Consider the following 57,671-nt stretch of genomic DNA (forward strand, 5'->3'; position numbering starts at 1 on the left):
ACCTGGTACGAGGCCCTCTTCGCCGAGGAGAAGTCGAAGAAGCCCCTCCAGAAGCGGATGCGTGAGGCCTACCGGCAGTCGGACAGCTGGCGCGCGGCCGGCGGGCCGCCGGCCGCACCGAAGGGACCCGCGCCGGGCCAGAAGATCAGCATCTTCCGACCGGTGGTGTACGACGGCAGCGCGCTGGTGCTCTACGCGCTGCGGCAGGAGATCGGGCAGGACGACTTCGACCGTCTGGAGCGCGATTTCGTGCGCACCTACCGGGACGGGAACGCGACGACCGCGGACTTCGTGCGGCTCGCCTCGTCGACCGCGGGCCGCGATCTGAGCGGCTTCTTCGACGCCTGGCTGTACGGCGCGAAGACGCCGCCGATGCCGGGCCACCCGGACTGGCGTAAGGCGGCTCCCGCAGGGAAATAACCTGGGTGACGAGACGGGCCGTTCCGTGCAACCATCTTCAGGTCGGCGCCGCTGCGGCACAGGGAAAACCCCTCGGGGGAATCTCAGGGCCCGCACCGGCCGGCCCGGGGAATCTCGGGACGGCCCCGAGCGTTGACGCCTATGAAGAATCCCATCGACGTAAGGATCCAATGACCTCCTCTTCTTCCCCTTCCCAGGACGCGCAGAACCTCGCGCAGAACTACCCCGAAGGTCTTCGGGCCGATGCCCTGATGGAAGAGGACGTCGCCTGGAGCCACGGACACGACGGAGAGCGGGACGGCGAACAGTTCGACCGCTCCGAGCGCGCGGCTCTGCGCCGCGTCGCCGGACTCTCCACCGAGCTCGAGGACGTCACCGAGGTCGAGTACCGACAGCTCCGTCTGGAGCGAGTGGTGCTCGTCGGAGTGTGGACCTCGGGCACAGTGCAGGACGCGGAGAACTCGGTCGCCGAGCTGGCCGCACTCGCCGAGACGGCGGGCGCGCTCGTGCTCGACGGCGTCATCCAGCGCCGCGACAAGCCCGACCCGGCGACGTACATCGGATCCGGCAAGGCCCAGGAGCTGCGCGACATCGTCCTCGAGACCGGGGCCGACACCGTCGTGTGTGACGGTGAGCTGAGCCCTGGCCAGCTGATTCACCTGGAAGACGTCGTCAAGGTCAAGGTGGTCGACAGGACCGCCCTGATCCTCGACATCTTCGCCCAGCACGCCAAGTCCCGAGAGGGCAAGGCGCAGGTCGCCCTTGCCCAGATGCAGTACATGCTCCCGCGCCTTCGTGGCTGGGGTCAGTCGCTCTCCCGTCAGATGGGCGGCGGCGGATCCAGCGGTGGCGGCGGCATGGCGACCCGTGGTCCCGGTGAGACCAAGATCGAGACGGACCGCCGTCGGATCCGCGAGAAGATGGCGAAGATGCGCCGGGAGATCGCGGACATGAAGACGGGCCGCGAGATCAAGCGCCAGGAGCGCAAGCGCAACAAGGTGCCGTCGGTCGCGATCGCCGGTTACACGAACGCGGGCAAGTCCTCCCTGCTCAACCGCCTCACGGGCGCGGGTGTCCTGGTGGAGAACTCCCTGTTCGCCACCCTCGACCCGACCGTGCGCCGGGCCGAGACGCCGAGCGGCCGGATCTACACCCTGGCCGACACCGTCGGGTTCGTACGGCACCTGCCGCACCACCTCGTCGAGGCGTTCCGTTCGACAATGGAGGAGGTCGGCGAGTCCGACCTGATCCTGCACGTGGTGGACGGTTCGCACCCGGTGCCGGAGGAGCAGCTGGCCGCCGTGCGCGAGGTGATCCGCGATGTGGGCGCGACGGACGTGCCCGAGATCGTGATCGTCAACAAGGCGGACGCGGCCGATCCGCTGGTCCTCCAGCGGCTCCTGCGCAACGAGAAGCACGCGATCGCGGTCTCCGCGCGCACGGGCGCGGGCATCGAGGAGCTGCTCGCGCTGATCGACACCGAACTGCCCCGGCCCGAGGTCGAGATCGAGGCCCTCGTGCCGTACACCCAGGGCCAGCTCATCTCGCGTGCGCACGCCGAGGGCGAGGTGCTCTCCGAGGAGCACACCGCCGAGGGCACACTGCTCAAGGCGAAGGTGCACCCGGAACTGGCGGCGGATCTCGCGCCGTACGTGCCGGTCGCGGGCTGAACGCAGGCCCCTGAAGGCGCCGTTCGCGAGGCACACATGACGAAGGCCCGTCCCCCCACTCGTAGGGGGACGGGCCTTCGCCGTGTCAGATGCGAGGTGCGGCGGTCGCCCGCCGTGCGGCTACTGGGAGCCGTACTTCTCGCTCATCATGTCGTAGACCTGCTCGGCGCCCTTGCCGAGCTGCGGACCGGCCAGCCAGGTGTTCTCGGCCGGGCCGATCGAGGTGTTCGAGACCAGCTGCGTCTTGCCGCCCACCATCCGGAACCAGCCGCCACCGGACGAACCGCCGGTCATGGTGCAGCCGATGCGGTACATCGTCGGCTGGGCGGAAGTCAGCGAGAGACGGCCCGGCTTGTCGATGCACTTGTGCATGATCTGGCCGTTGTACGGGGGAGCGGCGGGGTAACCCCAGGCGCCCATCGAGCTCACACTCTGCGTCGACGGCACCGAGAAGTCCACCGCGAGCGCGTTGCCGACCGTCTCCTCGAGGGACTTAGATCCCTGCTCCGGCTTCACGTGCATCACGGCGTAGTCGTACGGAGCGCCGGCGCCGCCCGACGAGGCGCCCTGGTCGATCCACTCGGCGGAGGTGGAGACCCAGTCGGCCCAGTACTGGCCGTAGGGGGCGACTTCCTGCGGAGCCGCGTTGCTCAGCTCGGCCTCGGACTTGCCGAGGTCGTTGTAGGCCGGCACGAAGGTGATGTTGCGGTACCAGCCACCGGCGGAACCGGCGTGCACGCAGTGGCCCGCGGTCCACACGAGATTGGACTTGCCCGGGTTGCGCGGGTCCTTCACGACGGTGCCGGAGCAGACCATCGAGCCCTCGGGGGAGTCGAAGAAGATCTTCCCGACCGGGGCGGCGTTCTTGTGGTACGGGGTCTTCTCGCGCTTGGCCTGGACCGGAGCCGGCTCGGGGTCGGTCGCACCCTGGTCGGAAGGTGCGTCCTTCGCGGCGATCGTCTTGTTCGGGTCCTTGGCCTTCTTCATCCGCTCGGGCTTCCAGAGGCCCTCGATGACGGGATTGACGAAGTCCTTGGACTCGCGGAGCCAGTCGTCCTTGTCCCAGTTCTTCCAGGCCCCGTCCTTCCACTTGTCCGGGTCGATGCCGTGGTCCTTCAGCTTGTCGGCGATGTCGCCGGGCAGCTTGGCATCGGAGCCCGTGTCGGTGTCGGAACCCTTGTCGGCGCCCTGCGCGGTGTCGGAAGCGGCCTTTTCGCCGGCCTTGTCGTCGCTGGGGCCGCAGGCCGTGGCGGTGAGTGCCAGAGTCGCGGCGAGCCCGGTCGCGGCGAGTGCGAGGCGTCGCCCGCGACTGCGCGCGAAGGGCGCACGTATGGAACGCATGTTGTGGTAACCCCCGAATTGAACGCGTGATTGCTGCAAATGCCATGTACTTGTCATGTGCGGGTGAGGGAGCTCCGGGAGCTCCCCGCCGACGCAACACCTCACTATGCCTGTGCGATTGAGGACGAATGACGGCGGGGTCGTGAAGGTTTGCGGCGACCCCGCCGTCGTACATCAAGCGTCATCACGTGCAGGCCATTACGTTCTGGCCATTACGTGTCGGCCACTCCGTGAGGGCTACTTGTCGGCGTACTTCTTGCTCACCGCGTCGTAGATGCCCTCGGCACCCTTGCCGAGCCGCGGACCTGCCAGCCAGCCCGCCGTCACCGGGCCGATGGATGTGTTGGACACCAGGGCGGGCTTGCCGTCCGAGCCCTCGGCGACCCAGCCGCCGCCGGACGAACCACCGGTCATCGTGCAGCCGATGCGGTACATCGTGGGGTCGGGCTTGCTGATCGAGAGCCGACCCGGCTTGTCGGCGCACTGGAACGCCTTCTGGCCGTCGAACGGCGGGGCCGCCGGGTAGCCGGTCGCCGTCATGTCGGCGATCTGCGGCACGGCCGGGGCGTTGAAGTCCACCGGGAGCGCCGAACCGACCTGCTCCTCGAGCGACTGGCCCTCGCTGCCCTTCTCAGGCGTGACGTGGATGACCGCGTAGTCGTACGGCGCGCCCGTGCCGCCCGTCGGGCCACCCTTCTCGATCCACTGGTCGGAGGTCTGTGCCCAGTCACCCCACCACACGCCGTGCGGAGCCACCTCTTCCTTGGGGGCGTTCTGCAGCTCGGCGGCCGACTTGCCGCTGTTGTTGTACGAGGGCACGAAGGCGATGTTGCGGTACCAGCCGCCCTTGGCGCCGGCGTGCACGCAGTGACCCGCGGTCCACACCATGTTGGACTTGCCCGGGTTCGCCGGGTCCTCGACGACGGTGGCCGAGCAGACCATCGAGCCTTCGGGGCCGTCGAAGAACAGCTTGCCCGAGGCCGGAGCACTGGCGTCGTACGGCGTCTTCAGGGCCGCCGCTTCCACCGGCTCGGGCGTCGGGTCGGTCACGCCCTGGTCACCGGAGATGTCGTTCTCCTCGACGCCGCGGTCGGGGTTCTTGTCCGCGTCCCGCATGCGGTCCGAGTCCCACAGGCCCTCGATGATCGGGTTGACGTAGTCACCGGCCTCGCGGAGCCAGTCGTCCTTGTCCCAGTTCTTCCAGGCCCCGTCCCGCCACTTGTCCAGGTCGATGCCGTGCTCCTTGAGCCGGTCCTGGAGGTCCTGCGGGAGCTTGACCTTGCCGTCGTCGTTGGCGCCGTCGGCGGGCTGGGAGGCGGCCGGATCGTCGCCCGCGTTGTCCTCGCTCGGGCCACAGGCCGTCGCGGTCAGAACGAGTGCCGCGCCGATGGCGACAGCGGCCGCCACGGGGGATGTCCTGCCGCGCGCGCTCTTCCCACGACGAGCGGTATTGAGCGGGCGTATGGGTCGCATAGTAGAGATTCCCCCTGGGCTTCGAGATCGTTCACATGCCGGACACCGCGTGCGACACGGGGCGTTGAGCACCGAAATCGCGTGGCGCTGCGCACCCCTGCCGCGGATGAACGGCACCCCACACTATGCCGGTGCCATAGGGGACAGCCGACGGAACGGCAACGGTTCCGTCACGGCAAGGATCTTCCGATGACCCGTGTTCCTCCGCAGCCCCCGTCGTTGGTACGTACGGGGGAGTGGCTGCCTGTGCTCATCTCCCCTGCCAACTCGTCGGCGCGCTCGCCCAGTTCGCGTGGGAAGCGCCCATTCCCAGCGGGAGGACCAACAGTCGTGGCCGTGACCGAGCCGGCGCCCGCGGCGGTTTCCGCGGGACCCTCCGCTTCCGTCGCTTCCGTGGGGCACTCCGCAGCACACGAGGGGATCCTGCGACGCCAGTCGGCGCGCGAGTCGGCCGCGCGCACCTATGCGCGCGCCCTGCCGATCGTTCCGGTACGCGCGCGCGGCCTGACGATCGAGGGTGCCGACGGTCAGCGCTACCTCGACTGCCTCTCGGGCGCGGGGACCCTGGCCCTCGGGCACAACCACCCTGTCGTGCTCGAGGCCATCAGGAAGGTCCTCGACTCGGGGGCGCCGCTGCATGTCCTCGACCTGGCGACGCCGGTCAAGGACGCCTTCACCACCGAGCTGTTCCACACGCTGCCCCGCGAATTCGCCGACCGCGCGCGGATCCAGTTCTGCGGCCCCGCCGGTACGGACGCGGTGGAGGCCGCGCTCAAACTCGTGCGGACGGCGACCGGGCGCGAGGGCATGCTCGCGTTCACCGGCGCCTATCACGGCATGACGGCAGGGGCGCTCTCCGTGTCCGGCGGCGCTCCGGACGTCCGCGTGGCCCGCCTCCCATATCCGCAGGACTACCGCTGCCCGTTCGGCATCGGCGGTGCGGACGGCGCCGAACTCGCGGCCCGCTGGACCGAGAACCTCCTCGACGACACCAAGTCGGGTGTGCCCCGGCCGGCCGGGATGATCCTCGAACCGGTGCAGGGCGAGGGAGGCGTGAACCCGGCCCCCGACGGCTGGATGCGCCGGATGCGCGAGATCACCGCCGCACGCTCCATCCCGCTCATCGCGGACGAGGTCCAGACCGGCGTCGGGCGCACCGGCACCTTCTGGGCCGTCGAGCACAGCGGCGTGGTCCCGGACGTGATGGTGCTGTCCAAGGCCATCGGCGGCAGCCTGCCACTGGCCGTCGTCATCTACCGCGACGACCTCGACGTCTGGCAACCGGGCGCCCACGCGGGAACCTTCCGCGGCAACCAGCTCGCCATGGCAGCGGGCGCGGCCACCCTCGCGTACGTCCGCGAGAACGGCCTCGCGGAACGCGCGGGAGTCCTGGGCACCCGGATGCTCACCCAGTTGCGGTCGCTCGCCACCGAGCATCCCTGTATCGGCGACGTACGCGGCCGAGGCCTGATGATCGGCGTCGAACTCGTGGACCCCGCTGCTGCGAGCGGGACGGACCCGTCCGCTCCTGGTGGAGCGCACCCGGCCGCTTTGAGCGGCACAAGCGCCCCGGACGGTGCCTTGCGCCATGCCCCGCGACCGCTTCCCCCCGCGCCCGAACTCGCCGCCGCGGTGCAAAGCGAATGCCTGCGCCGCGGCCTCATCGTCGAGCTTGGCGGACGGCACTCCAGCGTCGTACGCCTCCTTCCTCCTCTCACCATCACGGACGAGCAGGCGGCCGCGATCCTCGACCGCCTCTCCGACGCGATCTCCGCGGCGGCGCGTCCGTACCACGGATAGCCACACCGGACCCGGGCCGTCCCACGGACGGCCACGAGACAACAGCACAGCTCCAGCCCGTCGCCCCGGAGCCCGAACGACTTCACAAGGAAGCTCTCTTGAACGCCACCCCCGCATCCGACGGTCCACCCCACCCCCACGTGCCAGGCGCGTGCGGCACGCAATCCTCGCTGGTGGCGGAGCCCGGTACGGTCCCCAGGCAGCAGGGAGGCCTGCAGACCGAGCAGCTGCGAGGCGCGACCGCCGATCTCCTGGAACACCCCGATCCGTACACCGCCGCGCAGGTGGCGGCCATCGAGAACCTCCTGCGCTGCTGGGTACGCGAGAACGACTTCCCCGCCCCCGAGCACGGCGCCCTGCGCATCCCGCTCAAGGCCAGCGGCACCGCCCTCCTCGTCCCCGTGTACTACTGGTCGGCCACCGGCTGGCACCGCTTCGGCCTCCCCTATCTGGAAGACGGACCCCAAAGCGCACCCCCGGCCGACGCCGTCACCGTGGCCGCCTTGTTGGGCCGCGAAACGGGCCACAGTGGCAGAACTCCGGACTCGGACGGTGATCCCGACCGCACGGATCCCGGCAGCGACGCGGAAACAGGCACGGTCGCCGACCCCGCAGGCCCTGCCGGTGGCGGCACGGATGACGGTGAGCGGGTCGAGGCAGGGGACCTCGTCGGCCGCGTCGCCGACTCCGTGCGGCGCACCGCCACCTTCATCGCCGACCGCCGGAACAACCCCGGCGACGAGCCCGACCTCTTCCTCGCCGCCGAACAGTCCCTGCTCCTCGGCCACCCCCTGCACCCCACCCCGAAGAGCCGCGAGGGCCTCTCCGACACCGAATCCCGGCTCTACTCACCGGAGTTGCGCGGCGCCTTCGCGCTGCACTGGCTCGCCGTCGACCCCTCGGTGCTCGCCGCGGACTCGGCCTGGACCGAGCGTGGCCGCACCCTCCCGGCCGAGCAGCTCACCGCCCGCCTCGCCGGTCCGGACCTGCCGCTGCCAGAAGGCCACGCCGCCCTGCCCCTGCACCCGTGGCAGATGCGTGAGCTCAGGCACCGCCCCACGACCGCCGCTCTCCTGGAAGCCGGCCTCCTCCAGGACCTCGGCCCCCACGGCGCACCGTGGTACCCGACCTCCTCCGTGCGCACCCTCTACCGCTCCGGCGCCCCGGCCATGCTGAAGCTCTCGCTCGGCCTGCGCATCACCAACTCCCGTCGTGAGAATCTCCGCAAGGAACTCCACCGAGGCGTCGAGGTCCACCGACTGCTGCGCAGCGGCCTCGCCGAGCAGTGGCAGGCGGCCCACCCGGGCTTCGACGTGATCCGCGACCCGGCCTGGCTCGCCGTGACCGGCCCCGACGGCGCACCCGTGACCGGGCTCGACGTGATGATCCGGCACAACCCCTTCGGCCCCGGCGACGACGCCACCTGCATCGCGGGTCTCGTATCGCCCAGGCCGTCACCGCACTCCACGGGGCACGACCGTCCCCCGATGCGCTCCCGGCTCGGCGAGATCGTCACCCGCCTCGCCGGACGGACGGGCCGCCCCCGGGGAGCCGTCGCCACGGAGTGGTTCCTGCGCTACCTGCAGAACGTCGTGCGCCCCGTGCTCTGGCTGGACAGCGAGGCAGGCGTCGCCCTGGAGGCGCACCAGCAGAACACCCTGCTGCTGCTCGACACCGACGGCTGGCCCGTGGGCGGTCGCTACCGCGACAACCAGGGCTACTACTACCGCGAGTCCCGACGCTCCGAACTCGACCGCAGGCTCCCCGGCATCGGCGAGCACAGCGACACCTTCGTGTCCGACGAGGTCGCGGACGAGCGCTTCGCCTACTACCTCGGCATCAACAACGTCCTGGGCCTCATCGGAGCCCTCGGCGCTCAACGCCTCGCCGAAGAACGGCTGTTGCTCGCCGCCTTCCGCCGCTTTCTCGGCGACATCGCCTCCGGCCCGGCCGCACTGAGTACGCCGCTGCCTGCCCTGCTTCTCGACTCACCCGTCCTGCGTTGCAAGGCCAACCTACTCACCCGTCTCCGTGGTCTCGACGAGCTCGTGGGCCCCGTCGACACCCAGTCCGTCTACGTCTCCATCTCCAACCCCCTTCATTCCTGAGGAACATGACCCGCCTTTTCTGAGAGGAGCGACGCCGTGCCTCCGCCTCCCCCCGATGCGAGCACCGACGCCGGTACCGAGTCCGCCGCCGAACCCGTCACCGAGTCCTGTGCCGCCGACAGGGCAGATGTCCAGGACACCTTGGACCTGCGCCTCCCGGACGAACTCATCGCCATGTTCCGCGCGAGCGGCGCGGGCGGCGCCGCCGCCGAAGCGCCGGGTGCGTACGCCGGACGCATCGGGGCCGATGCGCGCACGGCAGTCCGTGCCCCGGCCCCGACAGCCGCCTCGTCAGCCGACGACCTGCTGGACAACGTCGCCGACTGGGGCCCCGCGGCCATTTCAGCCGGTGTCTTTCAACTCGTCCCCGTGCATATCGAACGCGATCTCGCCCTCATCAGCCGGTGGATGAACGACCCAGCCGTGGCCGCATTCTGGGAGCTGGCCGGCCCCGAAGCCGTCACGGAGACGCATCTGCGCGACCAGATCGACGGCGACGGACGCAGCGTTCCCTGCCTCGGTGTCCTTGACGGCACGCCGATGAGCTACTGGGAGGTCTACCGCGCGGACCTCGACGCCTTGGCCCGGCACTATCCGGCCCGCCCGCACGACACCGGTCTTCACCTCCTCATCGGTGGTGTCGCCGACCGCGGCCGAGGGCTCGGCACCGCTCTGCTGAGAGCCGTCGCCGACCTTGTGCTCGACCGCCGCGCCTCATGCGCACGCGTCATCGCAGAACCCGACCTTCGCAACACCCCTTCCGTCTCCGCATTCCTGAGCGCCGGTTTCCGTTACGCCGCCGAAGTGGATCTTTCCGACAAGCGGGCGGCGCTCATGGTCCGTGACCGGGCCCTGCGCGCAGTGCTCTGACCCGCTCACTCTTGGTACACCGCTCGACCTGATCCGGTTCCCTCCCTGAGGAGTCCCCGTGCCGAATCCGTCCGTCCCCCCGACATCCCGAGAGCCGTCAGCTCTCTATGACCCGCCCGAGCTGACCGCGGACAGGTGGGCGACGGCCGGGCGCCGCCTCCTCGCCAAGATGGTCGGTGAGTTCGCCTACGAGGAGATCATCAAGCCGGTCCCCACCGAGCCGCGGAACCCCGGCCCCGCCGCACCGGGCGACCTGGACAGCTACAGCCTCCGGCTCGACGGCGACGGCGACGCTGGCGGTGAGAAGGACCAGGGCCACGACCACGACGCCCCCACCGCAGGCGAACCCCGGCGGCAGACAGCACCCGCACCCCACCTCCTCTTCCGCGCCCGCCGAGGCTCGTACGGCAGTTGGCACGTCGACCCGGCCAGCCTCGCCCTGGCCGAGAGCGAGGGAGCACCGGTCCCCTTCGGCGACCCCCTCCGCTTCCTCACCCGGGCCCGCCGCACCCTGGGAATCGACGGCGCCACGCTCGGCCACCTCATCCGCGAGCTCACCATCACACTCACCGCCGATGCCCGGCTCGATCAGACCGCCTTCACCGCGGCGCAGCTCGCCGACCTCGGGTACGCCGAACTCGAAGGGCATCAGACCGGACACCCCTGGCTCGTCCTGAACAAGGGCCGCATCGGCTTCTCGGCCAGTGACGCCGCCCGCTGGGCGCCCGAGGCCCGCCTCACCGCGCAGCTCCCATGGATCGCGGTCCATGCCGACCTCGCCGCCTACCGAGGCGTCGCAGGCCTGGACACGGCGGAGAAGCTCTACGCACGCGAACTGACGCCCGCCACACGGAAGTTCTTCGCGGACGTTCTCACGGCACGCGGGCTCGACCCGCGCGCCTATCTCTACTTGCCGGTGCATCCGTGGCAGTGGGACGACGTCGTGCTGCCCCTCTTCGCCCCCTCCGTGGCCGAGGGCGCGATCGTGCCGCTGCCCACCGACGGTGATCTGCGGCTGCCCCAGCAGTCCATCCGTACGTTCCTGAATCTGTCCCGTCCCGATCGGCACACCGTCAAGCTGCCGCTGTCGGTCCTGAACACCCTGGTGTGGCGCGGGCTCCCGACCGAGCGCACTCTCGCCGCGCCCGCCGTCACCGCGTGGATGCACGCCCTGCGCGACGCCGACCCCTTCCTGCGTGACGAATGCCGGGTGATCCTGCTCGGCGAGGTCGCTTCGGTGACCGTCGAGCATCCTCTGTACGACGGCCTTCCTGAGGTCCCCTACCAATACAAGGAACTGCTCGGGGCGATCTGGCGCGAACCGATCACCCGGTATCTCGCCCCCGATGAGCGCGCCCGCACGCTCGCCTCCTTGTTGCACACCGATCCGCACGGAAGGGCCTTCGTCGCCGAGCTGGTCGAGCGCTCCGGGCTCGCCCCCGAGGTCTGGCTGCGACACCTCTTCGGTGCTCTGCTTCCTCCGCTGCTGCAATTCCTCTACCGGTACGGCACCGTGTTCTCCCCTCACGGGGAGAATGCCATCGTCGTCTTCGACGACAAGGACGTCCCCGTCCGGCTCGCGGTGAAGGACTTCGTCGACGACATAAATGTCAGCGCCGAGGCCGTTCCCGAACACGCGTCGATGCCGGACGACGTCCGCGACGTCCTGCTCACCGAACGCCCCGACTTCCTCACGCAGTTCATCCATTCAGGGCTCTTCGTGGGTGTCTTCCGCTACCTCGCCCCGCTCTGCCACACACAGCTGGGCATCCCGGAGACGACCTTCTGGTCACTCGTCCGTGCCGAGATCCTCCGCCATCAGGCGCGGGCCCCACAGCTCAAGGAGCGGTACGAGATGTTCGACCTGCTCACGCCGCGCATCGAGCGCCTGTGCCTCAACCGCAACCGGCTGCACCTCGACGGGTACCGGGACCGCCCCGAGCGACCACACGCCGCCGTGCACGGGAGCGTCCCGAACCCTCTGCATCAGCCTTGACCGAGGGATTGTCAGTGGAGACCCGTAGGGTGGTCGCGCTATGACAAAGCCCTCCCTTCCCGAGCTCCTGCACGCCGCCGTCACCGCCGTCGGCGGCACAGAGCGCCCTGGCCAGGTGACGATGGCCGAGACCGTCGCCGAGGCGATCGACGACGGTTCCCATCTGCTGATCCAGGCCGGCACCGGCACGGGCAAGTCCCTCGGCTACCTGGTGCCCGCGCTCGCGCACGGTGAGCGCGTGGTGGTCGCGACGGCCACCCTCGCGCTGCAGCGCCAGCTCGTGGAGCGTGATCTGCCGCGGACGGTGGACGCCTTGCATCCGCTGCTGCGCCGCCGCCCCCAGTTCGCCATGCTCAAGGGCCGCTCGAACTACCTGTGTCTGCACCGCCTCCATGAAGGCGTGCCGCAGGAAGAGGAGGACGGGCCTGGCCTCTTCGACCAGTTCGAGGCCGCTGCCCCCACCAGCAAGCTCGGCCAGGACCTGCTGCGGATGCGCGACTGGGCGGACGAGACCGAGACCGGCGACCGGGACGACCTGACTCCCGGAGTCTCCGATCGTGCCTGGTCCCAGGTCTCGGTCTCCTCCAGGGAATGCCTGGGCGCCACGAAGTGCGCGTACGGAGCGGAATGCTTCGCCGAGGCGGCGCGGGAGCGGGCCAAGCTCGCCGAGGTCGTCGTCACCAACCACGCGCTCCTCGCCATCGACGCCATCGAGGGCGCCCCCGTCCTCCCTCAGCACGAAGTGCTGATCGTGGACGAGGCGCACGAACTGGTCTCCCGGGTGACCGGTGTCGCCACCGGCGAGCTCACCCCGGGCCAGGTCAACCGCGCCGTGCGCCGAGCCGCCAAGCTCGTCAACGAAAAGGCGGCAGACCAGCTCCAGACCGCGTCCGAGGGCTTCGAGCGGGTGATGGAGCTGGCACTCCCGGGCCGCCTGGAGGAGGTCCCGGAGGACCTCGGGTACGCGCTGATGGCTCTGCGTGACGCCGCTCGTACGGTCATCTCTGCCCTCGGTTCCACCCGCGACAAATCGGTCCAGGACGAGGACGCCGTACGCAAACAGGCGCTCGCCTCCGTCGAGACGATCCACGACGTGGCGGAGCGCATCACGAACGGCTCCGAGTGGGATGTCGTCTGGTACGAACGGCATGACCGCTTCGGAGCCTCGCTGCGGGTGGCCCCCATGTCCGTGTCGGGCCTGCTTCGCGAGAAGCTCTTCAGCGATCGCTCGGTCGTCCTCACGTCCGCCACCCTCAAGCTCGGCGGCGACTTCAACGGCGTGGGCGCTTCCCTGGGGCTCGCCCCCGAGGGCACCGAGTCCGAGGACGCCCCGGCCTGGAAGGGCCTCGACGTCGGTTCGCCCTTCGACTATCGCAAGCAGGGAATCCTGTACGTCGCCCAGCACCTGGCCCGGCCGGGTCGCGAAGGCACGCGCAGCGACATGATCGACGAGCTGGCCGAACTGATCGAGGCGGCAGGCGGTCGTACGCTCGGCCTGTTCTCCTCCATGCGCGCCGCTCAGAACGCCGCCGAGGAGCTCCGCGGCCGTCTCGACATGCCCATCCTGCTGCAGGGCGAGGAGACGCTGGGCGAGCTGATCAAGAACTTCGCGGCGGACACGCGGACCTGCCTGTTCGGGACGCTGTCCCTGTGGCAGGGCGTCGACGTGCCGGGCGCCAGCTGCCAGTTGGTGGTCATGGACAAGATCCCCTTCCCGCGCCCCGACGACCCCCTGATGAGCGCTCGCCAGAAGGCGGTGGACGACGGCGGTGGCAACGGCTTCATGGCCATCGCCGCGACCCACGCGGCGCTCCTGATGGCGCAGGGCGCGGGCCGGCTGGTGCGGGCCTCCGCGGACCGTGGAGTGGTCGCCGTCCTGGACCCCCGGCTCGCGACCGCGCGCTACGGCAGCTATCTGAGGGCTTCGCTCCCCGATTTCTGGTACACGACGGACCGCAATCAGGCCCGCCGCTCCTTGGCCGCGATCGATGCGGCCGCCAAGGCGGATCCCAAGCCGAACCCCAAGCCTGACCCCAAGACCAATCCCCAGACGGAGGACGAGGACGAGGCTGCCGAGGTGTAGGAAGGGGCCCGGGCTGGGGCCCGGGCCTGCTCCCCAGGGCTGACGCCCGGGTCCGGTGAACGGCCGCGGACGCAGCAGGGCCCCGGAACCGGCGCAGTTGGTTCCGGGGCCCGGTCAGGGGCGGAGGCTCACACTCGCCGCAGCACCGCCACCACCTTGCCGAGGATCGTGGCCTCGTCACCGGGGATGGGCTGGTACGCGGAGTTATGAGGCAACAGCCACACGTGACCGTCCTCGCGCTTGAACCGCTTCACCGTGGCTTCGCCGTCGAGCATGGCGGCGACGATGTCGCCGTTCTCGGCGACCGGCTGGCGGCGGACCGTGACCCAGTCCCCGTCGCAGATGGCGGCCTCGATCATCGAGTCACCCACGACCTTGAGGACGAAGAGCTCACCGTCACCGACGAGCTGCCGGGGGAGCGGGAAGACGTCCTCCACCGACTCCTCGGCCAGGATCGGGCCACCGGCCGCGATGCGGCCGACCAGTGGGACGTACGAAGCGGCGGGCTTGCCTGCCGTGTCCGTGGGCTGGCTGCTCGGCTGGTCCGAGCCACGCACCTCGTACGCCCGCGGGCGGTGCGGGTCGCGGCGCAGGAAGCCCTTGCGCTCCAGGGCCATCAGCTGGTGAGCGACCGATGAGGTGCTGGAGAGGCCTACCGCCTGCCCGATCTCCCGCATGGACGGCGGGTACCCCCGCCGCTGCACCGAGTCCCTGATGACCTCGATCACGCGGCGCTGCCGGTCCGTCAGCCCTGAGCTGTCGGCGCGGATGCCAGGAGGTCGGCCCGGTAGGGAGCGTGTGGGCTTGGAGCCCTCCTGGTTCGTGGCTGCGTCATTCATGGCATGCACCGGCTCGAGTCGGCTCTGGCGGTCCTGGGCAGTGATGGTGGCGCTGTCTGCGGTGGTGGTCACGTCGGTCGGCCCCTCTCGAGATGTTCTCCCTAGTTAGCCAACGGTAGTTGCTTTCGAAAGGTTGCGCCAAACACACGTTCGAGTGAAAAATCGCAGATCGCCTGTTCTGATCATGCGTCTGGGTGTATGGCTAACGTTCGAGCCGACTGGCATTTCAGTTCATTACGGTACGCTTCACCGCCAGGGCCGGGGCCCCCTCAGTGGGGCTCCCATACTGCCACTCGGCACCCGGTCAACCCCGCACCGCCCCCTTCCCGTGCTGCGCGCGAGATGGGCTCGTACCCTTCCCGACGGGTCGTGGGCGCGCGACACGCGATGAGGCCGGATTTACGGTCAAACCCCAGATCTAGTGGTTGGATTGCAACCACGGCCCAGAAGTTGTGGTCCCCGGTCTATTCAGGCCGTGGGCATCGCCTATGCTTGGGGCTGCTTCGAGGGGCTCACGGGCCGCTTGAGGTCTATGAGTCGTGTCGTGAAGGAGGGTTGGGAGTTCCATGCACTGCCCCTTCTGCAGGCACCCCGACAGTCGCGTGGTCGACAGTCGCACCACCGATGACGGCACGTCGATCCGCAGGCGCCGTCAGTGCCCCGACTGCTCCCGTCGTTTCACGACCGTGGAGACGTGTTCGCTGATGGTGGTCAAGCGCAGCGGCGTGACCGAACCGTTCAGCCGTACGAAGGTGATCAACGGCGTACGCAAGGCGTGCCAGGGGCGGCCGGTGACCGAGGACGCCCTCGCCCAGCTCGGCCAGCGGGTCGAAGAGGCGGTGCGGGCCACCGGGAGTGCCGAACTGACCACGCACGACGTCGGTCTGGCCATACTCGGTCCGCTGCAGGAGCTGGACCTCGTGGCCTACCTGCGCTTCGCGTCCGTGTACCGGGCTTTTGACTCGCTCGACGACTTCGAGGCTGCCGTCGGGGAGCTGAGGGACCAGCGGGAGAAGCGGCTCGACGAAGAGCCGCAGGGCGCCGGCGGGGAGCCCGGCGCGAACGAATGCGGGCCCGGAGGGACTGTCGAAGTCCCGGTGCCCGCCACTGCCGCCGACTGACCGGCTGAACGGCCGACGGCGGCACACACAGACCTGTTGCGTAAGCCTTCGCGGCTTTCGCGGCACCAGACAACACCGTGTCACGGGAACATCGTGGCACTTCAGGGCGTTTTAGCCTGATACAGGGAGGCGGCATGACCGAGACGACGAGCGGCCCGGCACGAGGTTCCCGCGCCAAGGGATCCAAGGCCAGCAAGGGTCTGCGTATCGAGCGCATCCATACGACGCCCGGCGTGCATCCGTACGACGAGGTGGTCTGGGAGCGCCGAGACGTCGTCATGACCAACTGGCGCGACGGCTCGGTCAACTTCGAGCAGCGTGGCGTCGAGTTCCCCGACTTCTGGTCGGTGAACGCGGTCAACATCGTCACCAGCAAGTACTTCCGCGGGGCCGTTGGCACCCCGCAGCGCGAGACCGGCCTCAAGCAGCTGATCGACCGCATCGTGAAGACGTACCGGAAGGCCGGCGAGGACTACAGCTACTTCGCCTCGCCCGCCGACGCCGAGATCTTCGAGCACGAGCTGGCGTACGCCCTCCTGCACCAGATCTTCAGCTTCAACTCGCCGGTCTGGTTCAACGTCGGAACGCCCCAGCCGCAGCAGGTCTCCGCCTGCTTCATCCTGGCCGTCGACGACTCCATGGACTCGATCCTCGACTGGTACAAGGAAGAGGGGATGATCTTCAAGGGCGGCTCCGGCGCCGGCCTGAACCTCTCCCGTATCCGTTCCTCCAAGGAACTGCTGTCCTCCGGTGGCAACGCCTCGGGACCGGTCTCCTTCATGCGCGGTGCCGACGCGTCCGCAGGAACGATCAAGTCTGGTGGCGCCACGCGCCGCGCGGCCAAGATGGTCATCCTCGACGTCGACCACCCCGACATCGAGGGCTTCATCGAGACCAAGGTGAAGGAAGAGGAGAAGATCCGCGCCCTTCGTGACGCGGGCTTCGACATGGACCTGGGCGGCGACGACATCACGTCCGTCCAGTACCAGAACGCCAACAACTCGGTCCGCGTGAACGACACGTTCATGAAGGCGGTCGAGGAGGGCGGCAAGTTCGGTCTGACGTCCCGCATGACGGGCGACGTCATCGAGGAGGTCGACGCCAAGTCGCTCTTCCGCAAGATGGCCGAGGCCGCCTGGGCCTGCGCCGACCCCGGCATCCAGTACGACGACACCATCAACGCCTGGCACACCTGCCCGGAGTCCGGCCGGATCAACGGCTCGAACCCGTGCAGCGAGTACATGCACCTGGACAACACGTCCTGCAACCTCGCCTCGCTGAACCTGATGAAGTTCCTCAAGGACGACGGCAAGGGCAACCAGTCCTTCGACTCCGAGCGCTTCTCCAAGGTCGTCGAGCTGGTCATCACCGCGATGGACATCTCCATCTGCTTCGCGGACTTCCCGACGCAGAAGATCGGCGAGAACACCCGCGCCTTCCGCCAGCTGGGCATCGGCTACGCCAACCTCGGCGCCCTGCTGATGGCCACCGGCCACGCGTACGACTCCGACGGCGGCCGCTCCCTGGCTGGCGCCATCACCTCCCTGATGACGGGCACGTCGTACAAGCGTTCCGCCGAGCTGGCCGCGGTCGTCGGTCCCTACGACGGCTACGCCAAGAACGCGACGCCTCACAAGCGCGTCATGAAGCAGCACTCCGACGCCAACGCCACGGCGCCCCGCGTGGACGACCTGGACTCGCCGATCTGGGCCGCCGCGACGGAGGCCTGGCAGGACGTGCTCCGCCTCGGCGAGAAGAACGGTTTCCGTAACTCCCAGGCGTCCGTCATCGCGCCGACCGGCACCATCGGTCTCGCGATGTCCTGCGACACCACGGGCCTGGAGCCCGACCTCGCCCTGGTGAAGTTCAAGAAGCTCGTCGGCGGCGGCTCGATGCAGATCGTCAACGGCACCGTGCCGCAGGCCCTGCGTCGCCTGGGTTACCAGGAGGAGCAGATCGAGGCGATCGTCGCCCACATCGCCGACCACGGCAATGTGATCGACGCCCCCGGCCTGAAGCCCGAGCACTACGAGGTCTTCGACTGCGCGATGGGCGAGCGTTCCATCTCCGCGATGGGCCACGTCCGGATGATGGCGGCCATCCAGCCGTGGATCTCCGGAGCGCTCTCCAAGACGGTCAACCTGCCGGAGACGGCGACCGTCGAGGACGTCGAAGAGGTCTACTACGAGGCCTGGAAGATGGGCGTCAAGGCGCTCGCCATCTACCGCGACAACTGCAAGGTCGGCCAGCCCCTCTCCGCCAAGAAGAAGGAGCAGGAGAAGGCCGAGGTCACCGAGAAGGCCGAGGACACGATCCGTGCCGCGGTCGAGAAGGTGGTCGAGTACCGCCCCGTCCGCAAGCGCCTCCCCAAGGGCCGCCCGGGGATCACCACCTCCTTCACCGTGGGTGGCGCCGAGGGCTACATGACCGCCAACTCCTACCCGGACGACGGTCTCGGCGAGGTCTTCCTGAAGATGTCCAAGCAGGGCTCGACCCTCGCCGGCATGATGGACGCCTTCTCGATCGCCGTCTCCGTGGGCCTGCAGTACGGCGTCCCGCTGGAGACGTATGTCTCGAAGTTCACGAACATGCGCTTCGAGCCCGCCGGCATGACGGACGACCCGGACGTGCGGATGGCGCAGTCGATCGTCGACTACATCTTCCGCCGCCTGGCGCTGGACTTCCTGCCCTTCGAGACCCGCTCCGCGCTCGGCATCCACTCGGCCGAGGAGCGTCAGCGTCACCTGGAGACGGGTTCGTACGAGCCGTCCATGGACGAGTCGGACGTCGACGTCGAGGGTCTGGCCCAGTCCGCCCCGCGGCAGCCCGAGGTCCTGAAGGCGGTCGCCGAACCGAAGGCCGAGGCCGAGAAGCCCGCTCCGCAGCAGGCGCACACCAGCGCCGAGCTCGTCGAGATGCAGCTCGGCATCCAGGCCGACGCGCCGCTGTGCTTCTCCTGCGGGACGAAGATGCAGCGGGCGGGCTCCTGCTACATCTGCGAGGGCTGCGGTTCGACCAGTGGTTGCAGCTGATCAGCTGACATAGCCAGGTGAGGGGTTGGCGGAGCCGGAAGGCTCCGCCAACCCCTCATGGCGTTCTCAGAGCGCGCCGCCCATCAGTGCCGCGAAGGACGTCGGGTCGGCGTCAAAGCCGCGGACGACCTCGCGGAAGGACCAGGCGCCCGACTCGTCCCGGGTGAACTCGGCGACGGTGGTCGCCGTGTACGCGGAGACACCGGAGAGGTCGCTCATGGCGAGGTCCGTGTATCCATGGCGGATGCGTACGGAGGTGTTCGGGATGTCGCCGAACACCTTGCGCTCCTCTTGAGGCTGTATGGCCACACCGACCACCACGCGCGCGTACGTCGACGCGAGCCGGTCGAGCTCCAGGGTCATGACCTCGTCGAAGCCGAAGCCCTGACCCGTCTGACTGTCCCTGTTGAGAGTGATCGTCCCGTCGGGGGCACGACTGTCGAAATGCACGAGATACGCGGGGCTGTCGTACGGAGCGTCCGCCATGTACGTCGCTGCGATGATGTCGAGGTCGTGCGACGGTGAGCCCAGAGGGCTCGGATCCCACTTGAGCCCCACCTCGACCTTCTCAATTCCCTTGCTGACACTGCTCACCAGAGATCCCCCTCCTCGTAGTCCCCGCTCACGCCGGTGCTCTAGGCATGTCCAACAGACACGCTACGACGCATGACTGACATCACTGAAGTTCGCCGGTCGGAAGGGCCGTTGGCGTTCGGGGTCCGCCCTGTCTTCTGTTCGCCGCGGCTTGGATCGGACGAACGCGACGTATCGGCCCAGGAGTTGGGGAACATCCTCGACCGTGAGTTCGGTATCGAACTGACCGCCGATGATCGCGCCGGGCTGATCCGGGCGCACTACGCCGGAGCGTGACCCGGGCCACGTTCCGCGCCGTACGATGGCGCGGTGCTGGTCAAGTGGATTCGCTGCACCGTGGTGGACCGACGGGGGTTCGAGCGGGGACAGCGGAAGTGGGCGGGGCTTCTGGGGGAGCCGGGGTTCCGGGGACAGGGCGGGGGGTGGAGTCGGGAGCGGCCGGGCGTGGCGCACGTCTTCGGCTTCTGGGAGAGCCGGGCTTTCTACGACTCCTTCATGGCGCGCTCCCATGACCGGCTCGCCGCCACGCAGTCGGGCACCTTCAAGGACATCCAGATCAAGCTCTTCGACCATCGTTTCGATGTGAAGACGGGCTTCGAACCGCGCTTCACGGACGCGGACGTGGTGCGGGTGGCGCACTGCCGGGTCCGCGAGGCGCGGGTGGAGCACTTCGCGCTCATGCAGGAGAAGGTCTGGAATCCGGCGATGGCGGGCTCTCCGGGGATGGTGCGCGGGCTCTTCGGGGAGGCGCCCGGGCATGAGTTCCTCGTGCTCTCCATGTGGCTTTCGGCCGCCGAGCACGGCAAGTACCGCAGGGAGCGCGTGGAGCGCCTCTTGCTTCGGGCCCAGACGGAGGCCGATGTCGCGGCGCTGGCCGGTGACATCGTGGAACTGGAGCCGTCGTGGACGGTGTGACGCCTCGCATGCGGTGACCTGCGGCGTTGTCGCCGTGAGCGGCAGCGTCCGGAGCGACCGCATACGCCGGATGGAGCCTCGAAGGCCGACCGGTTGAGCCGCGGGGGAGGGGCCGATCTAGGGTTTCCGTATGGCACGTCCGCAGCGCATCTTCCTTGTCCGGCACGGCGAGTCGGCCGGAAACGCCGACGACACCGTGTACGAACGCGAACCCGATCACGCGCTGGCGCTCACCGAGAAGGGCTGGCACCAGGCGGAGGAGACGGGTGAGCAGCTGCGGGAAGTCGTCGGCCGGGAGCGGGTGAGCGTGTACGTCTCGCCCTACCGCCGTACCCACGAGACCTTCCGTGCCCTGCGGCTCGACCCCGAGCTGGTGAGAATCCGCGAGGAGCCGCGGCTGCGGGAGCAGGACTGGGGAAACTGGCAGGACAGGGACGACGTCAGGCTGCAGAAGGCCTACCGCGACGCGTACGGGCACTTCTTCTACCGCTTCGCCCAGGGTGAGTCGGGGGCCGACGTGTACGACAGGGTGGGTGCGTTCCTGGAGAGCCTCTACCGGAGCTTCGAGGCCCCGGACCATCCGCCGAACGTCCTTCTTGTCACCCACGGCCTGACCATGCGGCTCTTCTGCATGCGCTGGTTCCACTGGTCGGTGGCGGAGTTCGAGTCGCTGTCCAACCCCGGGAACGGCGAGATGAGGACGCTGGTGCTCGGCGACGACGGCAAGTACACCCTGGACCGGCCGTTCGAACGCTGGCGCGAACCCGAACCCTACGGCGTCACCGGATAGAGTGGCAGGGCGATGACCGCTGACTCCTCTCCCGACCGGCGCCTGGCCCGCGCTCTGGCCAGCCTGCGTGGACTGGCGGTGGGGGACGCGCTGGGCTCTCAGTTCTTCGTGCCCGCGAACTACCCCCTGCTGAAGCGCCGCGAAACGCCCCCAGGCCCCTGGCAGTGGACCGACGACACCGAGATGGCCTGTTCGGTGCTCGCGGTCCTGATCCGGCACGACCGGATCGACCAGGACGCCCTGGCCCTGTCCTTCGCCGAGCACCACGACTTCGACCGCGGCTACGGCCCTGCCGTGAACCGGCTGCTCAGGCAGGTCCGGGAGGGCGGGGACTGGCGGGAGCTTGCCTCCGCGCTGTTCAAGGGGCAGGGCTCCTGGGGCAACGGGGCGGCCATGCGGATCGCCCCGCTGGGCGCCTGGTACGCGGACGATCCGGAGCAGGCGACCCATCAGGCGGAGATCTCCGCCTACCCCACGCACCAGCACCGTGAGGCGGTCGTGGGAGCCATGGCGGTGGCCGCTGCCACGGCGCTCGTGGCCGATCCCGCGGGGCCGCCCGCCCCCAAGGCGTTGCTCGACGGCGTGATCGACCTCGTGCCCCGCAGTGCCGTGGGGGCGGGGCTCCGTCGCGCGCGGGACATGCTCGACTACGGGGACGCGGCGACGGTCGCCGCGGTCCTCGGCTGTGGCCGCCGCACGACGGCTCACGACACGGTGCCGTTCGCGCTGTGGTCGGCCGCCCGTGGGCTGGGTGCCTACGAGCGGGCCATCTGGTCCACTGCTCAGGTGGGCGGCGACATGGACACGACCTGCGCCATCGTGGGCGGGGTGGTCGCTGCCGGTAACGGTGGAGCGCCCTCCGAGGCGTGGCTGGAGCGGACCGAGGCGCTGCCCGGCTGGGTGCCGGTCACGGAGGGCTGACTTCGGCGGCCGAGGCGGGTCGCTTCGGCGGTTAGGGTGCGTCGCTTCGGCGGTTACGACGGCATGACCTTGAGTTTCCGGTGTGACTGTCACGGTCATGCCACAGCGTGGCCGATGCGGGGGCCGGCGTCGGCCCTCCGGTTACTCTTTCCGGCAGGCCGCGAGTTGATCATGACTTGCGCCTCAACGAGATGCCGGTCGCCCGGCGGCCCCGCCACGCGTGCGTGCCGTCCGCTGCACGTGCGGGCCGGCCGGGAGGGGGTCCCGTGTCCGATTCACCATCCACGCCTGAGCCATCAGATGTGGAGGATTCACCAGCACATCCGGTAGGAGATCCAGCCAAAGAGCCGCCAGAAGCGCGGCGTGCGGACAGCCACAGCCATGGCCACGGCCACAGCCACGGCGAGGCGCCTGGGGAACCCCAGGACGCCGTGCCCCGGCCGCGCACTCCGGAGGGCGGTCCAGGGCCTCGTCCCGACTGGGCGTACCCGGAGGGCGCGTACAAGCACGAGCCACTGCTGGCCGACCTGCGTTCCGAGCCACCCGCCCCGGTCCGCGCGGGCACGCTCGTCGCGGTGCTCGCGACCGGCCTGCTGAGCATGCTGCTGCTCGGCGACGGGCTCGCGATCAACCTGCTGATCGTCGCCGTGCCCGCCGCGCTCGCCGCGTACTTCGCCGCCGACCAGGCCGGTCGCAGGCCGCGCCCATGGACGCTGGCCTGGGCGATCGGTGGCCTCGCGCTGCTTGCCGTGCCCGCGCTGCGGGACGCGGGGTGGCCCTCGTTCCTCGCCATCGTCGGCGCCGTCGGCCTCGGCTCGCTCGCGCTGCACGGCTGCCGTACCTGGCCCGGCGTGCTGCTCGGCCCGATCGGTCTCTTCGAAGCGGTGCTCTCCGGTCTCGGCTGGGGCTGGCGCGGGATGCGGGACCGTGCGAGCGGGTCCAGGAGCGGACCCGTACTGCGGGCGGCCGCGGTGACCGCCGTGCTGCTGCTGGTCTTCGGCGCACTGTTCGCCGGGGCCGATGCCGCCTTCGCGGGGCTGCTCGGCGATCTGATGCCCGACGCCTCCGTAGCCGACGGGCCATGGCGTCTACTGCTCTTTGCGGCCGGTGTCGTAGGGGCGCTCGCCGCGGCACACACCGCCGCCGCGCCCGTGCGGTGGGACCGGCTCGTCGTGGGTCCGGGACGGGAGCGGGGCCGCGTCGAGTGGGCGCTGCCGCTGATCGTCCTCAACCTGCTGTTCGCGGCGTTCAACGTGGTGCAGCTCGCCGTGCTCTTCGGCGGTTACGACGCGGTCCTGGAGAAGACCGACCTGTCGTACGCCGCGTACGCACGCCAGGGCTTCTGGCAGCTGCTGCTCGCCACGCTGCTCACTCTGGTCGTCATCGTCCTTGCGCTGCGCTGGGCGCCGCGGGACGGGGCACGCGACCGAGGTCTGGTGCGCTCCGTGCTCGGCACGCTCTGCGCCCTCACACTCGTCGTCGTCGCCTCGGCGGTGCGGCGCATGGACATGTACGTCGAGGCGTACGGCCTGACCAGGCTGAGGGTGTCGGTCGTGGCCGTGGAGCTCTGGCTCGGCCTGGTCATCGTGCTGATCATGGCGGCCGGTGTGTGGGGCGCGCGTTGGCTGCCGCGCGCCGTTGCGGCGAGTGCGGCCGCCGGTGTACTGGCCTTCGGGCTCCTCTCGCCCGACGGGCTCATCGCCGAGCGCAATGTGCAGCGCTACGAAGACACCGGGAAGTTCGACGTGGAGTACGCGCGGGGGCTGTCCGCCGATGCGGCTCCGGCCCTCGACGGGTTGCCGGAACCGCTGCGTTCCTGCGTCCTTGAGGGCCTCGAGACGAGCCTCGGCTCCGAGCGCGGCCCCTGGTACGCCACCAGCCTGGGGGAGGCGCGGGCCAGGGAGATCCTCGAGGACCGGCCGCCCGAGGCGCCCTCGTCGGGCTGCGCGGGCCAGGGCGAGGAGACCTCGTACCGCTGAGTCGTGCGCGGGTGGGCCGCGGGTCCGCCGGGTGACGAGAGGGCGGTTGTGGCCCTCCATGGCGGTGAGTGCCGGGCCGCTCTCCCGTCCCCACGGGCGACCCGGCACGCACGCCTGCGCGCGCCTGTCAGCCGCCCGCCGGACCCGCCGCGCTCGCCGTCCCGGACAACGCGTCCATGTCGCTCTTGCGTACCCGGACCACCACCAGCGCGGTGACCAGGGCGAGCAGGGCCATGGCGACGGCCGGCATGAAGGCCGTCGAGATCCCCTCGGACAGCACTTCGTGCCCCCATGGAGCGGGCAGCTCGCCGGTCTTGGTGAAGGCGGCCTTCTGTTCCGGCGAGGCGTTCGCCATGAAGTCCGCCATCTGCTCCTTGCCCTCGTCGCGGCTCGCCGTGCCGAACACCGTGGTCAGAATGGAGAGGCCGAGCGAACCGCCCACCTGCTGCGTCGCGTTGAGCAGCCCCGATGCCGCGCCCGCCTCGTGTTGGGCCACTCCGGAGACGGCTGTCAGTGTCAGGGTCACGAAGTTCAGACCCATGCCAAAGCCGAACAGGAGCATCGGGCCGAGCACTCCGCTCACGTACGAACTGTCCGGGCTTATGAGCGTCTGCCAGCCGAGCCCGATGGCGACGAGGGCCGAACCGATCACCATGAACGGCTTGGGGCCGAGGGTCGGAAGCAGCCGTTGGGAGATGCCCGCGCCCGCCACGATCGCGACCGTGACCGGCAGGAACGCGAGGCCCGCCTCGATCGGTGTGTAGCCCAGGACGTTCTGGACGAAGAGCACGATGAAGAAGAACATGCCGAACATCGCCGCGGCCAGGCTCAGCATGATCACGTACGAGCCGGAGCGGTTGCGGTCGGCGAACATCTTCAGTGGAGTGATCGGTTCCTTCGCCCGGCTCTCGACCAGCGCGAAGGCGAGGAGCAGCACGATCGCCGCGCCGAACGACCCCATGGTGAGGCTGTCGCTCCAGCCGTCCTCTGCCGCCCGGATGAATCCGTAGACCAGGGAGGCCATGCCGAGGGTCGACGTGAGGGCGCCCGCGATGTCGAAACGGCCCGGGTGGCGCTCGGACTCGCTGATGTAGAGCGGGGTGAGGAAGGCGATCAGGATGCCGATGGGTACGTTCACGAACAGCACCCAGCGCCAGTCGAGCCATTCGGTGAGCATGCCACCGGTCAGCAGGCCGATGGCGCCGCCGCCCGCGGAGACGGCCGCGAACACCCCGAAGGCGCGGTTGCGCTCGGGTCCTTCGGGAAACGTCGTGGTGATGAGGGCCAGTGAGGTGGGCGACGCGATCGCGCCGCCTACGCCCTGCAGGGCACGCGCGGCCAGCAACTGCCAGGGCTCCTGCGCGAATCCGCCCAGGAGCGAGGCGAGGGTGAAGACCAGGATGCCGGTCATGAAGACGCGGCGGCGGCCGAGGATGTCTCCGGCCCGGCCGCCGAGAAGCAGCAGGCCGCCGAAGGTGAGGGTGTACGCGCTGACGACCCAAGTGAGGTCAGTGGTGGAGAATTTGAGCGCGTCCTGAATGTGCGGGAGCGCGATGTTCACAATCGTCGCGTCGAGGACCACCATGAGTTGGCAGGCCGCGATGACGGTCAGGGCGATTCCGGGGCGGCCTTCTCGGCGGGCGGCACCGGGCTTCTGAGATTTGGATAACTGAGAGGTGGTCACTATGGGTCCCCCACAAGTGCGTTAGTGAACGCTCCCGTTCACTGTTCCGTCCACGGTAGTGACTCCCCATCAGTGAACGCAACCGTTCACTGGCACTGCCTCGTACTCCTACGGAGAGATATCGATGGTTACTTCGCGCTGGAGCGCCGCACCCGCTCAAACGGCCTCCCTGCGCCGCCGGGGTCCCGTGCTCGAACGGGCGATCCTCGAGGCCACGCTCGAACAGCTCAGCACCGTCGGCTGGGCCGGTCTGACGATGGAAGGCGTGGCCGCGGGCGCCCAGACCGGCAAGGCCGCCGTCTACCGCCGCTGGCCCTCCAAGGAGGACCTTGTCGTCGACGCGCTGCAGGCCGGCCTTCCGGAACTCGACTCCGCGCCGGACTGCGGAGGGGTCAGGGAAGACCTGCTTCAGCTGTGCAGGCAGATGCGTGAGGCGATGTTCTCGCGGCCCGGATTCGCACTCCGCGCGGTCCTTCACGAGTGCGACACGGTGACGGCCGAGCGGTTCCATGGCGTGATCTTCGACGGGGTCATCGGGCCGAGCGTGGGACTGATCCAAGAGGTGGTACGCCGTGGGGTCGAGCGCGGAGAGGTCCGCGCTGAGGCCACGAATTCCTACGTATGCGATGTCATTCCGGCGATGATGATGTACCGGTCCAAGGTGTGCGGGAGCGAATGGGGAGACGAGGAGTTCACCGAGCTGATCGATCAGGTCATGGTTCCGCTGCTTCGTCGGTAGACCTGGGTGTCGCCGGTGGCATGGCGCGGCGTAGGCTGTCAGGCGCCATGCCGTACGAACCACCCACCCACACCGTCGAGCGCTCCCTTCGCGCTACCACCGGAGCGAAGATCGTTGCCGGAGTCGACGAAGTCGGGCGCGGCGCGTGGGCGGGACCGGTCACCGTATGTGCGGCGATCACGGGACTGCGCAGGCCGCCCGAAGGGCTCACCGACTCCAAGCTGATCACTCCCAAGCGGCGCACCACGCTCGCGGGGGAGCTGGAGAGCTGGGTCACGGCCTATGCCCTGGGGCACTCCTCGCCCGAGGAGATCGACGACATGGGGATGACCGCCGCGCTGCGGCTCGCCGCGGGACGCGCCCTGGAGGCGCTTCCGGTGCGTCCGGAAGCGGTGATCCTCGACGGGAAGCACGACTATCTCGGGATTCCCTGGCAGGTTCGTACGGTGATCAAGGGCGACCAATCCTGTGTGGCCGTCGCCGCGGCGTCGGTGATCGCGAAGGTTCGGCGCGACAAAATGATGGCCGAACTGGGTATCGAACATGCAGACTTCGGTTTTGCGGCCAACGCCGGCTATCCGTCGCCGGTGCACAAGGCCGCGCTGGCGGAGCGGGGGCCCACCCCGTACCACCGGATGTCGTGGGCGTATCTTGATGCGCTGCCCCAGTGGCGGCACCTCAAGAAGGCCCGCAGCTGGGCGGATGGAAGCGTTCCGGAGATCGAGGGCCAGCTCGGCTTCGATTTCTGACGCTTCCGGCAGTTCCCATCGCACTCCAGTGCCACCCGCCGATGCCACCCGCACCGGCGTTTGATAAATAACAACGCATGCCTCTCAGTCCCGAGGAGCCTCAGATTCCCGAGAGTGCCCAGGGTCCCCGCGTGACCCCGGCCAGTGGCCGCATCACGCCGACCCCCCGCCCCGTACCCGGCCCGCGTCCCGCGGCCGCGCCGCGTCCTGGCCGACCGGGCCCCGCCCGGCCGACGCCGCCGGCGCAGCGCATGTCGCGTGAGCCGGCCGCCAAGCCCGGGCCTTCCGCCCCGGTTGTTTCCGGATCTCCCGCCGCTCCCGTTGGTGTCCCCGCGGGCCCCGCAGCGGACGCCGGTACTTCGGTTCCGCAGATCCAGCTGATCCCGGCTCCCGTCGAGGGGGCGCTCGACGCCGCCGAGGAAGCCGTTGACCTGCTGCTCGACTCGGGCCGCGCTCCTGGTGAGGTGCTGGTGATCACCACCGGCGACCCGCACCCGTGGGCCACGCACGAGCTGTCGTTCGGCGAGGTCTCCTACTGGGCTCAGCACGACGCGGGTGACGACGTCTTCTATGCGGACGCCGCCGCCCTGGACCGTGCCGTGTCCCGCCCCGTCGTCGTTGTCGCCATCAACGGCGGCAGCGAGGAGATCGCGGTCGGCGCGCTGCCGACGGCGCTCGCCCGGGCCGGAACCCTGCTGATCGTCTGCGGTGACCCGCAGCGGATCAACGCGATGCTGGGCGCGGGCGTCTGACGCTCGCTGTCCGACATCCGCGCCTCGGCTTCGCCTGCCTGACGTTCGTCGTCAGGCGGACGAAGTCGCGGCGTGGGGCGACCGGTTGCGGTGGCATGGCGAAGTGAGCCTCGAGCCGTGCGTGTCGCGCATCGCGCATCGCGCGACGCTGCCGGCGGGCACGCGCCCGTTCATGCCTTTCCCGCCTCGCGGCGGGGTGGTGCGGCGGACGCCTCAGCGTGCCGCCGCTCGGCGGAGGACGTCGGACGCGGCGCCGCCGGTGCGTGGTGGCGGATCGGTGTCGGCGAACGCCTCGGGCTGTGAGCCGGTGCTCGGCCGACGGCCCCCGCGCCCCTCGCCGAGCACCTGCCAGCCGTCATGGGTCAACGTGATGTAGGCCCCGCACCGCAACCCGTGCAGCGTGCAGGCGTCCCGCAACCCCCACATCCACGCCCCGTCCTCCTGCGTCCAACGTGCGTCACCGTCACGGCAGTAGAGCAGGACGGCCGTACGCACCGGTGTGCGGCGGCGCAGGTCGTGCGGGATGATCCGGCGCAACTGCGCGAGCAGGGCGTTACGGAAGACCCACCCGTCCGCCGGGCTAGGCCGACGGGTGAACGAGGCGCTCGCCCGCAGCCGTTCCTCCGGATCGAGGACGGCGACGACCGCTGTCGCGGGCGTCGGACGATGCCGGGCGTGCAGGCCGCTGACGACCTCACGCGGGTTGCGCAGCAGGGGGATCCCCGCGGCTGACCACTCCGCGGGCTCCAGCATCCGGGCCAGTCGGTTGGCGGGATCGGCGGACATCTCAGCCGACATCGAAGACTCCGGCATCGATGCCGCAGCGGACGGAGCGAATCCGAAGGTCACGGTCCTCCCTTCGGCTACGCGCCCAGAGGGCGGGGTCGGGCTGGGGAGCGCACCGCGGCACAGTGCTGCCGGGCCACGGGGAGCCGCGCGGGGAGCGCTACCAATTCTTCCCGTCGGACTGCCTTGCGGCAACGAGCAATTGGGACCGCCGACCGGTATCTGGTGATGCGCCTTCTATATCCCTGCCCAAGGCGCCCCCCGTTGACGCTTTCGTCAGCCCTGTACAGCCAGGACCAGCGGCAACACACCCTTGGCTCCGGCTCGGCGGAGCATGCGCGCGGCCACCGCCAGGGTCCAGCCGCTGTCCGTCGAATCGTCGACGAGCAGCACGGGGCCGCCCGCTTGCTGGAGCGCCGCGGCGAGCTCGGGGGGCACGGTCAGCGTCCCGTCGAGGGCGCGCAGACGCTGGGCGCTGTTGCTCCGCGGAACGTGCGTCGAATCGGCGCCGGCGGCGTACTCGATGGAGCCGAGGAGGGGCAGGCGGCCGATCTCAGCGATCCGCGCACCCAGTGACTGGATCAGCTGGGGCCTGGTGTGCGAGGACATCGTCACGACGCCGGCCGGTCGCGGCTGCGCGTCGGCGCCGCCCGATGCCCAGCCACCGGGGCCCTTCGCCCAGTCGGCGAGGACACCGACCACGGCGTTCGCCACGTCGTCGGGCACCGGCCCGTCAGGGGCCTGCGGCGAGAGCATCGGACGGAGCCTGTTGCCCCACCCGATGTCGGAGAGACGCCCCAACGCCCGGCCCTGCGACGCCTGTTCCCCCGCAGGGATGCGTCCCTTCAGGTCGACGCCGATCGCGGCGAGCCCGGTGGGCCACATCCTGCGGGGCTCCACATCGACGCCCGCGCGGACCAGTTCGCCCTTCGCCGTGTCGAGCGCCCCGGACGACACGGCGTCGGTGAAGCGCGCTCCCGCGCAGTTGTCGCAGCGGCCGCAGGGGGCGGCTGCCTCGTCGTCCAGCTGCCGTCGCAGGAACTCCATCCGGCAGCCGGGAGTCGTGGCGTAGTCCCGCATCGCCTGCTGTTCCGTCTGTCGCTGCTTGGCGACCCAGGCATACCGCTCGGCGTCGTACGCCCAGGGCATCCCCGTGGAGGTCCAGCCGCCCTTGACCCGCCGGACCGCTCCGTCCACGTCGAGGACCTTGAGCATCGTCTCCAGACGTGACCGGCGCAGCTCGACCAGCGGTTCCAGGGCGGGCAGCGAAAGTGGCCTCCCCGCCTGCGCCAGCACGTCCAGCGTGCGCCGGACCTGCTCCTCGGGCGGGAAGGCGAGCGAGGCGAAGTAGTTCCAGATCGCCTCGTCCTCCTTGCCCGGAAGGAGCAGCACCTCCGCGTGATCGACACCTCGGCCCGCACGACCGACCTGCTGGTAGTACGCGATCGGAGAGGAAGGGGAGCCGAGATGCACCACAAAACCGAGGTCGGGCTTGTCGAAGCCCATCCCCAGGGCGGAGGTGGCGACCAGGGCCTTCACGCGGTTGGCGAGCAGATCCTCCTCGGCCTGCTGGCGGTCCGAGTTCTCGGTCTTTCCGGTGTACGAGGTGACGGTGTGCCCGCACTGCCGGAGGAAGGCGGTGATCTCCTCGGCTGCGGCGACGGTGAGCGTATAGATGATTCCTGAGCCCGGCAGCTCGTCCAGATGGTCGGCGAGCCAGGCCAACCGGTGCGCCGCGTTGGGGAGTTCGAGGACGCTCAGGCTCAGGCTCTCGCGGTCGAGGGGGCCGCGCAGCACGAGCGCGTCCGAACTGCCACCGGTGCCCAGTTGCTCGGCCACGTCAGCTGTCACGCGCGCGTTGGCCGTCGCGGTGGTCGCCAGGACGGGGACGCCAGGGGGCAGGTCGGCGAGCATCGTGCGCAGCCGTCGGTAGTCGGGCCGGAAGTCGTGGCCCCAGTCCGAGATGCAGTGCGCCTCGTCGACCACGAGCAGGCCGGTCGCGGCGGCGAGCTTGGGCAGGACCTGGTCGCGGAAGTCCGGGTTGTTCAGCCGCTCCGGGCTGACGAGGAGGACGTCCACGTCGCCGGAGGCGACCTCGGCCTGGATGGTCTCCCACTCCTCGGTGTTGGAGGAGTTGATCGTGCGGGCGCGGATCCCGGCCCGCGCCGCCGACTCCACCTGGTTGCGCATGAGCGCGAGCAGCGGGGAGACGATCACGGTGGGGCCGCTGCCCCGCTCTCGCAGCAGCGCGGTCGCGACGAAGTACACGGCGGACTTTCCCCAGCCCGTGCGCTGTACGACCAGGGCCCTTCGCTTGTCGGCGACGAGCGCTTCGATCGCGCGCCACTGGTCCTCGCGCAGCCGCGGACCGTCCGACGCCGCCGCCTCGCCACTTTTGGGCGCGGGGCCGCCGACGAGGCGGGCGAGTACGGCATCGGCCGCCGTGCGCAGATCTTCGTTGCTCATGCCCCCATGCAACCCGATGGGTCTGACATTAGGCGAACGGGTCCGCCGAGCTGTGGATAACTCTTGGCGTGCCCCTGACTGTACTTATCCACAGGGCAAACCGGAATCTGGTCATTCGCGGGAGAGTCGGCGCATGACGAACCACAGCGAGCAAAACGATCCGATCGACTCGACCCACTCCAGCAACTCCATCGGCTCGGCTGAGCGAACCGCATCCATCGACGAGACGACGGTCACCCTGCGCACCCCCGCCGAACTCGCGGACGCCCTGCCGTACTTGCTCGGGTTCAGGCCCGAGGAGAGTGTCGTCCTCATCGCCCTGCACGGCGAGAGGGGGCGGTTCGGCGGCCGGGTGCGCCTCGGTATTCCCGGGCGTGCGGAGGACTGGCCGCCCATCGCTGAGCAGCTCGCACAGTGCCTGGTGGGCGGCTGTGAGCGGCGCGGCGCCCGGCCTGACGGCATCGTGGCCTTCCTGTGCGCGGAACCGGACGGCGCCGAGACCGGCCGGCAGGTCATGGAGCGCCTGCGGCCGCTGGCGCAGGAGCTCCGCACCGCCTGTGGAAGGCTCGACGTCCCCGTGTTCGAGGTCGTGTGCATCTCGGCGGGCACCTTCTGGACCTACTGCTGCCCGAACCAGCAGTGCTGCCCGCCGGAGGGTGTGCCACTGCTGCGCCCCGGCACCTCGGTTTTGGCCGCCGCCACGGCCTACGCCGGCGTCCAAGTAGGCGCCACTACGCGGGAGATGCGGGCGCGGCTGGCTCCCTGGGAATCCGTCGCCGCAGTCGACCAGGAAGCCGCGCTCGACGCGGCCGGCATGGCGCTCGTGCACCGGATGCTGGGGGAGGGCGGGCAGGCCGAGGTCGCCGCGGACACGCTCGACCTGGCCCGACGGATCATGGCACGCATGGTGGCCGCGCCGACGGTCGTCGACAGGCTCGAGGCGGACCTCCAGGACGACGAGCTTCTCGCGCACGATGAGGCCGCCGCGCTGATCCTCGGCCTGCAGGACCGTACGACGCGTGATAGGGCCGCAGAGTGGATGGAAGGCGAAGTGGCCGCGTCGGCGCTCCGTCTCTGGAGGGTCCTGTCCCGCCGCTGCGTGGGGGCCTACAAGGAGCACGCGGCGGCACCGCTGTCGCTCGCGGGCTGGGTCGCATGGTCCCTGGGCGACACCACGGAGGGCCAGGAAGCTCTGGCCATGGCGCTGTGCGCCGATCCGAGTTACACCTTCGCGCAGCTCCTGCACCATGCCTGCACCGGAGATCTGGACCCCGAACCGATCCGCCGCTGCTTGCGCACGGAGCGAAGCGACCGTAGTGCCACGGGAGTGCAGGGGGAGCTGCCACTCGCCTCGGAGCCCCAGGAGACTTCGGAGCCCTCGGAGCTCGCAGAGCCTTCGGATCTCGCGGGTGAGCCGGTGGGTGAGCCAGTGGGCGTCGCCCCTCGACGCCGCCGCCCCGCACGTCCGAAGGGCGGCACGGGCGCACGGGTCACCGACAGGCCGGCCACGGGGCCACAGAACCGCCGCAGCACCATCCGTCGCACAGCGAGGAACGACACGTGAACGCGGGCGTGCGGCTCCGGGGCTCAGGAGCCGGGCGGGTGCCGGCCGTGCTGCCGTACGGGGGAGGCCAGGGCCGGGCGAGTGGCTTCCCGTCCGGTAGGCGTGACTTGGTGCGGGGCAGGTCCGTTCACCTGAGTGGCGGTACCTGTGCCTGGGCCGATCCGCCGTACGACCCCCGACTTCCCGTAGCGCGGACAGCGCAGAAGAGGCCACCCCATGCCCCTGCCCGCCCCGTCCCCCGTCTCCGGCAGAGGGGGTCCCCGGAGGCCCATGCCGGGCTCCCCGCTTCCTGTCGGCGGATCCGCGCGGGCTCCCGCGCCGCGTCGCCTCGCGCAGCTGCCGCCCGCGCACGCCACGCTGATCTGTGTCGCCCTGCCCGCGCTCGCCATCTCCACGGACCAGGGGCAGCTGACCGGCCGCGGACTCGAGGGGTTCTACCGAGCCGGGCGCAGGCTGCTATCCCGCTGTCAACTACGCGTGGCGGGGCGCGAGCCGATCGCCGTGCAGGCACGGATGCTCTCGGCCGACCATGCCCGTTTCATGGCGACACTGCGCCCCGCCGCGGACGGCGGCCCGGATCCGGACGTGATCGTCGAGCGAACCCGGTACGCGGACGGCACGGAGCGGATCATCCTGCGCAGTGCCGCGGCCCGGCACCTGCGACTACCGGTGGAAGTGTCGCTCGGAACGGATCTGGCGGAGCTCGGAGCGGTCGCCTCCGGCGACACCGGTCCCGAACTGGCCCCCACGGTCCACGACTCCGGAATGCGCTGGTCCTCGCCGTCAGGCACGTGTGTGGTCACCGCACACCCGGCGCCCGCGGACGCGCTGGCCTCGGCGGGACTGCTGCGCTGGGAGGTGGAGCTGGCGCCGGGCGGCACCTGGAGCCTGGAGCTGCGTGTGCGGCCGGAGGGCGCGGGCCCGGTGAGGGCGGTCGGGCACGGGATGTCCAGCGCCCTCGCCACGGCGCGGGCCGCGGGCGACGACCCCAGGGCCCCCGCCCTGCTGGACCGGTCCGTGGAGGATCTCCAGGCGTTGCTGATGCGGGACCCCGAGCACCCGACCGACGTCCACCTGGCCGCGGGGGCGCCCTGGCGCTGCGGGCTCGCACCGGCCGAGGCCCTCGCTGCCGCGCGGATGGCCCTGCCGCTCGGCACCGGGATCGCCGTGGGGACACTGCGCACGCTGGCCCGCCGTCAACTCGTGGGCAAGGGACCACGGGTGGGCATGATCCCTGGACCGCTGCGGAACGTGGGGCCGCATCTGCCGCCCGGATGCACGGGGGTCGAGGCGACGCTGCTCTTTCCGGTGGTGCTGGCGGAGGCATGGCGTTGGGGATTGCCGGCTCAGGAGACGGAGGAGTTGCTGCCGGCGGCCGAGCGCTGCCTGCGGTGGCTGCTTGCCGCGGCGGGCGACCGCGGGCTCCTGCCGGACCCGTACCCGGGTGGGCCCGCGCGCTGCGAGACCCAGGCCCATGCCCACAGGGCCGCGCTGCTCGGCGCCGACCTGCTGGATGCCCACGGCCGCCCGGGCGGTGCCGGCCTGCGGCAGTGGGCGGAGCGGCTGCGAGGCACCTTCCGGGAGGACTTCTGGGTGGAGGACCGGGCGGGTGGCCGGCCCGCCGCGGCCTGTCTGGCCGACGGCCGCCCCGTGCCCCTGCTCACGGGTGGAGCCGCACACCTCCTCGACACGGGGCTGCTCGGAGCGGGCGTCCTCGCGCCAGGGCTGCTGGACAAGGTGCGGACGGAGCAGCTCGCCCGGCTGCTGGGCGGGCCCGCCATGGACTCGGGATGGGGACTGCGGAGCCTGGGCGTCAAGGAAGCGGCGTACAACCCTTTCGGACATCGTGGCGGGGCGGTCCGTGTCCACGAGACGGCCGTCGCCGTCGCGGGTCTGGCCGCCGCGGGCTACGAGAAGGAGGCGAGCGCGCTGCTGCGAGGGGTGATGGCGGCAGCCGAGACGTTCGGATACCGGTTGCCTGAGATGTACGCGGGGGAGCAGCGCACAGAGGGCGGTGCTCCGCTGCCGCACCCAGCGGCCTGCCGCCCGGCGGCCACCGCCGCGGCTGCCGGGGTTCAGCTCCTCACCACGCTCGCCGGGATCCGGCCCGACGCCCCGTCGGGCACGGTGACGCTGAGCCCCGTCCGCAGCGCACCCCTGGGGGAGCTGGGGCTGACGGCACTGCGTGTGGCGGGCGCCCCGTTTTCCGTGCGTGTCAGCCGACTCGGCCTCGCCATGGTCGAGGAAGCGGCCGACGGGCTGCAGCTGGGGGTGTGACCTAGGGACCGAGGGGGACGGCGCTGCGGAGGTGTGGCCCATTCGGGAAGGACCTGAAGGACCGGCGGCCGGTGTGGCTCACCTGCGACAGGTGTGGCTCAAATCCGACGTGGGGGCCGGTGAATCCGACCGGGTTCGGATGCCGGAGGAGCTGTTTATCGTCAGGCAGACGACTATGATCGCGGCATGTCGCCCTACGACCCGTCGGCCTTCCCGCCATTTGCTGTCACCGTCGATCTGGTCGTGCTGACCGTACGTCGTCATGCGCTCTGCGCGCTTGCCGTACGCCGGGGCGAGTCGCCGTTCCAGGGGCGTTGGGCGCTGCCCGGCGGATTCGTGCGTGACGACGAGGACTTGTCGGCCGCCGCCGCGCGTGAGCTGGTCGAGGAGACGGGGCTGTGCGCGCACGATCCGGCCTCTCCGGCCCAGGCGAACGGCGCGCACCTGGAGCAGTTGGCCACGTACGGCGATCCCAAGCGCGATCCGCGGATGCGGGTCGTCAGCGTTGCCCACCTCGCGCTTGCTCCCGACCTCCCCGCCCCGCGGGCCGGCGGCGACGCGAACAGTGCGCGCTGGGCGCCGGTCGAGGCACTGCTCAACCAGGGTGGGTACGGACGTGAGGACGAGCAGGCGGCGCCGCTCGCCTTCGACCACGCGCAGATCCTGGCGGACGGCGTGGAGCGCGCACGTTCGAAGATCGAGTACTCCTCGTTGGCGACGGCCTTCTGCCCGCCCGAGTTCACCGTCGGCGAGCTGCGCCGCGTGTACGAGGCCGTGTGGGGCGTGGTGCTCGACCCGCGCAACTTCCACCGCAAGGTGACCGGCACGCCGGGCTTCCTCGTCCCCACCGGTGGCACGACCACGCGCCAGGGCGGCCGCCCCGCTCAGCTCTTCCGCGCGGGCGGCGCGACGCTGCTCAACCCGCCGATGCTCCGCCCCGAAGTCTGAGGCTCGCGCCACGGGACGCGCCGAGGGTCGCTCCGCTGGTCGCCCCGCCGGTGACCTGTAGGTGACCTGTCGGTCCGGCGGCGTGATGGACACCCGCAGCCCACGCCCTGACCGAAATGCCAGAAATATCGCGTTATCTTGCTGAAGTACCCACGGGGTTCGTCCGTCCCCGACCCGGCGGACAAACCCTGGCCGTCGAGCGGTCGCACATCCCGCGAGAGAAGCGATGATCCAGGCCATCGGACTGACAAGCAATCCCCGCCAGGAGCTGCCGCCTGCCGTCGACGACGTGTCCTTCGAGGCGCGAACAGGCCGTGTCACGGCACTGCTCGGCGCGCAGGGCGCCGGTAAGACGACGGCGCTGAGGCTCATGCTCGAACTTCAACAGGGCCGAGGTGTCACCTACTTCAGAGGGCGTCCGCTGCACCGCATCACCTACCCGTCACGCGAGGTGGGCGTCCTTCTGGGCGAGGTTCCCGGACACCCCGGCCGCACGGTCCGAGGTCAGCTGCGCATGCTGTGCGCGGCCGCCGGAGTGCCCGTCCAGCGCGCCGACGACGTACTCGAAGTCGTCGGTCTGGTGAGCCTTCGCGATCAGCGCCTCGGCACGCTCTCGCGGGGCATGGACCGTCGTCTCGGCCTCGCCTGCGCGCTGCTCGCCGACCCGCACACACTCGTCCTGGATGACCCCGTCGACGGGCTCTCGGCCCGTGAGGGCGGCTGGCTGCACGAGGTTCTGCGCGCGCACGCCGCCCAGGGCGGGACCGTCCTGTTCTCCACGGCCGACCCCAAGGAAGCCGCGCGGACCGCCGATCGCGTCGTGACGCTGGAAGCGGGCCGCCTCGTGGCCGACCAGGAGGCCAGGGACTTCGCCCGCACCCGGCTGCGCCCCCGGGTCGCGGTGCGCAGCCCGCACGCGGCACGGCTCGGCGCGCTGCTGTCCAAGGAGGCCCGCTCCCGGCAACGCTCCATCGAGGTGGTCAAGGAAGACGGCAACCGGCTCTCGGTGTACGGCAGCAACTGTGCCGACATCGGGGAGACCGCTTTCCGTCACGGAATCCTCGTCCACCAACTCGCCGACGAGATCGGGGATGCGGGGCCTGCGGCGGCTGAGACCGTCGTGCCTTCTCCCGAATCCGAATCCCGCCCCGCGCTGGCGCCCGTACCCGCCCCTGGAATCGCCGACACAACCGAAGCTGATGCCGGAACCGGAGCCAAGCCCTCACCCCAGGCCGAGACCGTGCCCGGGGAAGAGGCCGTCTCCGCCGAAAAGACCGTCTCCGCGGCCAAGAACCTCATCCCGCTCGCCACCACGGAACCGGACACCGCCACCGCAGCCGGCACGCCTCAGCCGGCCCCCGCGGCACCATCCCACTTGCCGCCCCCCATCTCCGTCCGCCCTGCCCGCAGCCCCCTCCACCCCCTGCGCTACGAACTGCGCCGCGCCGCCGGTGTAAGCACCGGCTACCTCACCACGGCCGCCGTTCTCGCCGTCTCCGCCGTGATCTGCGTCTTCCTCGCCAGGAGTGGTCACACGCCGCAGCCTTACCTGCTGGCCGCCTGGCCCCAGGAACTTCCCTTGCCGCCCGCGGCGCTGGGCGCCGGACTGCTCGGCGCCCTCGCCTTCGGTGAGGAATTCCGCCACCCCGCCCTGGCTGCCGACCGGGGCACCGTCCCCCGCCGCTTGGGGCTGCTCAGTGCCAAGTTGACCGTCGCGGCCGCCACCGCGCTTCTGCTGAGCCTGCTCGTCCTGATCTCCGACGCCGCTCTCCTGCACCTTGTATACGGAGAAGAGGTCGCGAAAGTTCCCGTCGACTGGCTCCCGATGAGCGTGAGTTGGGTCGCCCTGGTCGGTGGCTGCGCCTGGGCGGGGGTACTCGCCGGAGGAGTCTTCCGGTCCACGACCGCCGGTCTCGCCGCGGTTCTCGCGGTGCCGATCGTCGTTGTACCGCTCGTACAAAAGGCCTTGGAGGGGCCGTCTGTGCGATCGGCCGCGGGGCTCCCCGGGAGGCTGCGCGACCTCGCACTGGTGCAGTGGCCCTTCGGTGTCGAGCGATATCTGGCCGGTGGAGTCCGGATGGTCGCCCAACCTGTGGGCAGTGCACTGATGTTGTCGCTGACCGCTCTGCTCTGCGCATATCTGCTCACCGGGATGCGCGGCAGGGCTCGATGACAACCGTCCGTCGGTTCCGTTCACGTGCTGCGCACAACTCCCCCGGAGAACGCCCATTTCTTTCCGATAAGGCGTCAATTGCGGCGGGGTAAGCGATCACCCTTTCGTGTGCTTTTCACCAAAGACCTCAAGGGACTTGGGAGCCACGCCGACAAAGGTTCCGTGAGTACCCTTGCGCACACCATGATGACCGCCGCCCGCTCCGCAGACTCCGGCCTCGCCGGCCCGGGCGATCTCGACCGCTACCCCTACGCCGAGGCCCCTGGCGTCGACCGCGTCGTCGCCCCCTCCTGGGACAGCGCCGACCACGACCTCGGCCGCGTGGGACGACGCACCGCCGGCAGTCGCGGCCGCGGGCTGCACGGCCAACTCGTCCAGCAGCTCGGCCAGATGATCGTCTCCGGAGACCTCGGAGCCGACCGCCCGCTGGTCCCCGAGGAGATCGGCCAGCGGTTCGAGGTCTCCCGCACCGTCGTCCGGGAATCGCTGCGCGTACTCGAGGCGAAGGGCCTCGTCAGCGCCCGGCCGAACGTCGGCACGCGCGTGCGTCCCGTCAGTGACTGGAACCTCCTGGATCCGGACATCATCGAATGGCGCGCGTTCGGTCCGCAGCGCGACGACCAGCGTCGTGAACTCAGCGAGCTGCGCTGGACGATCGAGCCCCTCGCCGCGCGGCTCGCGGCGGGCCACGGCCGCGAGGAGGTGCAGCAGCGGCTCGCCGACATGGTCGAGATCATGGGCCACGCCCTGAGCCAGGGCGACGGGATCACCTTCTCCCGTGCCGACGCGGAGTTCCACTCGCTGCTCATCCAGCTCGCGAGCAACCGCATGCTGGAGCACCTGTCGGGCATCGTCTCGGCCGCACTCCAGGTCTCGGGCGGCCCGATCACCGGCTGCGACCGCCCCACCGAGGCGTCCCTGGTGCACCACTCGCGGATCGCCGACGCCCTCGGGGCCGGTGACGGCCCCGGCGCCGAGGCCGCCATGCGCCAGCTGCTCACCGTCCACCCGGAGGTGGAGCGCGTCGTGCCCGCCCCCCGCGAGCACTGACGGCCGGGTCTGCGTTCGTACGGCCGACTGATGCGCCTCGCGGCCCGACCTCATCACTCCGTTGGCGCGGTGGCGTCGCCGGGCTTCTGCGGGTTCCTCGGGGATCCGGCAGGGACCCGGCGACGCGGTCGTTGCGGGTCGGAGGGCCATCAGGGCTCAGGTCTGCGCACCTCTGACCGTATCTGGCCGCTTTTGAGCGCTTACGGGGTGTGACTCGGGCCACGTAGATTGGGCGTAACGCTCGTCGGGGCAGCGCGATGACCTAAGAGGTGATAGCCGAGGAGGGAATACAGCAGCCGTTCGCGGCGCTGTGTAGCTCCCCGGCCCCGCCTGCGCCGTCGGCCCATCCCTAGCCGTCGGTCGTCGGTCCTGGTCCACAATGGACGGGGCCGGAAGCCGTTTTCCAACGTTCCGAGAGGTTGTTCGTGTCGGCCAGCACATCCCGTACGCTCCCGCCGGAGATCGCCGAATCCGTCTCTGTCATGGCGCTCATCGAGCGGGGAAAGGCTGATGGGCAGATCGCCGGCGATGACGTGCGTCGTGCCTTCGAAGCTGACCAGATTCCGGCCACTCAGTGGAAGAACGTTCTGCGCAGCCTCAACCAGATCCTCGAGGAAGAGGGTGTGACGCTGATGGTCAGTGCCGCGGAGCCGAAACGCCCCCGCAAGAGCGTCGCAGCGAAGAGCCCGGCCAAGCGCACCGCGACCAAGACCGTCGCGGCCAAGACGGCCACGGCGAAGCAGGCCACCGCGTCCGCCGCCCCCGAGGCGTCGGCCGTGGATGTCGCCGCTGAGGACGCGCCCGCGAAGAAGGTCGCCGCCAAGAAGACGACGGCGAAGAAGGCCGTCGCCAAGAAGACCGTCGCCAAGAAGGCGACGGCCAAGAAGACGTCCAAGCAGGACGACGAGATGGTGGACGACGAGGCCACTGAGGAGACGACCGCCAAGGGCAAGCCCGGTGAGGGCGAGACCACGGAGGAAGGTCCCCAGGCAGGCTTCGTGCTGTCCGACGAGGACGAGGACGACGCCCCGGCCCAGCAGGTCGCCGCGGCCGGTGCCACCGCCGACCCCGTCAAGGACTACCTGAAGCAGATCGGCAAGGTCCCGCTGCTCAACGCCGAGCAGGAGGTCGAGCTCGCCAAGCGCATCGAGGCCGGCCTGTTCGCCGAGGACAAGCTGGCGAACGCCGACAAGCTCGCCCCGAAGCTCAAGCGCGAGCTGGAGATCATCGCCGAGGACGGGCGCCGCGCCAAGAACCACCTCCTGGAGGCCAACCTCCGTCTGGTGGTCTCCCTGGCCAAGCGCTACACCGGTCGCGGCATGCTGTTCCTGGACCTCATCCAGGAGGGCAACCTCGGTCTCATCCGCGCGGTCGAGAAGTTCGACTACACCAAGGGCTACAAGTTCTCCACGTACGCCACCTGGTGGATCCGTCAGGCGATCACCCGCGCGATGGCCGACCAGGCCCGCACCATCCGTATCCCGGTGCACATGGTCGAGGTCATCAACAAGCTCGCGCGCGTGCAGCGCCAGATGCTCCAGGACCTGGGCCGTGAGCCCACCCCGGAGGAGCTGGCCAAGGAACTCGACATGACCCCCGAGAAGGTCATCGAGGTCCAGAAGTACGGCCGTGAGCCGATCTCCCTCCACACCCCCCTGGGTGAGGACGGCGACAGCGAGTTCGGTGACCTCATCGAGGACTCCGAAGCGGTCGTTCCGGCCGACGCGGTCAGCTTCACGCTCCTTCAGGAGCAGCTGCACTCCGTGCTCGACACTCTGTCCGAGCGTGAGGCGGGCGTGGTCTCCATGCGCTTCGGTCTCACGGACGGCCAGCCGAAGACCCTCGACGAGATCGGCAAGGTCTACGGAGTGACGCGTGAGCGCATCCGTCAGATCGAGTCGAAGACGATGTCGAAGCTGCGTCACCCGTCGCGTTCGCAGGTCCTGCGCGACTACCTCGACTAGTCACCGCCGCTCCACGAAGAAGACCCGAGGCCTCACGCGAGGCCTCGGGTCTTCTGTTTGTCCGGAGCGCCCGCCGTGCCGCGGACGCGCGTGGCGCGGGTGCGGGGCGTGACGCGCTGGATCACTGTGGGTGTTTCACGAGAACCCAGAGTGAGGAGATCGCATGCCTCGTCCTTTCGCCCGAACGTTTACGGCGGCGTTGGCCCTTGTGGCCCCGGTGGTGGCGCTGCCGTTGGCCTCGACGACCCCCGCGGCCGCCGACAGCGTCGTCGTCGGGGGCGGCCCGGTCCGGGTGGCCGACAGCCCCTGGGTGGTCGCCCTGTCCAGCCGTGACCGGTTCGGGGGTACGCGCTCCGGACAGTTCTGCGGAGGTGTGGTGGTCGGACGCTCCACGGTCCTGACCGCTGCCCACTGCCTGGGAGAGGAAGTCCTCGGAGTACGGCTGGGCGAGATGAGTGACCTGAAGGTGATCGCAGGCCGGGACGATCTGGGCAGAGCGCAGGGCCGCGAGATTCCGGTGCGTGAGGCGAAGGTCAATCCGGAGTACGACAGTTCGTCGAACTCCGGCGACTTCGCGGTGCTGTCGCTGGCCAGCCCGCTTCCGCAGGGCTACGTCATCGGTATGGCGGCCGCGGGGGACCAGGCGTACGAACCCGGCACGCGCGCGGCGGTCTACGGGTGGGGAGACACCACGGGCTCGGGCGACTACGCGCGAACCTTGCACTCCGCGCAGGTGCGCGTCCTGCCTGATTCCACCTGCCGGGAGGCCTATCCGGGCAGTTCTGACGGAACGTACTCGGCCGTATCCATGCTGTGCGCGGGGGAGCTTGAGGGTGGTCGAGACGCCTGCCAGGGGGACAGCGGTGGCCCGCTGGTCGCGCGCGGGCGGCTGATCGGCCTGGTGTCGTGGGGAAGCGGCTGCGGGCGGGACGGCAGCCCCGGGGTCTACACGCGGGTCTCGAGCGCCGCGCGGGCGATGCCTCTGCGCGGCTGAAAAGACGGGAGTTGTTCGCGTGGAGGGTGTGGGGCGCCGCGAGAGACCGCCGAGAAGGCGTCTGGGCGCCCCTCTGACGCGAGCGGGCGGCCGACCCTGGGGTTGGCAGGGTCGGCCGCCCGGTCACCGGCCTGGCGTGCGCCGGATCGCTCGTCGTGGGTGCGAGGTGTCAGCGATCCTCGTCGTTGGTCTCCGGGACGGCCGTCAGCCGCTCCGTCTCGTCCTGTATCTCAGCGGCGATCTTCTTGAGTTCCGGCTCGAACTTGCGGCCATGGTGGGCGCAGAAGAGCAGTTCACCGCCGCTCAACAGGACGACGCGCAGGTATGCCTGGGCGCCGCAGCGGTCGCAGCGATCAGCGGCCGTCAGGGGGCTCGCGGGGGTCAGAACAGTAGTCACGTCGCCTCTTCTCTAGCTCGACGAGCTGTCGTACCAGGGTCAACATCCAACCAGGCCGAAAACGTTCCCGCTCGTGGCTTTTCCTCGAAGTTTTTTCCGAGGCGGCTGTCTGCTGCCGGTTGGCGGCGAATGTGCCGTATTACGTCTCTAACGTGTCGTACGGTTTCGCGCTGTCTGTCAGGTCGGTCGTCCGCCGGCTGGGTTGCCGGTTGTTCATGAGGACGTGCCCGGAGCCTAAATGGTTCATGCCTGGAAGGGAACGTGACGTGCGCTTCACTCAATCGAGGGATCGAACAAGCGTACGGTGCTGGACTAGTGTGAGGAGTGACGAGGGTGGCGTTACAACGGCTCTACCAGGCCTCGGTACCCTCTGAGCGGCAACCGAAGCCGGGGCCTTACCCCAAGAGGCCCCTTTTGAAATTCAGCGAGGAGCGAACCGCGTGACCGCCGAGACGTCCGTGCCGTCCACAGCATTGCTGACCGGAGCAGACCGGGACGGTTCCAACTACACCGCGCGGCACCTGCTCGTCCTGGAGGGGCTCGAGGCCGTTCGCAAGCGTCCGGGCATGTACATCGGGTCGACGGACAGCCGCGGCCTGCTGCACTGCCTCTGGGAGATCATCGACAACTCCGTCGACGAGGCCCTGGGTGGCTACTGCGACCACATCGAAGTCATCCTCCACGACGACGCCTCCGTAGAGGTCCGGGACAACGGCCGAGGCATCCCGGTGGATGTCGAGCCCAAGACCGGCCTCTCCGGAGTCGAGGTCGTCATGACCAAGCTCCACGCCGGCGGCAAGTTCGGCGGTGGCTCCTACGCTGCCTCCGGCGGCCTGCACGGTGTGGGTGCCTCCGTGGTGAATGCCCTGTCCGCGCGCCTCGACGTAGAGGTGGACCGCGCGGGGCACACCCACGCGATCAGCTTCCGTCGCGGCGTCCCCGGCGCCTTCGCCAAGCCCGGACCCGACGCCGACTTCGACTCGTCGGCAAAGCTGCGCAAGGCCAAGAAGATCCCCAAGACCCGCACCGGCACGCGCGTGCGCTACTGGTCCGACCGCCAGATCTTCCTCAAGGACGCCAAGCTCAACCTCGACACGCTGCACCAGCGTGCCCGGCAGACCGCCTTCCTGGTGCCGGGCCTGACCATCGTCGTACGCGACGAGTACGGCCTCGGCGAGGGCGGCACCAAGGGCGAGGAGTCCTTCCGCTTCGACGGGGGCATCAGCGAGTTCTGTGAGTACCTCGCCCAGGACAAGGCCGTCTGCGATGTCCTGCGCCTGACCGGGCAGGGCAGCTTCAAGGAGACCGTCCCGGTCCTCGACGACCACGGCCAGATGACCCCCACCGAGGTCACCCGTGAACTCACCGTGGACGTCGCCATGCGCTGGGGCACGGGCTACGAGACGACGCTGCGGTCCTTCGTCAACATCATCGCCACCCCCAAGGGCGGCACCCATGTGACGGGCTTCGAGCGCTCCCTCACGAAGACGATGAACGAGGTGCTGCGCTCCCAGAAGGTGCTGCGCGTCGCCGAGGACGACATCGTCAAGGACGACGCCCTGGAGGGCCTGACCGCGGTCGTCACGGTCCGTCTCGCCGAGCCGCAGTTCGAGGGCCAGACCAAGGAGGTGCTCGGCACCTCGGCGGCCAACCGCATCGTCGCCAACGTCGTCGCCAAGGAGCTCAAGGCGTTCCTGACGTCCACCAAGCGCGACGCCAAGGCGCAGGCGCGCGCCGTGATGGAGAAGGCCGTCGCCGCGGCCCGTACGCGCATCGCGGCCCGGCAGCACAAGGACGCCCAGCGCCGGAAGACGGCCCTGGAGTCCTCCTCGCTGCCCGCCAAGCTCGCCGACTGCCGCAGCGACGACGTGGAGCGCAGCGAGCTCTTCATCGTCGAGGGCGACTCGGCGCTCGGCACCGCCAAGCTGGCGCGGAACTCCGAGTTCCAGGCCCTCCTGCCGATCCGCGGCAAGATCCTCAACGTTCAGAAGGCGTCCGTCACGGACATGCTGAAGAACGCCGAGTGCGGCGCGATCATCCAGGTCATAGGGGCCGGGTCGGGCCGGACCTTCGACATCGACGCGGCGCGCTACGGGAAGATCATTCTGCTCGTCGACGCCGATGTGGACGGCGCGCACATCCGGATCCTGCTGCTCACCCTGTTCCAGCGCTACATGCGCCCGATGGTGGAGGCGGGCCGGGTCTTCGCGGCCGTGCCGCCCCTGCACCGGATCGAGCTGGTACAGCCGAAGAAGGGCCAGGACAAGTACGTCTACACGTACTCGGACAACGAGCTGCGCGAGACGCTCCTGGAGTACCAGCGCAAGGGGATCCGCTTCAAGGACTCCATCCAGCGCTACAAGGGCCTCGGCGAGATGGACGCCGATCAGCTGGCGGAGACCACCATGGACCCCCGCTACCGCACCCTGCGGCGGGTCAACATCGGCGACCTGGACGCCGCCGAGCAGGTCTTCGATCTGCTGATGGGCAACGACGTGGCGCCCCGCAAGGAGTTCATCACGAGCTCGGCGGCGACGCTGGACCGTTCGCGCATCGACGCGTAGCGCTCGCGCGACGCACCCCACCGTGGGTGGAGCCCCTTGGCTCCACCCACGTTTCATTTCTGGAGGCCATTGGTGGGGTCCTTCACCTGATGGGGTGAAGAGCAGGGAGAGAAGAGTCAGGGATCTTCCCGTTCTGCCCATCCTTGGGCACGCAGCCGAACAAGGCTGCGGACAAGGAGAGTTCGGTGGAGAAGCACGACGGGCGCGATGCGGGGCAGGCGCGGGCCGGCGATCCGAGGGATCCCTGGTACGACGCGCTTGCGTCCGGCTGGGGCGAGTTGGACGGCACGGGTGCGCCGGCGCCCGTGGTGGCGCCCCGGGCCGCGCCGGAGCGGGTCGCGAGCCCGGCCGACATCTACCTGGAGGTCCAGCGCAGTGCTGCCTTCCAGGAGGTGCGCGGTCGGTACAGGCGGTTCGTCTTCCCCGGAGTGGCCCTCTTCTTCACCTGGTACGTCGCGTACGTCGTGACCGCGACGACGGCGCCGGGACTGATGGCGCGACCCGTTGCCGGATCCGTGAACGTCGCGATGCTCGCCGGCCTCGGCCAGTTCCTCACCACCTTCCTGCTGACCTGGGCGTACGCCCGCCACGCCCGGCTGCGCAGGGATCACGCGGCGCTCGATCTGCGCTGGGCCGTGTTCGAGCAGAAGCGGGAGCAGGAACTGGCCCGGGGGAGCGAGCGACTGGCCCGGGGGAGCGAGCGATGACCGGGGACCACCAGACACTCGCCCTGCTGCTGTTCGGCGTGTTCGTGGCCGTCACGCTCGCCATCACGACGTGGGTGAGCCGCAACCGGCACGGTTCGGCGGAGGAGTTCTACGCGGGCGGGCGGCTCTTCTCGCCGATGGAGAATGGATTCGCCATCGCGGGCGACTACATGTCGGCCGCCTCCTTCCTCGGCATCTCCGGGCTGATCGCGCTCTTCGGGTACGACGGGCTGCTCTACTCGGTGGGGTTCCTCGTCGCCTGGCTGGTCGTGCTGTTCCTGGTGGCCGAACTGGTGCGCAACTGCGGCCGGTTCACACTCGCCGACGTCGTGGCCGCACGGATGAGAGAGCGGCCCGTGCGCATCGCGGCGGGAACTTCCTCGGTGACCGTGTCCGTTCTCTATCTGGTGGCGCAGATGGTGGGGGCGGGCTCACTGGTCGCGCTGCTGCTCGGTGGGACGAGCGGGGCGGCGCAGGCCTGGACGGTGATCGGCGTCGGTGCGCTCATGGTCATCTATGTGTCGATGGGAGGGATGCGAGCCACCACCTGGATCCAGATCGTCAAGGCGGTCCTGCTGATGTGCGGCGCGATCGCACTGACCGTGCTCGTGCTCGTGCGTTTCCACGGCGACTTCGACCAGTTGCTGCGGACCGCCGCCGATCGCAGCGGACACGGCAGTCAGTTCCTCGCGCCTGGCTTGAAGTACGGCGGCGACTGGACCTCGCGCCTGGACTTCATCAGTCTCGGACTCGCACTCGTCCTCGGCACGGCCGGCCTTCCGCACATCCTCTCCCGCTTCTACACGGTGCCGACCGCGCGGGCCGCCCGCCGCTCCGTCGTCTGGTCCATCGGCCTCATCGGCAGCTTCTACCTGATGACGATCGTGCTCGGCTTCGGCGCCGCCGCGATCGTGGGTTCCGATGCCGTGCGGGGATCGAACGCCGCGGGGAACACGGCGGTTCCGCTGCTCGCGCTCGATCTGGGGGGCGGCGCGGATTCCACGGGCGGAACGGTTCTTTTCGCGATCGTCGCCGCGATCGCCTTCGCCACGATCCTCGCCGTCGTCGCCGGGATCACGCTCGCCTCCTCGGCATCGGTGGCCCACGACCTGTACGCCTCGCTGCGGCGCAAGCACGCGAAGCCACGCAGCGAGGTGGCGGTGGCGCGCCTCGCGGCCGCCGGGGTCGGTGTGGTCGCGATCGGCTTGGGGCTGCTCGCCCGGGATCTCAACGTGGCGTTCCTGGTGGGCCTGGCGTTCGCGGTCGCCGCGTCCGCGAATCTGCCCGTGCTGCTCTTCTCGCTGTTCTGGCGGAACTTCACCACGCGGGGGGCTGTCTGGTCGGTCTACGGCGGCCTGGTGCCCTCCCTGGTGCTCGTCGTGCTTTCACCCGTGGTCTCCGGAGGGCCGAACTCCCTCTTCCCGGGAGTGGACTTCCAGTACTTCCCGCTGGAGAACCCGGGGCTCGTCTCCATCCCGCTGGGCTTCCTCGCCGGATGGCTGGGCACCGTCACCTCGTCGGAGCCCGCGGACGAGGCCAAGCACGCGGAGACCGAGGTGCGCTCGCTCACCGGGGCGGGAGCGGCGTAACCGCCCTCCCCAGCGGGCGACTAGGAGGCGCTGGACGCCCATTCGTAGCGGTGCTCCGGGCGGCCCGTGTCGCCGTACTTGAGGCTGAGGCGGACCCGCCCCGAGCGCTCCAGAAGCTTCAGATAGCGCTGGGCCGTCTGGCGGCTCAATCTGGTGCGGTCGGCCAACTCCTGTGCGGACAGCGGCCCTTCCGCGCCCATCAGGGCCCTGCGGACCAGCTCGGCCGTGGTGGGGGAGTGCCCTTTGGGCAGCTCCGGCGCCGGAGTCGCCGAGAGGGCGCCGAAGATGCGGTCGACCTCGGCCTGCTCGGCCTCGCCCCCGCCGTCCAGCGTGCGGCGCAGGGTCGCGTACGCGTCGAGCTTCGCGCGAAGTCCCGCGTACGAGAACGGCTTGACCAGGTACTGCAGGGCTCCGTGGCGCATCGCGGCCTGCACGGTGGCGACGTCGCGCGCGGCGGTCACCATGATCACGTCGGTCTGATGGCCTCGCTCACGCAGCGTGCGGACCACCGCGAGGCCCGTTTCGTCCGGCAGATAGTGGTCGAGAAGCACCAGGTCGACGGGGACCTCCTCGACGAGCCGCAGTGCCTCCGCCGCGCTGTGGGCCTTCGCGGCCACCCGGAAGCCGGGGACCTTCTCCACGTAGGCGGCGTTGACGTCCGCGACCCGGACGTCGTCGTCCACGACGAGCACTTCGATCATCGTGTCTCCTCCGTGGGGGCAAGGCCGGGCGTCGGGGCCAGTTCGGACTGGGCGAGCGCTTCGGGCAGGACGACGGTGAACTCGGCGCCCCCTTCGGGGGAGGCGCCGGCCCGTGCGCTGCCGCCCTGCCGCTCGGCGAGCCTGCGGACCAGGGCGAGCCCGATGCCGCGCTTGCCGTGGGCCGGAGGCTCCTTGGTGGACCAGCCCTCAGTGAAGATCGTCTCGCGTTGCGCGGGCGGTACGCCAGGGCCCGTGTCGCTCACCCGCAGCACGACGGAGCGCCCCTCGGTGCGCACATCGACCTCCACGCGCGCGTGGAGGGTGCCCGCCGCCGCGTCGAGCGCGTTGTCGACCAGATTGCCGACGATGGTGACCAGACCGCCGGGATCGATCAGCCGGTCGGGAAGCGCGGTCTCGCGCGGCACGGCAAGGACGACCCCGCGCTCCGCGGCGACCGTGGCCTTGCCCACCAGGAGAGCGGCGAGCAACGGATCGCCGATCTTCTCCGTGATCTGCTCGGCGGTCACCCGGTGCGCGCCCGCCACCTCGCCGACGAACTCCGCCGCCTCCTCGTACATTTCCAGTTCCAGGAGGCCGAGCAGGGTGTGCATGCGGTTGGCGTGTTCGTGGTCCTGCGCCCGCAGTGCGTCGATGAGGCCGCGGGTGGAGTCCAGTTCGCGGCCCAGCTGCTCCAGTTCGGTGCGGTCGCGCAGGGTGGCGACGGCGCCGCCGTCGTCCGTGGGCATGCGGTTGGCGACCAGGACACGCTGACCACGGACGGTCAGGAGGTCGGTGCCGGTGACCCGTCCGGCGAGTACATCCGTCGTACGCCCCGGGCCGAGCGCGGTGTCGAGCGGCTGCCCGATGGCTTCCGCGCCGAGGCCGAGGAGACGCTGGGCCTCGTCGTTGAGAAGGCGTACGCGGCCTGTGCGGTCCAGGGCCACCACGCCTTCGCGGATGCTGTGCAGCATCGCCTCGCGTTCCGCAAGGAGTGCCGAGATATCGGAGAAGGCCAGGTCACGGGTCTGCCGCTGCACCCTGCGTGAGATCAGATAGGCGGCAAGGGCGCCGACGGCGAGCGCCCCGCCCGCGTAGGCGAAGAGCCCGGGGATGGCGTGGATGAGGCGGGCGCGGACACTGTCGTACTCGATGCCTACGGAGACAGCTCCCACGATGTTCCCGTCGATGTCCCGCAGCGGGACCTTGCCGCGGGCCGAGCGGCCCAGGGTGCCGTCGTCGATCTCCATGACCTCGTCCCCGGCGAGCGCCTCGCTGGGGTCGGTGGAGACTATGCGGCCGATCTGGCCATGATCGGTGTGGGACCAGCGCACGCCGGCCTCGTTCATGATCACGACGTACTCGGCGCCACTGGCACGCCGGATGCGTTCCGCTTCCGTCTGCACGGGCCCGTCGACGGTCGGCTTCGAAGAGCGCAGGTCCTCGGCGATCTGCGGCTGGGCGGCCGTGGTCTGGGCGATGGCGAGCGCGCGGCGCATCGCCTGGTCGTCCAGTTGATCGCTGAGCGGCGCGAGGAAGAGCCCCGTGGCGAGCACGGCGACCCCGGCGGCGATGGCCAGCTGCATGAGCAGCACCTGTGAGAACATGCGCCGCGGCAGGCCGAGGCGGAGTCGTCGGGCAGGGGAGGTCGGGCTCATGTGTACGAACGGTACGGCGAGCGGAGGGCTACTCCGAAGTCACTGTGGCGGGGATCTCCTGTGCGGCCTCGTCCCCGACCAGCCGCACCGCCACGACATCCATGCGCACCGGGGCCGCCAGTGCCGCGCCGCAGCTCTCCGGCCTGGGCGGCTGGGAGGCCCCCTGGGCGACCGTCACGCGCCAGCGCCGTCCGTCGGTGTGGGCCACCGTCACGTCCCAGCGAGGGGCCGTGCCACGCGTGTGGACGACGCTCAGGGCGCCCGCGGCGTACTCGCCCGTCTCGGTGCGCACCGCGAGCTCGGCGGCCTGTCCGGGGCGCTCCCAGGCGGAACTGCCCCGGCAGCCCTCGGTGACGACGCGGCCCGTACGCACCCCTTCGAGGATCTCCTTGACGGCGGTCTGGTCGGAGCGGCCGTACGCGTAGCCGTGGGGCAGGACCAGCAGCGTGGGGGAGAAGCGGTGACCGCCCAGATGAGTTACTTCCCAGGCGCCTTGTTCACCTGACGTGGCGAGTCCGGCGGCGAGCGGCCTGCCTAGGAGCGCGCAGCAGCGGTCACGCTTGCCGTTCGTGCAGACCAGAGCGAGCGGGCCGCCGGTGTGCGGGGTGCCGAATCCGCCGTGGTCGCCCGCACCGAGAGCCGCGAAATCGAGGCCGAGCAACTCCTCCGGCCTGTCCGTGACGTGTCCGCGCAGCCAGGTGTTGCCGGGCGTGGTGTGGGCCGCGTAGACCCGTCGGCGTGCCGAGGGGTGGCTGTCGGCGTGGCGGCCGGGGCGGCGGATGAGCGCGACACGTACGCCGGTACCTTCGGCGGCGGCCTCAAGAGCGCGGCCCACCTCCGGATCCAGGTGGCTCGAAGTGAGCGCTCTGGCGCCCCACGGGCCCGGCTGTTCAAGGAGCAGCCAGGTCCTGGCGGTGGCCGCGGTCCCCGCGAGAGGCTCGTCCAGGTCCCGCGAAGCGCTGGTGCACGTACTCACAGAGGTGAGCCTAACCTGCGCCGGGTCTGGGCTGATTCATCCCTCGTCGGGCGCGGGCATGGCCTGGGGTGGACGCAGTCCGACGTACTGCCCGCTGGGGCGCATCCGCAGCGGGCGTTCCTCGTACTCCTCCAGGGCATGCGCGATCCAGCCGGCCGTGCGCGCCACGGCGAAGATCGTCTCACCCGCCTCGGCGGGCATCCCGGAGGAGGCGGTCAGGACGGCGAGGGCCAGGTCGACGTTGGCGTGCAGGTCCGTGTGGCGGGCCGTGGTGGCCACCACGTCGTGGGCCGCAGCGAGGGCGGGGCCTGCCTCGGGGATGGTCTCCAGGAGCGCGAACAGGGCCTGTGCGCGCGGGTCTTCGCCGGGGTAGAGCCGGTGGCCGAGGCCCGGGACGCGGCGGCCCGCGCGAAGCTCGTCGGCCACTACGGGGGCCGCGCTGCCGCGGTCGAGGACGTCCAGGAGCATGCGGTGCGCGAGGCCGCTCGCCGCGCCGTGCAGGGGGCCCTCCAAGACGCCGAGGCCTGCCGACACGGCCGCGTACGGGTGGGCGCGGGCCGAGGCGGCGACGCGGACGGCGAGTGTCGATGCGGCGAGGTCGTGGTCGACGAGCAGTGCGAGCGCGGTGTCGAGAACGTGCAGCGAGGCTTCCTGGGGCTGCCGACCGCTCAGCCGTGCCCACAGGCGGCGGGCCAGGGGCCCCTCGTCCCGGTGGGCGCGGCTCACCGGGGGCAGCGCCGTGACGAGGGTGGGGATGAGGGTGCGTGCGGTGCCGATGACGGCTTCTTCGGAGAGGTCGAAGCGGAGGGGGTCGGCCGCGGCGGCCGCGATGGCGGCCACGCGGAGGCGGTCGGTCGGGCCGCTGTGCTCGGGGAGCGCGTCGACGGCGCGGCGGGCGGCTTCGGCGGTGTCCTTGGGGGCGGTGAAGCGGATTCCGGGACGCATGACGCCCGTCCACAGCCACTCGGCGACCTCTTCGTAGGAGTGCGCCAGGGAGAGTTCCGTCGCGTCGACGCCGCGGTAGTAGTAGCGGTCCTTGTCGATGAGCGTGATGCGGGTGCGGACGGAGAGTTCGCTGCTCGTGGAGGTGGCGGCGGGTTCCCGGCGGTTCTTGCGGGCTAGCAACTCGACCTCCTTCGCGTCGAAGGTGCTGCCGCGGGAGCCGGCGCCTCGGCGGCTGCTGAGCTGGCCGCGACTCACGTAGGCGTACACGGTCTCGGGCTTCACGCCGAGCAGTTCGGCGGCTTCCCGGGTGCTCAGGCGCCGGCCTTCCTTGGGGGCGGCCTCTTGATCGGTCATGGACGACACCGTATCCATTCCGACTGTGGGTTGATTCAATCAACATTGACAGCGACTCAATCAAGCATGGACAGTCGAATCAAGTCCAGGGAGGAAGTCGAGGAAGAACATGCCGATCAATGGCTCCACCACCGCCCCCACCAGCCCCGTGGAGGTTCCCCGCGGGCTCGCGGGCGTCGTCGTGACCGAGACCCGGCTCGGGGACGTCAGGGGATACGAGGGCTTCTACCACTACCGCCAGTACTCGGCCGTCGAGCTCGCGCAGAGCCGAGGCTTCGAGGACGTCTGGCACCTGATGTTCCACGGCGAGTTGCCGGATGCGGGGCAACGGGCCGCTTTCGCCGCGGAGACGGCGGCCCTGCGCCGCCTGCCGGATGAGGTGCGTGCCGCGCTGCCCGCCATAGCCCGCGCCAGCGTCCTGTCGGGGCCGCTCTCCGGGCTGCGTACAGCGCTGTCGCTCTTCGGCGCGGCGAAGGGGTTCCGCCCGGTGTACGACATCGACGCCGACCGGCGCCGTGCCGACGCGCTCGCCGCGTCCGCTGTCGTGCCGACCCTGCTGACGGCGCTGTACCGGCTGGGCCAGGGGCTCGACCCCGTGGAGCCCCGCGAGGACCTTTCGTATGCGGCCAACTATCTCTACATGCTGACGGGTTCGGAGCCGGACCCGGATCGTGCGAGGGCGATCGAGCAGTACTTGATCTCAACCATTGATCACGGCTTCAACGCGTCGACATTCACGGCGAGGGTGATCACCTCGACCGGCGCGGATGTCGCGGCCTGCCTGGTGGGGGCCGTGGGTGCGCTGTCGGGTCCGCTGCACGGCGGGGCGCCGAGTCGGGCACTCGATACGCTGGACGCCATCGGCACACCCGATCGCATTGACGGCTGGATCCGCGAGCGGGTACTCGCCGGGGACCGGATCATGGGCTTCGGCCACCCCGTGTACCGCACGGAGGACCCGCGGTCGCGCATGCTGCGGGGTATTGCGCAGCAGTTCGGCGGCCCGATGGTGGAGTTCGCGGTCGAGGTCGAACGCCAGGTGGAGGCGATCCTCGCCGAACTGAAGCCGGGCCGCGAGCTGCACACGAACGTGGAGTTCTACGCGGGCGTGGTCATGGAACTGTGCGGGCTGCCACGAGAGATGTTCACGCCTACGTTCGCGGCGGCGCGGGTGGTGGGCTGGGGCGCCAACGTCCTTGAGCAGGCGGAAGACTCGAAGATCGTTCGGCCGGCGGCTCGGTATGTGGGGGTGGGGGCGCCGCAGGCGGTGCCGCCGGTGGCCTGATCGCGTCGGTGCCGCGTGCCGCGTGCCGCGTGCCGTGAGTCCAGGGTGCAGGTATACGCAGGCGTACGCCCTGGACTCGCGGAACGCGGTGTTGCACGTCAGGCTTGCGGGATATCGGCCCTGGCCCGGATGAGGGTCTCGCGGGACACGATGACGATGCGCTCGTAGTCGGCACGTGAGGCATCGTCAGGGAGTTCGGCGTCGAGCGCGGCTGTTGCCTCTGTGCCGATAACGGCAAAATTCCCGTCGGAGAGTTCGAAGATGTCGGGGCAATTCTGGCCAGTGGCGCAGCCGCGAGCGCGTGGAGAAGCACCGATCCGACGGATAATCTGAGCCACTGTCGTTTCCCTTTAGCCTCAGGTCCGACGCAGCGTTCTGAGGCCGGGCATGCCGACTAGATCGCGGGAACGTCGGCACTCTTGTTAAGTGTCTCGCGCGTGTGCGCGTGGGCGGAGCCTATCCCACGTAACGCGGCCGCTGTGACTTAGGTCATAGCGTGTCCCCCGAGGGTGCAGGCTGGGACTAAGGGTGCGACTCAGGGCCTGACGGCGCCTCATCTACGTCGCCGATCACCCACCACTCATCAATGTCAGCCTCCTCCAACTGCTGCAGCAGGTCGTCGACCAGCAAGCCGAGATCGGCCTCCTCCGTGGTGCTGTCCAGCGTCGCCCTGTGGTGCTGCGTCGCATGCCAGTACTCGCGAACGATCGGGTTCTGAAGCATGCCCCGGACGTATCCGTAGAACTGCTCCCGGGTGAAGTTTCCGAGGCGGTAGTTGAGCACCATGTTGGTGTACATGGCGTTGGCGTAGAGGTACTGCCGCTGTCTCTTCGGCGATACGCCCTCCCCGTAGGCGTCGAGTACCTCGGCCAGGTCGGCATCGTCCATCGCCTTGCTCAGCAACTCCCAGTGCAGGCGCTGCTGATTGGTCAGGTTCGCGTGACGCTGGGATCGCGATGTCCGCTCAATGCACGCGAGTCGCGCCTCCAGCGCATCCAGAGCGCGCCGTTGCGCGGCCGTATTCGCCACCGCTCCTGCGGCCAGACCGAGGCCGGTCGTGACCAAGCAGCAGAACACTCCTGCCGCGCTTTTTATCCGTGCCATGTCAACCCCCGAATCAGGCGACCGTCCGCCGGTCGTCGTGTGCGGGTCGACAGAAAGCGGACCGGCGAGCGATGGGCGGCGCGCTTGCCGTCTCCCAGGGTGCCGAGCGGCTCTGATCGGCAGGGAGGCGGAGAGGAGGCGCATGAGGGCATCTGTGGTCGCATGTCCCGGCGCCGTGCCAGATGTGTGCCCCGCCTGCGCCGCTAACAATCGTTCACTTCGCGGGCTTTCTACGCGCTCGTATGCTGGGGCGGCAGTCATTCGTCGTACGAGAGCCGGTGCTCACGCCGGTGCACGCGTCAGTGTGAAAGGGGTCGCACGTTGACTCAGCCGGGTGCCGGGCAGATCCCGGTCGTCGTCCTCACCGGCTTTCTGGGTTCGGGGAAGACGACGCTGCTCAATCACCTGCTTCACCGCAGCGGTGGCAGTCGTATCGGGGCGATCGTCAATGACTTCGGGTCCATCGAGATCGACGCCATGGCCGTTGCCGGGCAGCTCGGGGATTCCACCGTTTCGCTCGGCAACGGGTGTCTGTGCTGTGCCGTGGACGCCAGTGAGCTCGATGAGTATCTGGAGCGGCTCGCCCGGCCTTCCGCCGCGATCGACGTCATCGTCGTCGAGGCCAGTGGGCTTGCCGAGCCGCAGGAGCTCGTGAAGATGGTGCTTGCCAGCGAGAATCCGCACATCGTGTACGGCGGGCTCGTCGAGGTTGTTGATGCCGTTGAGTTCGACTCGACCCGGCAGCGGCACCCCGAAGTCGATCGGCATCTTGGGATTGCTGATCTTGTTGTCGTCAACAAGGTCGACCGGGTGGCAGAGAGCGAGCGGGAGCGGGTTCTCGGTGTCGTCCGCGGGCTCGCCGATCGTGCCGCCGTGGTCCCCGCCTCGTACGGGCGCGTCGACGTTGAGCTGCTCCTTGATCGGAAGCCCGTGGGGGAGCGGCTCGGGCAGCTTTCCTTCGATGACCTGCATCAGCATGAGCACGACGTGAACGGTGACCACCACGACCACCTTCACTCCGCCTACGAAAGTCTCTCCTTCTCCTCCGAAGTGCCCATGAGCCCCCGCCCGTTCATGGCTCTCCTCGACAGTCGGCCCGAAGGGCTCTACCGCATCAAGGGGTACGTCGATTTCGGCGCCGCCGACCCGCGCAACAAGTACGCCGTGCACGCCGTGGGGCGGTTTCTGCGGTTCTACCCGGAGCCGTGGGCCGCGGGTGAGCCCCGGCTGACCCAGCTCGTTCTCATCGGGGCCGGGATCGACGTACCCGCCCTGGAGAAGGAGTTGGAGGCGGCCCGTGAGTACGCCCCACACGCCGACGCCGATGAGCGCAGCATGTGGGGCGTGCTTCGGTACGTCCAGGAGCCCGAGCGGGTGGAGTAGCCGACTACGCCGGGCCCGCCACCGCCGCCACCGGCTTCGCCAGGGAGACGCCCGAGCCGTCGCGGCGCGGGTCGATCTCCGGCAGCTCCGCCGGCAGGCCGCTGCGCTGGGCCGCGAGCGGTGGCGTCGGGCCCGCCCACGCGAAGCTCAGGCAGTCCTCGCCCTTCAGGAAGCGCTGGACGCGTACGCCACCCGTGGCGCGGCCCTTGCGGGGGTACTGGTCGAACGGCGTCACCTTGGCCGTTGTCTGCACCGAGTCGTCGAGCGTGCCGCGCGAGCCCGCCACCGTGAAGACCACGGCGTCCACGGCCGGATCCACCGCCACGAAGGAGATGACCTTGACGCCGTCCGCGAGTTTGATGCCCGTCATGCCACCCGCGGGACGGCCCTGCGGGCGCACCTGGGAGGCCTGGTAGCGCAGTAGCTGGGCATCGTCCGTGATGAAGACCAGGTCCTCCTCGCCGGTGCGCAGCTCGGCCGCGCCGACGATCCGGTCACCGTCCTTGAGAGTGATGACCTCAAGCTCTTCCTTGTTGGACGGGTAGTCCGGGACCACGCGCTTGACCACGCCCTGTTCGGTGCCGAGGGCCAGGCCCGGTGAGGACTCGTCCAGGGTCATCAGGCAGATCAGCTTCTCGTCCGCCTCCAGGGAGAGCAGCTCCGAGACCGGGGCGCCTCCCGAGAGGTTCGGCGCCGAATGTGTCTCCGGGAGCTGGGGGAGGTCCACCACGGAGAGGCGCAGCAGGCGTCCGTCGGACGTCACCGCGCCCACCTCGCCGCGCGCGGTAGCCGGCACGGCGGAGACGATCACATCGTGCTTGACGCGCTTGGTGTCGCTCTCGGCGAACGGCTCGCCGTTGGCCGTACGGGCCAGGAGGCCGGTCGAGGAGAGGAGCACGCGGCACGGGTCGTCCGCCACCTGCAGCGAGACGGTGGGCGCCGGAGTGCCCGCCGACTCCAGGAGGACCGTGCGCCGGTCCGTGCCGAACTTCTTTGCCACGGCGGCCAGTTCGGTGGAGACCAGCTTGCGCAGCTCGGCGTCCGACTCCAGGATCCGGGTCAGTTCCTCGATCTCGGCGTTGAGCTTGTCGCGCTCGGACTCCAGCTCGATGCGGTCGAACTTGGTGAGGCGGCGCAGCGGCGTGTCGAGGATGTACTGCGTCTGGACCTCGCTCAGCGAGAAGCGCTCCATCAGGCGCTCCTTGGCCTGCCCGGAGTTGTCGCTGGAGCGGATGAGGCGGATGACCTCGTCGATGTCCAGGAGGGCGACAAGGAGGCCCTCGACCAGATGCAGCCTGGCCTGCTTCTTGCCGCGGCGGAACTCGCTGCGGCGGCGCACGACATTGAAGCGGTGGTCGAGATAGACCTCGAGCAGCTCCTTGAGGCCGAGCGTGAGGGGCTGACCGTCCACCAGGGCCACGTTGTTGATGCCGAAGGACTCCTCCATCGGCGTCAGCTTGTAGAGCTGCTCCAGGACGGCCTCCGGGACGAAGCCGTTCTTGATCTCGATGACCAGGCGCAGGCCGTGCGAGCGGTCCGTGAGGTCCTTGACGTCGGCGATGCCCTGCAGCTTCTTCGAGCCGACCAGGTCCTTGATCTTCGAGATGACCTTCTCGGGGCCCACGGAGAAGGGCAGTTCGGTGACGACCAGGCCCTTGCGGCGCGCGGTCACGTTCTCGACGGCCACCGTGGCGCGGATCTTGAAGGTGCCGCGCCCGGATTCGTACGCGTCCTTGACCCCGGACAGGCCGACGATGCGGCCGCCCGTGGGGAGGTCGGGGCCCGGCACGAAACGCATCAGCGTCTCCAGGTCGGCCCCGGGGTGCTTGATCAGATGACGGGCGGCGGCGATGACCTCGCCGAGGTTGTGCGGCGGCATGTTCGTCGCCATGCCGACGGCGATGCCCGAAGCG

At 69.9% G+C, this 57,671-nt stretch carries 44 protein-coding genes (2 of these 44 cut by a window edge); 29 read left to right on the top strand and 15 right to left on the bottom strand.

What is annotated here, in order from left to right; translation table 11 throughout:
- Both ACZ5U5_RS28900 and hflX read left to right on the top strand, forming a co-directional pair.
- Positions 1-420: the 3' portion of a M1 family metallopeptidase gene (locus ACZ5U5_RS28900; RefSeq protein WP_469027237.1), read on the top strand. Its footprint begins 1,068 nt before the window's first position; only the last 420 of its 1,488 coding nucleotides appear in the window; its start codon lies off the left edge, out of view; the stop codon is at positions 418-420.
- Positions 421-590: 170 nt separating this feature from the next.
- The gene (gene hflX / locus ACZ5U5_RS28905; RefSeq protein WP_469027239.1) at positions 591-2,090 is read left to right on the top strand and encodes a GTPase HflX; all 1,500 of its coding nucleotides are present in this window, start codon (positions 591-593) and stop codon (positions 2,088-2,090) included.
- A 120-nt stretch (positions 2,091-2,210) separates the two neighbouring features.
- On the opposite strand, the gene ACZ5U5_RS28910 is transcribed toward hflX, so the two are convergent.
- Together ACZ5U5_RS28910 and ACZ5U5_RS28915 are read right to left on the bottom strand one after the other, a co-directional pair.
- Complete coding sequence (locus ACZ5U5_RS28910) at positions 2,211-3,431, bottom strand: trypsin-like serine peptidase (RefSeq protein WP_469027242.1); 1,221 nt, start codon at positions 3,429-3,431, stop codon at positions 2,211-2,213.
- Between the two features lie 237 nt (positions 3,432-3,668).
- Positions 3,669-4,904, bottom strand: coding sequence for a trypsin-like serine peptidase (locus ACZ5U5_RS28915; RefSeq protein ID WP_469027244.1), 1,236 nt, complete (start codon positions 4,902-4,904; stop codon positions 3,669-3,671).
- A 330-nt stretch (positions 4,905-5,234) separates the two neighbouring features.
- Here ACZ5U5_RS28915 and ACZ5U5_RS28920 point away from each other — a divergent pair, with 330 nt between their 5' ends.
- The 5 genes from ACZ5U5_RS28920 to ACZ5U5_RS28940 all read left to right on the top strand — a co-directional run bounded on the left by ACZ5U5_RS28920 (position 5,235) and on the right by ACZ5U5_RS28940 (position 13,761).
- Complete coding sequence (locus ACZ5U5_RS28920) at positions 5,235-6,704, top strand: diaminobutyrate--2-oxoglutarate transaminase family protein (RefSeq protein ID WP_469027247.1); 1,470 nt, start codon at positions 5,235-5,237, stop codon at positions 6,702-6,704.
- 98 nt (positions 6,705-6,802) lie between these two features.
- Positions 6,803-8,812, top strand: a complete 2,010-nt coding sequence (locus ACZ5U5_RS28925) for an IucA/IucC family protein (protein WP_469027250.1) — start codon at positions 6,803-6,805, stop codon at positions 8,810-8,812.
- Between the two features lie 36 nt (positions 8,813-8,848).
- Complete coding sequence (locus ACZ5U5_RS28930) at positions 8,849-9,682, top strand: GNAT family N-acetyltransferase (RefSeq protein WP_469027253.1); 834 nt, start codon at positions 8,849-8,851, stop codon at positions 9,680-9,682.
- A gap of 58 nt (positions 9,683-9,740) precedes the next feature.
- Entirely contained in the window at positions 9,741-11,678 is a 1,938-nt protein-coding gene (locus ACZ5U5_RS28935) for an IucA/IucC family protein (protein ID WP_469027255.1), read from the top strand.
- Positions 11,679-11,718: 40 nt separating this feature from the next.
- Complete coding sequence (locus ACZ5U5_RS28940) at positions 11,719-13,761, top strand: ATP-dependent DNA helicase (protein WP_469027258.1); 2,043 nt, start codon at positions 11,719-11,721, stop codon at positions 13,759-13,761.
- A gap of 128 nt (positions 13,762-13,889) precedes the next feature.
- Here ACZ5U5_RS28940 and lexA read toward each other — a convergent pair whose 3' ends face one another.
- The gene (gene lexA / locus ACZ5U5_RS28945; protein WP_469027261.1) at positions 13,890-14,672 is read right to left on the bottom strand and encodes a transcriptional repressor LexA; all 783 of its coding nucleotides are present in this window, start codon (positions 14,670-14,672) and stop codon (positions 13,890-13,892) included.
- A 494-nt stretch (positions 14,673-15,166) separates the two neighbouring features.
- On the opposite strand from lexA, the gene nrdR reads away from it, so the two are divergent.
- Both nrdR and ACZ5U5_RS28955 read left to right on the top strand, forming a co-directional pair.
- On the top strand, positions 15,167-15,721 hold the full coding sequence (gene nrdR, locus ACZ5U5_RS28950; RefSeq protein WP_469027264.1) for a transcriptional regulator NrdR: 555 nt from the start codon (positions 15,167-15,169) through the stop codon (positions 15,719-15,721).
- Between the two features lie 134 nt (positions 15,722-15,855).
- Positions 15,856-18,753: a vitamin B12-dependent ribonucleotide reductase gene (locus ACZ5U5_RS28955; protein WP_469027266.1), complete on the top strand. Its 2,898-nt coding sequence runs from the start codon at positions 15,856-15,858 to the stop codon at positions 18,751-18,753.
- A 66-nt stretch (positions 18,754-18,819) separates the two neighbouring features.
- On the opposite strand, the gene ACZ5U5_RS28960 is transcribed toward ACZ5U5_RS28955, so the two are convergent.
- Entirely contained in the window at positions 18,820-19,347 is a 528-nt protein-coding gene (locus tag ACZ5U5_RS28960) for a TerD family protein (RefSeq protein WP_469027269.1), read from the bottom strand.
- A 72-nt stretch (positions 19,348-19,419) separates the two neighbouring features.
- Here ACZ5U5_RS28960 and ACZ5U5_RS28965 point away from each other — a divergent pair, with 72 nt between their 5' ends.
- The 5 genes from ACZ5U5_RS28965 (at position 19,420) to ACZ5U5_RS28985 (ending at position 23,952) form a co-directional block, all read left to right on the top strand.
- Positions 19,420-19,623, top strand: a complete 204-nt coding sequence (locus ACZ5U5_RS28965) for a hypothetical protein (RefSeq protein WP_469027271.1) — start codon at positions 19,420-19,422, stop codon at positions 19,621-19,623.
- A gap of 33 nt (positions 19,624-19,656) precedes the next feature.
- The gene (locus ACZ5U5_RS28970; protein ID WP_469027273.1) at positions 19,657-20,262 is read left to right on the top strand and encodes a YdbC family protein; all 606 of its coding nucleotides are present in this window, start codon (positions 19,657-19,659) and stop codon (positions 20,260-20,262) included.
- A 130-nt stretch (positions 20,263-20,392) separates the two neighbouring features.
- Positions 20,393-21,052 carry a histidine phosphatase family protein gene (locus ACZ5U5_RS28975; RefSeq protein WP_469027275.1) on the top strand — a complete coding sequence of 220 codons (660 nt, stop codon included), beginning with the start codon at positions 20,393-20,395 and terminating at the stop codon, positions 21,050-21,052.
- A gap of 12 nt (positions 21,053-21,064) precedes the next feature.
- Entirely contained in the window at positions 21,065-21,973 is a 909-nt protein-coding gene (locus ACZ5U5_RS28980; RefSeq protein ID WP_469027277.1) for an ADP-ribosylglycohydrolase family protein, read from the top strand.
- Positions 21,974-22,164: 191 nt separating this feature from the next.
- Positions 22,165-23,952 (top strand): DUF4153 domain-containing protein, encoded by a 1,788-nt coding sequence (locus ACZ5U5_RS28985; RefSeq protein WP_469028028.1) that lies wholly within the window; start codon positions 22,165-22,167, stop codon positions 23,950-23,952.
- 127 nt (positions 23,953-24,079) lie between these two features.
- Here ACZ5U5_RS28985 and ACZ5U5_RS28990 read toward each other — a convergent pair whose 3' ends face one another.
- The gene (locus tag ACZ5U5_RS28990) at positions 24,080-25,636 is read right to left on the bottom strand and encodes an MFS transporter (RefSeq protein WP_469027280.1); all 1,557 of its coding nucleotides are present in this window, start codon (positions 25,634-25,636) and stop codon (positions 24,080-24,082) included.
- A 124-nt stretch (positions 25,637-25,760) separates the two neighbouring features.
- Between ACZ5U5_RS28990 and ACZ5U5_RS28995 the strand changes: the two genes are divergently transcribed.
- The 3 genes from ACZ5U5_RS28995 (at position 25,761) to ACZ5U5_RS29005 (ending at position 27,876) form a co-directional block, all read left to right on the top strand.
- Complete coding sequence (locus ACZ5U5_RS28995; RefSeq protein ID WP_469027282.1) at positions 25,761-26,375, top strand: TetR/AcrR family transcriptional regulator; 615 nt, start codon at positions 25,761-25,763, stop codon at positions 26,373-26,375.
- A gap of 47 nt (positions 26,376-26,422) precedes the next feature.
- On the top strand, positions 26,423-27,124 hold the full coding sequence (locus ACZ5U5_RS29000) for a ribonuclease HII (protein WP_469027285.1): 702 nt from the start codon (positions 26,423-26,425) through the stop codon (positions 27,122-27,124).
- A 77-nt stretch (positions 27,125-27,201) separates the two neighbouring features.
- Positions 27,202-27,876, top strand: a complete 675-nt coding sequence (locus tag ACZ5U5_RS29005) for a hypothetical protein (protein ID WP_469027288.1) — start codon at positions 27,202-27,204, stop codon at positions 27,874-27,876.
- Positions 27,877-28,089: 213 nt separating this feature from the next.
- Here ACZ5U5_RS29005 and ACZ5U5_RS29010 read toward each other — a convergent pair whose 3' ends face one another.
- Entirely contained in the window at positions 28,090-28,725 is a 636-nt protein-coding gene (locus ACZ5U5_RS29010; protein WP_469027291.1) for a hypothetical protein, read from the bottom strand.
- 213 nt (positions 28,726-28,938) lie between these two features.
- The gene (locus ACZ5U5_RS29015) at positions 28,939-31,128 is read right to left on the bottom strand and encodes a RecQ family ATP-dependent DNA helicase (protein WP_469027293.1); all 2,190 of its coding nucleotides are present in this window, start codon (positions 31,126-31,128) and stop codon (positions 28,939-28,941) included.
- Positions 31,129-31,261: 133 nt separating this feature from the next.
- On the opposite strand from ACZ5U5_RS29015, the gene ACZ5U5_RS29020 reads away from it, so the two are divergent.
- The 7 genes from ACZ5U5_RS29020 to ACZ5U5_RS29050 all read left to right on the top strand — a co-directional run bounded on the left by ACZ5U5_RS29020 (position 31,262) and on the right by ACZ5U5_RS29050 (position 42,098).
- Complete coding sequence (locus ACZ5U5_RS29020; RefSeq protein WP_469027296.1) at positions 31,262-32,692, top strand: DUF4192 domain-containing protein; 1,431 nt, start codon at positions 31,262-31,264, stop codon at positions 32,690-32,692.
- A 270-nt stretch (positions 32,693-32,962) separates the two neighbouring features.
- Positions 32,963-34,969 (top strand): glycogen debranching N-terminal domain-containing protein, encoded by a 2,007-nt coding sequence (locus ACZ5U5_RS29025; protein ID WP_469027299.1) that lies wholly within the window; start codon positions 32,963-32,965, stop codon positions 34,967-34,969.
- A 186-nt stretch (positions 34,970-35,155) separates the two neighbouring features.
- The gene (locus ACZ5U5_RS29030; protein ID WP_469027301.1) at positions 35,156-35,917 is read left to right on the top strand and encodes an NUDIX hydrolase; all 762 of its coding nucleotides are present in this window, start codon (positions 35,156-35,158) and stop codon (positions 35,915-35,917) included.
- A gap of 226 nt (positions 35,918-36,143) precedes the next feature.
- Positions 36,144-38,090 (top strand): ATP-binding cassette domain-containing protein, encoded by a 1,947-nt coding sequence (locus ACZ5U5_RS29035; RefSeq protein WP_469027304.1) that lies wholly within the window; start codon positions 36,144-36,146, stop codon positions 38,088-38,090.
- A gap of 162 nt (positions 38,091-38,252) precedes the next feature.
- Positions 38,253-39,140 (top strand): FadR/GntR family transcriptional regulator, encoded by an 888-nt coding sequence (locus tag ACZ5U5_RS29040; protein ID WP_469027306.1) that lies wholly within the window; start codon positions 38,253-38,255, stop codon positions 39,138-39,140.
- A gap of 419 nt (positions 39,141-39,559) precedes the next feature.
- Positions 39,560-41,104, top strand: a complete 1,545-nt coding sequence (locus tag ACZ5U5_RS29045) for an RNA polymerase sigma factor (RefSeq protein WP_469027308.1) — start codon at positions 39,560-39,562, stop codon at positions 41,102-41,104.
- 163 nt (positions 41,105-41,267) lie between these two features.
- Positions 41,268-42,098 carry a serine protease gene (locus ACZ5U5_RS29050; RefSeq protein ID WP_469027310.1) on the top strand — a complete coding sequence of 277 codons (831 nt, stop codon included), beginning with the start codon at positions 41,268-41,270 and terminating at the stop codon, positions 42,096-42,098.
- Between the two features lie 169 nt (positions 42,099-42,267).
- Here the strand turns inward: ACZ5U5_RS29050 and ACZ5U5_RS29055 are convergent, their stop codons facing one another.
- Complete coding sequence (locus ACZ5U5_RS29055) at positions 42,268-42,495, bottom strand: DUF7455 domain-containing protein (RefSeq protein ID WP_160507629.1); 228 nt, start codon at positions 42,493-42,495, stop codon at positions 42,268-42,270.
- A gap of 440 nt (positions 42,496-42,935) precedes the next feature.
- Between ACZ5U5_RS29055 and ACZ5U5_RS29060 the strand changes: the two genes are divergently transcribed.
- From ACZ5U5_RS29060 to ACZ5U5_RS29070, 3 genes are all read left to right on the top strand, one after another.
- On the top strand, positions 42,936-45,059 hold the full coding sequence (locus tag ACZ5U5_RS29060; protein ID WP_469027313.1) for a DNA gyrase/topoisomerase IV subunit B: 2,124 nt from the start codon (positions 42,936-42,938) through the stop codon (positions 45,057-45,059).
- Between the two features lie 185 nt (positions 45,060-45,244).
- The gene (locus ACZ5U5_RS29065; RefSeq protein WP_469027316.1) at positions 45,245-45,766 is read left to right on the top strand and encodes a DUF485 domain-containing protein; all 522 of its coding nucleotides are present in this window, start codon (positions 45,245-45,247) and stop codon (positions 45,764-45,766) included.
- A complete protein-coding gene (locus ACZ5U5_RS29070; protein ID WP_469027318.1) occupies positions 45,763-47,355 on the top strand; it encodes a solute symporter family protein in 1,593 nt (530 codons plus the stop codon). Before ACZ5U5_RS29065 ends, ACZ5U5_RS29070 begins: the two co-directional genes overlap by 4 nt.
- 20 nt (positions 47,356-47,375) lie before the next feature.
- On the opposite strand, the gene ACZ5U5_RS29075 is transcribed toward ACZ5U5_RS29070, so the two are convergent.
- Genes ACZ5U5_RS29075 through ACZ5U5_RS29090 form a run of 4 tightly spaced genes read right to left on the bottom strand, consistent with a single transcriptional unit; the run spans position 47,376 to position 51,986 of the window.
- Positions 47,376-48,056, bottom strand: coding sequence for a response regulator (locus ACZ5U5_RS29075; RefSeq protein ID WP_469027320.1), 681 nt, complete (start codon positions 48,054-48,056; stop codon positions 47,376-47,378).
- Positions 48,053-49,711 carry a sensor histidine kinase gene (locus ACZ5U5_RS29080; RefSeq protein WP_469027323.1) on the bottom strand — a complete coding sequence of 553 codons (1,659 nt, stop codon included), beginning with the start codon at positions 49,709-49,711 and terminating at the stop codon, positions 48,053-48,055. Before ACZ5U5_RS29080 ends, ACZ5U5_RS29075 begins: the two co-directional genes overlap by 4 nt.
- 28 nt (positions 49,712-49,739) lie before the next feature.
- Positions 49,740-50,687 carry a sucrase ferredoxin gene (locus ACZ5U5_RS29085; RefSeq protein ID WP_469027325.1) on the bottom strand — a complete coding sequence of 316 codons (948 nt, stop codon included), beginning with the start codon at positions 50,685-50,687 and terminating at the stop codon, positions 49,740-49,742.
- A gap of 36 nt (positions 50,688-50,723) precedes the next feature.
- On the bottom strand, positions 50,724-51,986 hold the full coding sequence (locus ACZ5U5_RS29090; RefSeq protein WP_469027327.1) for a citrate synthase family protein: 1,263 nt from the start codon (positions 51,984-51,986) through the stop codon (positions 50,724-50,726).
- A 109-nt stretch (positions 51,987-52,095) separates the two neighbouring features.
- On the opposite strand from ACZ5U5_RS29090, the gene ACZ5U5_RS29095 reads away from it, so the two are divergent.
- Positions 52,096-53,271 carry a citrate synthase/methylcitrate synthase gene (locus tag ACZ5U5_RS29095; protein ID WP_469027330.1) on the top strand — a complete coding sequence of 392 codons (1,176 nt, stop codon included), beginning with the start codon at positions 52,096-52,098 and terminating at the stop codon, positions 53,269-53,271.
- Between the two features lie 98 nt (positions 53,272-53,369).
- On the opposite strand, the gene ACZ5U5_RS29100 is transcribed toward ACZ5U5_RS29095, so the two are convergent.
- Entirely contained in the window at positions 53,370-53,597 is a 228-nt protein-coding gene (locus ACZ5U5_RS29100; RefSeq protein WP_453685859.1) for a hypothetical protein, read from the bottom strand.
- Between the two features lie 196 nt (positions 53,598-53,793).
- Complete coding sequence (locus ACZ5U5_RS29105) at positions 53,794-54,336, bottom strand: DUF6082 family protein (RefSeq protein ID WP_469027332.1); 543 nt, start codon at positions 54,334-54,336, stop codon at positions 53,794-53,796.
- A 360-nt stretch (positions 54,337-54,696) separates the two neighbouring features.
- Here ACZ5U5_RS29105 and ACZ5U5_RS29110 point away from each other — a divergent pair, with 360 nt between their 5' ends.
- Positions 54,697-55,758: a CobW family GTP-binding protein gene (locus ACZ5U5_RS29110; protein WP_469027334.1), complete on the top strand. Its 1,062-nt coding sequence runs from the start codon at positions 54,697-54,699 to the stop codon at positions 55,756-55,758.
- A 4-nt stretch (positions 55,759-55,762) separates the two neighbouring features.
- Here the strand turns inward: ACZ5U5_RS29110 and ACZ5U5_RS29115 are convergent, their stop codons facing one another.
- Positions 55,763-57,671: the 3' portion of a DNA gyrase/topoisomerase IV subunit A gene (locus tag ACZ5U5_RS29115; RefSeq protein WP_469027337.1), read on the bottom strand. The gene runs 545 nt beyond the window's last position; only the last 1,909 of its 2,454 coding nucleotides appear in the window; its start codon lies beyond the right edge, outside the window — the gene reads right to left on this strand; the stop codon is at positions 55,763-55,765.

It is taken from the genome of Streptomyces sp. NPDC033177 (assembly GCF_055577715.1).

Coding starts and splice junctions, on each gene's coding strand:
- ACZ5U5_RS29035 (WP_469027304.1), top strand. CDS start 36,144: ATGATCCAGGCCATCGGACTGACAAGCAATCCCCGCCAGGAGCTGCCG.
- ACZ5U5_RS28985 (WP_469028028.1), top strand. CDS start 22,165: ATGCCGGTCGCCCGGCGGCCCCGCCACGCGTGCGTGCCGTCCGCTGCA.
- ACZ5U5_RS29080 (WP_469027323.1), bottom strand. CDS start 49,711: ATGAGCCCGACCTCCCCTGCCCGACGACTCCGCCTCGGCCTGCCGCGG.
- ACZ5U5_RS28980 (WP_469027277.1), top strand. CDS start 21,065: ATGACCGCTGACTCCTCTCCCGACCGGCGCCTGGCCCGCGCTCTGGCC.
- ACZ5U5_RS28915 (WP_469027244.1), bottom strand. CDS start 4,904: ATGCGACCCATACGCCCGCTCAATACCGCTCGTCGTGGGAAGAGCGCG.
- ACZ5U5_RS29015 (WP_469027293.1), bottom strand. CDS start 31,128: ATGAGCAACGAAGATCTGCGCACGGCGGCCGATGCCGTACTCGCCCGC.
- ACZ5U5_RS29075 (WP_469027320.1), bottom strand. CDS start 48,056: ATGATCGAAGTGCTCGTCGTGGACGACGACGTCCGGGTCGCGGACGTC.
- ACZ5U5_RS29095 (WP_469027330.1), top strand. CDS start 52,096: ATGCCGATCAATGGCTCCACCACCGCCCCCACCAGCCCCGTGGAGGTT.
- ACZ5U5_RS29070 (WP_469027318.1), top strand. CDS start 45,763: ATGACCGGGGACCACCAGACACTCGCCCTGCTGCTGTTCGGCGTGTTC.
- ACZ5U5_RS29025 (WP_469027299.1), top strand. CDS start 32,963: ATGCCGGGCTCCCCGCTTCCTGTCGGCGGATCCGCGCGGGCTCCCGCG.
- ACZ5U5_RS28965 (WP_469027271.1), top strand. CDS start 19,420: ATGACTGACATCACTGAAGTTCGCCGGTCGGAAGGGCCGTTGGCGTTC.
- ACZ5U5_RS29030 (WP_469027301.1), top strand. CDS start 35,156: ATGTCGCCCTACGACCCGTCGGCCTTCCCGCCATTTGCTGTCACCGTC.
- ACZ5U5_RS29050 (WP_469027310.1), top strand. CDS start 41,268: ATGCCTCGTCCTTTCGCCCGAACGTTTACGGCGGCGTTGGCCCTTGTG.
- ACZ5U5_RS29090 (WP_469027327.1), bottom strand. CDS start 51,986: ATGACCGATCAAGAGGCCGCCCCCAAGGAAGGCCGGCGCCTGAGCACC.
- ACZ5U5_RS28910 (WP_469027242.1), bottom strand. CDS start 3,431: ATGCGTTCCATACGTGCGCCCTTCGCGCGCAGTCGCGGGCGACGCCTC.
- ACZ5U5_RS29000 (WP_469027285.1), top strand. CDS start 26,423: ATGCCGTACGAACCACCCACCCACACCGTCGAGCGCTCCCTTCGCGCT.
- nrdR (WP_469027264.1), top strand. CDS start 15,167: ATGCACTGCCCCTTCTGCAGGCACCCCGACAGTCGCGTGGTCGACAGT.
- ACZ5U5_RS28995 (WP_469027282.1), top strand. CDS start 25,761: ATGGTTACTTCGCGCTGGAGCGCCGCACCCGCTCAAACGGCCTCCCTG.
- ACZ5U5_RS28940 (WP_469027258.1), top strand. CDS start 11,719: ATGACAAAGCCCTCCCTTCCCGAGCTCCTGCACGCCGCCGTCACCGCC.
- ACZ5U5_RS28955 (WP_469027266.1), top strand. CDS start 15,856: ATGACCGAGACGACGAGCGGCCCGGCACGAGGTTCCCGCGCCAAGGGA.
- ACZ5U5_RS29020 (WP_469027296.1), top strand. CDS start 31,262: ATGACGAACCACAGCGAGCAAAACGATCCGATCGACTCGACCCACTCC.
- ACZ5U5_RS29005 (WP_469027288.1), top strand. CDS start 27,202: ATGCCTCTCAGTCCCGAGGAGCCTCAGATTCCCGAGAGTGCCCAGGGT.
- hflX (WP_469027239.1), top strand. CDS start 591: ATGACCTCCTCTTCTTCCCCTTCCCAGGACGCGCAGAACCTCGCGCAG.
- ACZ5U5_RS28975 (WP_469027275.1), top strand. CDS start 20,393: ATGGCACGTCCGCAGCGCATCTTCCTTGTCCGGCACGGCGAGTCGGCC.